Source organism: Agrobacterium sp. CFBP2214, from assembly GCF_030209895.1.
GTDB classification, from domain to species: domain Bacteria; phylum Pseudomonadota; class Alphaproteobacteria; order Rhizobiales; family Rhizobiaceae; genus Agrobacterium; species Agrobacterium radiobacter.
In genome coordinates, this window is sequence record NZ_JARVRC010000003.1 from 56222 (window position 1) to 112977 (window position 56756).

55 protein-coding genes and 3 tRNA genes (2 of these 58 running past the window's edge) are annotated in these 56756 nt (G+C 59.5%); 27 read left to right on the plus strand and 31 right to left on the minus strand.

All coding sequences use genetic code 11. From position 1 onward, the window contains the following. The 3 genes in view from QRN60_RS07490 to QRN60_RS07500 are tightly spaced (at most 17 nt apart) and all read left to right on the plus strand, a layout consistent with a single transcriptional unit that may run on beyond the window. Window positions 1–1678, plus strand: partial view of an FdhF/YdeP family oxidoreductase gene (locus tag QRN60_RS07490; RefSeq protein WP_165000625.1) — the 3' portion only. The gene continues 623 nt to the left of window position 1, outside the view; the window shows 1678 of its 2301 coding nt (coding positions 624–2301); the start codon falls outside the window, past its left edge; its stop codon occupies window positions 1676–1678. Next, window positions 1678–1983 carry a hypothetical protein gene (locus QRN60_RS07495; protein ID WP_080866140.1) on the plus strand — a complete coding sequence of 102 codons (306 nt, stop codon included), beginning with the start codon at window positions 1678–1680 and terminating at the stop codon, window positions 1981–1983. The genes QRN60_RS07490 and QRN60_RS07495 overlap by 1 nt, the downstream gene beginning before the upstream one ends. Window positions 1984–2000: 17 nt before the next feature. Further along, window positions 2001–2495: a peptide deformylase gene (locus QRN60_RS07500; protein ID WP_113076300.1), complete on the plus strand. Its 495-nt coding sequence runs from the start codon at window positions 2001–2003 to the stop codon at window positions 2493–2495. Between the two features lie 3 nt (window positions 2496–2498). Here the strand turns inward: QRN60_RS07500 and QRN60_RS07505 are convergent, their stop codons facing one another. Further along, window positions 2499–2924 carry an OsmC family protein gene (locus QRN60_RS07505; protein WP_060725803.1) on the minus strand — a complete coding sequence of 142 codons (426 nt, stop codon included), beginning with the start codon at window positions 2922–2924 and terminating at the stop codon, window positions 2499–2501. Between the two features lie 110 nt (window positions 2925–3034). Between QRN60_RS07505 and QRN60_RS07510 the strand changes: the two genes are divergently transcribed. Further along, window positions 3035–3202 (plus strand): Thivi_2564 family membrane protein, encoded by a 168-nt coding sequence (locus tag QRN60_RS07510; protein ID WP_003502827.1) that lies wholly within the window; start codon window positions 3035–3037, stop codon window positions 3200–3202. A gap of 75 nt (window positions 3203–3277) precedes the next feature. Here QRN60_RS07510 and QRN60_RS07515 read toward each other — a convergent pair whose 3' ends face one another. Together QRN60_RS07515 and QRN60_RS07520 are read right to left on the minus strand one after the other, a co-directional pair. Next, window positions 3278–3664: a PAS domain-containing protein gene (locus QRN60_RS07515; RefSeq protein WP_111792313.1), complete on the minus strand. Its 387-nt coding sequence runs from the start codon at window positions 3662–3664 to the stop codon at window positions 3278–3280. A 581-nt stretch (window positions 3665–4245) separates the two neighbouring features. Next, a tRNA-Leu gene (locus tag QRN60_RS07520) sits at window positions 4246–4330 on the minus strand. A gap of 189 nt (window positions 4331–4519) precedes the next feature. On the opposite strand from QRN60_RS07520, the gene lipB reads away from it, so the two are divergent. The 3 genes from lipB (at window position 4520) to QRN60_RS07535 (ending at window position 7396) form a co-directional block, all read left to right on the plus strand. Further along, window positions 4520–5251 carry a lipoyl(octanoyl) transferase LipB gene (gene lipB / locus QRN60_RS07525; protein ID WP_111792320.1) on the plus strand — a complete coding sequence of 244 codons (732 nt, stop codon included), beginning with the start codon at window positions 4520–4522 and terminating at the stop codon, window positions 5249–5251. A 68-nt stretch (window positions 5252–5319) separates the two neighbouring features. Then, complete coding sequence (locus QRN60_RS07530; protein WP_107675566.1) at window positions 5320–6387, plus strand: NAD(P)-dependent alcohol dehydrogenase; 1068 nt, start codon at window positions 5320–5322, stop codon at window positions 6385–6387. A gap of 73 nt (window positions 6388–6460) precedes the next feature. Beyond that, on the plus strand, window positions 6461–7396 hold the full coding sequence (locus QRN60_RS07535) for a DMT family transporter (protein ID WP_003502833.1): 936 nt from the start codon (window positions 6461–6463) through the stop codon (window positions 7394–7396). A 20-nt stretch (window positions 7397–7416) separates the two neighbouring features. Here QRN60_RS07535 and QRN60_RS07540 read toward each other — a convergent pair whose 3' ends face one another. From QRN60_RS07540 to yajC, 5 genes are all read right to left on the minus strand, one after another. Next, the gene (locus QRN60_RS07540) at window positions 7417–7875 is read right to left on the minus strand and encodes a hypothetical protein (RefSeq protein ID WP_003502835.1); all 459 of its coding nucleotides are present in this window, start codon (window positions 7873–7875) and stop codon (window positions 7417–7419) included. 145 nt (window positions 7876–8020) lie between these two features. Continuing rightward, entirely contained in the window at window positions 8021–8866 is an 846-nt protein-coding gene (locus tag QRN60_RS07545; RefSeq protein ID WP_060725799.1) for a phytoene/squalene synthase family protein, read from the minus strand. A gap of 23 nt (window positions 8867–8889) precedes the next feature. After that, window positions 8890–9282: an Mth938-like domain-containing protein gene (locus tag QRN60_RS07550; protein WP_003524967.1), complete on the minus strand. Its 393-nt coding sequence runs from the start codon at window positions 9280–9282 to the stop codon at window positions 8890–8892. Next, on the minus strand, window positions 9282–11855 hold the full coding sequence (gene secDF, locus QRN60_RS07555; protein ID WP_003502840.1) for a protein translocase subunit SecDF: 2574 nt from the start codon (window positions 11853–11855) through the stop codon (window positions 9282–9284). Before secDF ends, QRN60_RS07550 begins: the two co-directional genes overlap by 1 nt. Before the next feature lie 80 nt (window positions 11856–11935). Next, window positions 11936–12283: a preprotein translocase subunit YajC gene (gene yajC / locus QRN60_RS07560; RefSeq protein WP_284765226.1), complete on the minus strand. Its 348-nt coding sequence runs from the start codon at window positions 12281–12283 to the stop codon at window positions 11936–11938. A 206-nt stretch (window positions 12284–12489) separates the two neighbouring features. Between yajC and QRN60_RS07565 the strand changes: the two genes are divergently transcribed. After that, window positions 12490–13362 (plus strand): ATP-binding protein, encoded by an 873-nt coding sequence (locus QRN60_RS07565; RefSeq protein WP_003502844.1) that lies wholly within the window; start codon window positions 12490–12492, stop codon window positions 13360–13362. A gap of 161 nt (window positions 13363–13523) precedes the next feature. Continuing rightward, window positions 13524–14714, plus strand: a complete 1191-nt coding sequence (fdhA, locus tag QRN60_RS07570; RefSeq protein ID WP_284765227.1) for a formaldehyde dehydrogenase, glutathione-independent — start codon at window positions 13524–13526, stop codon at window positions 14712–14714. Window positions 14715–14810: 96 nt separating this feature from the next. On the opposite strand, the gene QRN60_RS07575 is transcribed toward fdhA, so the two are convergent. Next, window positions 14811–15470, minus strand: a complete 660-nt coding sequence (locus QRN60_RS07575) for a TetR/AcrR family transcriptional regulator (RefSeq protein ID WP_112292869.1) — start codon at window positions 15468–15470, stop codon at window positions 14811–14813. 110 nt (window positions 15471–15580) lie between these two features. Here QRN60_RS07575 and QRN60_RS07580 point away from each other — a divergent pair, with 110 nt between their 5' ends. Then, window positions 15581–16972 (plus strand): cytochrome P450, encoded by a 1392-nt coding sequence (locus QRN60_RS07580; protein ID WP_129565188.1) that lies wholly within the window; start codon window positions 15581–15583, stop codon window positions 16970–16972. 55 nt (window positions 16973–17027) lie between these two features. Here QRN60_RS07580 and QRN60_RS07585 read toward each other — a convergent pair whose 3' ends face one another. From QRN60_RS07585 to QRN60_RS07595, 3 genes are all read right to left on the minus strand, one after another. After that, window positions 17028–17231 (minus strand): DUF3126 family protein, encoded by a 204-nt coding sequence (locus QRN60_RS07585; RefSeq protein ID WP_003502851.1) that lies wholly within the window; start codon window positions 17229–17231, stop codon window positions 17028–17030. A 141-nt stretch (window positions 17232–17372) separates the two neighbouring features. Then, window positions 17373–18197, minus strand: coding sequence for a serine O-acetyltransferase (gene cysE, locus QRN60_RS07590; RefSeq protein WP_003502853.1), 825 nt, complete (start codon window positions 18195–18197; stop codon window positions 17373–17375). Window positions 18198–18339: 142 nt separating this feature from the next. Continuing rightward, complete coding sequence (locus tag QRN60_RS07595; RefSeq protein ID WP_060725841.1) at window positions 18340–19116, minus strand: alpha/beta fold hydrolase; 777 nt, start codon at window positions 19114–19116, stop codon at window positions 18340–18342. A gap of 170 nt (window positions 19117–19286) precedes the next feature. Here QRN60_RS07595 and QRN60_RS07600 point away from each other — a divergent pair, with 170 nt between their 5' ends. Both QRN60_RS07600 and QRN60_RS07605 read left to right on the plus strand, forming a co-directional pair. Continuing rightward, on the plus strand, window positions 19287–19532 hold the full coding sequence (locus tag QRN60_RS07600) for a zinc-finger domain-containing protein (RefSeq protein WP_003502857.1): 246 nt from the start codon (window positions 19287–19289) through the stop codon (window positions 19530–19532). A gap of 29 nt (window positions 19533–19561) precedes the next feature. Continuing rightward, window positions 19562–20743, plus strand: coding sequence for an FAD-dependent monooxygenase (locus QRN60_RS07605; RefSeq protein ID WP_065695394.1), 1182 nt, complete (start codon window positions 19562–19564; stop codon window positions 20741–20743). Window positions 20744–20761: 18 nt separating this feature from the next. Here the strand turns inward: QRN60_RS07605 and QRN60_RS07610 are convergent, their stop codons facing one another. Then, the gene (locus QRN60_RS07610) at window positions 20762–21949 is read right to left on the minus strand and encodes a cystathionine beta-lyase (protein ID WP_111797802.1); all 1188 of its coding nucleotides are present in this window, start codon (window positions 21947–21949) and stop codon (window positions 20762–20764) included. Between the two features lie 376 nt (window positions 21950–22325). Between QRN60_RS07610 and QRN60_RS07615 the strand changes: the two genes are divergently transcribed. From QRN60_RS07615 to QRN60_RS07640, 6 genes are all read left to right on the plus strand, one after another. Further along, entirely contained in the window at window positions 22326–23348 is a 1023-nt protein-coding gene (locus tag QRN60_RS07615; protein WP_003502863.1) for an amino acid ABC transporter substrate-binding protein, read from the plus strand. A gap of 109 nt (window positions 23349–23457) precedes the next feature. Next, window positions 23458–24654, plus strand: a complete 1197-nt coding sequence (locus tag QRN60_RS07620; protein ID WP_129565189.1) for an amino acid ABC transporter permease — start codon at window positions 23458–23460, stop codon at window positions 24652–24654. Window positions 24655–24656: 2 nt separating this feature from the next. Beyond that, window positions 24657–25814, plus strand: a complete 1158-nt coding sequence (locus tag QRN60_RS07625; protein WP_003502867.1) for an amino acid ABC transporter permease — start codon at window positions 24657–24659, stop codon at window positions 25812–25814. A gap of 12 nt (window positions 25815–25826) precedes the next feature. Then, a complete protein-coding gene (locus tag QRN60_RS07630; protein ID WP_003502869.1) occupies window positions 25827–26600 on the plus strand; it encodes an amino acid ABC transporter ATP-binding protein in 774 nt (257 codons plus the stop codon). 609 nt (window positions 26601–27209) lie between these two features. Next, window positions 27210–27284 (plus strand) — tRNA-Glu (locus QRN60_RS07635). A gap of 452 nt (window positions 27285–27736) precedes the next feature. Then, window positions 27737–27811 (plus strand) — tRNA-Glu (locus QRN60_RS07640). Between the two features lie 129 nt (window positions 27812–27940). Here the strand turns inward: QRN60_RS07640 and recJ are convergent. The 5 genes from recJ to QRN60_RS07665 all read right to left on the minus strand — a co-directional run bounded on the left by recJ (window position 27941) and on the right by QRN60_RS07665 (window position 34111). Next, window positions 27941–29749, minus strand: a complete 1809-nt coding sequence (gene recJ / locus QRN60_RS07645) for a single-stranded-DNA-specific exonuclease RecJ (protein ID WP_080570139.1) — start codon at window positions 29747–29749, stop codon at window positions 27941–27943. Window positions 29750–29844: 95 nt separating this feature from the next. Beyond that, complete coding sequence (locus QRN60_RS07650; RefSeq protein WP_020012583.1) at window positions 29845–30069, minus strand: hypothetical protein; 225 nt, start codon at window positions 30067–30069, stop codon at window positions 29845–29847. Between the two features lie 187 nt (window positions 30070–30256). Next, on the minus strand, window positions 30257–31567 hold the full coding sequence (locus tag QRN60_RS07655; protein ID WP_020012584.1) for a homoserine dehydrogenase: 1311 nt from the start codon (window positions 31565–31567) through the stop codon (window positions 30257–30259). Between the two features lie 61 nt (window positions 31568–31628). Continuing rightward, window positions 31629–32849: an LL-diaminopimelate aminotransferase gene (locus QRN60_RS07660; protein ID WP_003502876.1), complete on the minus strand. Its 1221-nt coding sequence runs from the start codon at window positions 32847–32849 to the stop codon at window positions 31629–31631. A gap of 302 nt (window positions 32850–33151) precedes the next feature. Then, window positions 33152–34111, minus strand: a complete 960-nt coding sequence (locus QRN60_RS07665; RefSeq protein ID WP_111784456.1) for a nucleoside hydrolase — start codon at window positions 34109–34111, stop codon at window positions 33152–33154. 182 nt (window positions 34112–34293) lie between these two features. On the opposite strand from QRN60_RS07665, the gene QRN60_RS07670 reads away from it, so the two are divergent. Then, window positions 34294–35097, plus strand: a complete 804-nt coding sequence (locus QRN60_RS07670; protein WP_060725789.1) for a TSUP family transporter — start codon at window positions 34294–34296, stop codon at window positions 35095–35097. 56 nt (window positions 35098–35153) lie between these two features. Here QRN60_RS07670 and QRN60_RS07675 read toward each other — a convergent pair whose 3' ends face one another. The 8 genes from QRN60_RS07675 to hemN all read right to left on the minus strand — a co-directional run bounded on the left by QRN60_RS07675 (window position 35154) and on the right by hemN (window position 43254). After that, on the minus strand, window positions 35154–35849 hold the full coding sequence (locus QRN60_RS07675) for a nitrogen regulation protein NR(II) (protein ID WP_003502880.1): 696 nt from the start codon (window positions 35847–35849) through the stop codon (window positions 35154–35156). Window positions 35850–36127: 278 nt separating this feature from the next. Continuing rightward, window positions 36128–37057, minus strand: coding sequence for a lipid A biosynthesis lauroyl acyltransferase (locus QRN60_RS07680; RefSeq protein WP_003502881.1), 930 nt, complete (start codon window positions 37055–37057; stop codon window positions 36128–36130). A 5-nt stretch (window positions 37058–37062) separates the two neighbouring features. Continuing rightward, a complete protein-coding gene (locus tag QRN60_RS07685; RefSeq protein ID WP_003502882.1) occupies window positions 37063–38091 on the minus strand; it encodes a zinc-binding dehydrogenase in 1029 nt (342 codons plus the stop codon). A 145-nt stretch (window positions 38092–38236) separates the two neighbouring features. Further along, window positions 38237–39520, minus strand: coding sequence for a beta-ketoacyl-ACP synthase (locus tag QRN60_RS07690; RefSeq protein WP_003502883.1), 1284 nt, complete (start codon window positions 39518–39520; stop codon window positions 38237–38239). A gap of 11 nt (window positions 39521–39531) precedes the next feature. Continuing rightward, entirely contained in the window at window positions 39532–40728 is a 1197-nt protein-coding gene (locus tag QRN60_RS07695; RefSeq protein WP_060725787.1) for a beta-ketoacyl-ACP synthase, read from the minus strand. Window positions 40729–40936: 208 nt separating this feature from the next. Continuing rightward, complete coding sequence (locus tag QRN60_RS07700) at window positions 40937–41416, minus strand: 3-hydroxyacyl-ACP dehydratase FabZ family protein (RefSeq protein WP_112977592.1); 480 nt, start codon at window positions 41414–41416, stop codon at window positions 40937–40939. Between the two features lie 89 nt (window positions 41417–41505). After that, window positions 41506–41790: an acyl carrier protein gene (locus QRN60_RS07705; protein WP_003495848.1), complete on the minus strand. Its 285-nt coding sequence runs from the start codon at window positions 41788–41790 to the stop codon at window positions 41506–41508. A 114-nt stretch (window positions 41791–41904) separates the two neighbouring features. Beyond that, on the minus strand, window positions 41905–43254 hold the full coding sequence (hemN, locus tag QRN60_RS07710; protein WP_129565301.1) for an oxygen-independent coproporphyrinogen III oxidase: 1350 nt from the start codon (window positions 43252–43254) through the stop codon (window positions 41905–41907). A gap of 212 nt (window positions 43255–43466) precedes the next feature. On the opposite strand from hemN, the gene fnrN reads away from it, so the two are divergent. Continuing rightward, window positions 43467–44192 (plus strand): transcriptional regulator FnrN, encoded by a 726-nt coding sequence (fnrN, locus tag QRN60_RS07715; RefSeq protein ID WP_003502897.1) that lies wholly within the window; start codon window positions 43467–43469, stop codon window positions 44190–44192. A 409-nt stretch (window positions 44193–44601) separates the two neighbouring features. Here fnrN and QRN60_RS07720 read toward each other — a convergent pair whose 3' ends face one another. Further along, on the minus strand, window positions 44602–45027 hold the full coding sequence (locus QRN60_RS07720; RefSeq protein ID WP_223564854.1) for a hypothetical protein: 426 nt from the start codon (window positions 45025–45027) through the stop codon (window positions 44602–44604). Window positions 45028–45165: 138 nt separating this feature from the next. On the opposite strand from QRN60_RS07720, the gene QRN60_RS07725 reads away from it, so the two are divergent. From QRN60_RS07725 to QRN60_RS07750, 6 genes are all read left to right on the plus strand, one after another. After that, entirely contained in the window at window positions 45166–47025 is a 1860-nt protein-coding gene (locus QRN60_RS07725; protein WP_129564954.1) for a PHA/PHB synthase family protein, read from the plus strand. Between the two features lie 33 nt (window positions 47026–47058). After that, window positions 47059–47778, plus strand: a complete 720-nt coding sequence (gene sfsA / locus QRN60_RS07730; RefSeq protein ID WP_129564955.1) for a DNA/RNA nuclease SfsA — start codon at window positions 47059–47061, stop codon at window positions 47776–47778. Between the two features lie 31 nt (window positions 47779–47809). Beyond that, entirely contained in the window at window positions 47810–48649 is an 840-nt protein-coding gene (gene map / locus QRN60_RS07735) for a type I methionyl aminopeptidase (RefSeq protein WP_174067359.1), read from the plus strand. A gap of 13 nt (window positions 48650–48662) precedes the next feature. Then, window positions 48663–49505, plus strand: coding sequence for a RadC family protein (gene radC, locus QRN60_RS07740; RefSeq protein WP_003502909.1), 843 nt, complete (start codon window positions 48663–48665; stop codon window positions 49503–49505). Between the two features lie 137 nt (window positions 49506–49642). Next, on the plus strand, window positions 49643–50065 hold the full coding sequence (locus QRN60_RS07745; RefSeq protein WP_003502911.1) for a TadE/TadG family type IV pilus assembly protein: 423 nt from the start codon (window positions 49643–49645) through the stop codon (window positions 50063–50065). Between the two features lies 1 nt (window position 50066). Next, on the plus strand, window positions 50067–51806 hold the full coding sequence (locus tag QRN60_RS07750) for a TadG family pilus assembly protein (RefSeq protein ID WP_065695396.1): 1740 nt from the start codon (window positions 50067–50069) through the stop codon (window positions 51804–51806). 66 nt (window positions 51807–51872) lie between these two features. Here QRN60_RS07750 and QRN60_RS07755 read toward each other — a convergent pair whose 3' ends face one another. Then, window positions 51873–53249, minus strand: a complete 1377-nt coding sequence (locus QRN60_RS07755; RefSeq protein WP_003502915.1) for a class II 3-deoxy-7-phosphoheptulonate synthase — start codon at window positions 53247–53249, stop codon at window positions 51873–51875. 201 nt (window positions 53250–53450) lie between these two features. Next, window positions 53451–53636, minus strand: a complete 186-nt coding sequence (locus QRN60_RS07760) for a hypothetical protein (RefSeq protein ID WP_112207347.1) — start codon at window positions 53634–53636, stop codon at window positions 53451–53453. Between the two features lie 144 nt (window positions 53637–53780). Between QRN60_RS07760 and QRN60_RS07765 the strand changes: the two genes are divergently transcribed. Further along, a complete protein-coding gene (locus QRN60_RS07765) occupies window positions 53781–54641 on the plus strand; it encodes a LysR family transcriptional regulator (protein WP_111792278.1) in 861 nt (286 codons plus the stop codon). A 41-nt stretch (window positions 54642–54682) separates the two neighbouring features. On the opposite strand, the gene gor is transcribed toward QRN60_RS07765, so the two are convergent. Continuing rightward, window positions 54683–56071 (minus strand): glutathione-disulfide reductase, encoded by a 1389-nt coding sequence (gene gor, locus QRN60_RS07770; protein ID WP_020012606.1) that lies wholly within the window; start codon window positions 56069–56071, stop codon window positions 54683–54685. 143 nt (window positions 56072–56214) lie between these two features. After that, window positions 56215–56756 carry the 3' portion of a DUF2059 domain-containing protein gene (locus tag QRN60_RS07775; RefSeq protein WP_003524811.1) on the minus strand. It continues 28 nt past the right edge of the window, so the window shows 542 of its 570 coding nt (coding positions 29–570); its start codon lies beyond the right edge, outside the window; it ends in the stop codon at window positions 56215–56217.

Consider the following 56756-nt stretch of genomic DNA (forward strand, 5'->3'; position numbering starts at 1 on the left):
CGAGCAGACCGACGCCATTTTCGTCATCGGGCAAAATCCCGGCACCAACCACCCCCGCATGCTGGGTGACCTGCGCCGCGCCGCCCTTCGCGGCGCCCGGATCGCCGTCTTCAACCCCATCCGCGAAAAGGGTCTGGAGCGCTTCGCCGACCCACAGGACAAGGTCGAGATGATTACCGGCGGCAGCACCCGCATCGCCACCAATTATTACCAGCCGCGCCAGGGCGGCGACATGGCGGCGGTGCGCGGCATGAGCAAGGCGGTCTTTGCCGCCGACGATGCCGCAAGGGCGGCAGGCGAACCCGCCATCATCGATTACGACTTCATCGCCGAACATGCGGCGGAGTTCGAGGCCTATCGCGCCGCCGTTGAAGCGACGAGCTGGGAAAGCATCCTCGACCAGTCCGGCCTCACCCGCGCAGAGATCGAGGAGGCGGCCCGTATCTACATGAATGCCGGTTCCGTCATCGCCACCTGGGCCATGGGTGTCACCCAGCACCGCCACTCGGTCATCATCGTTCGTGAAATCACCAATTTCATGCTGCTGCGCGGCAATGTCGGCCGTCCCAGCGCCGGCCTTTGCCCGGTGCGCGGCCATTCCAACGTGCAGGGTGACCGCACCGTCGGCATCGACGAAAAAGCACCGCCGGCGCTTCTCGACGCGCTGGAGAAGGAACTCGGCGTCCCCATGCCGCGCAGACCCGGCCACAATACCGTGGAAGCCGTCGCCGCGATGCTGGAGGGCAAGGCTCAGACCTTCATCGCCCTCGGCGGCAATTTCATGCGCGCGACACCCGACAGCCCGCTGATCGTCAAGGCTTTCGAAAAGCAGAAGCTGACCGTCAACATCGCCACCAAGCTCAACCATTCGCATCTGGTGCCGGGCGAAACCTCCTTCGTATTGCCCTGCCTCGGCCGAACGGAAATCGACCGCAATTCGGCCGGCCGGTCGCAGATCGTTACGGTGGAAGATTCCATGAGCATGGTGCACGGTTCCGGCGGCATCAACCCGCCGGCCTCGGAGGAGCTGCGTTCGGAAGTCGCCATCGTTGCCGGCATCGCCGAAGCAACGCTTGGCAATGCGCATCTCGACTGGAAGGCGCTTGCCGATGATTACGATCTCATCCGCGACATGATCGAGCGGGTCATTCCCGGTTTCGACAATTTCAACGAACGCGTCCGTGTACCCCGCGGTTTTCATCTGCGCAATGCGGCGGCCGAACGGGAATGGAACACGCCGGCAAAAAAGGCCACCTTCTATAGCGGCCCCTTGCCGGAACAGACCGAACACCAGCAGGCGCTGATGCGTGATAACCTCTTCGTACTGCAGACATTCCGCAGCCACGATCAATACAACACCACGATCTACGGCATGGATGACCGCTATCGCGGCGTCTATGGCGAACGCCACGTCATATTCATGAACCCTGGAGATATGGAAGCGCTCGGCGCCCATTCCCGCCAGCGCGTCGATGTCATCGGCGAATATGGCGATGGCATGGAGCGTATCGCGGAAGATTTCCGACTGGTGCCCTATAATATCCCGCGCGGCAGCGTCGGCGGTTATTACCCGGAACTGAACGTGCTGGTGCCGCTGTCGAGCTATGGCGAAGGCAGCTTCACGCCGACATCGAAATCGGTGCTCGTCTCCGTTCGCCTGCGCCCGGACGCCTCCTGATGGAAGAGGAGCAATCCGCCGCTGCGTTCATGGCGGCGGTGGAGCGGGTTCAGGAAAGCTCCTCACAGGTGCTGACGGCCACGGGCGCGGCGATCCTTCTGGCGGTTTATCTGAACATCGCCGCCGACAGCCGCAGCATCGCCAACCGGCTTGGGCTTGCACACGCCCTTATTCTGCGCGAAATCACTCTCCTGTCACCGCGTTTCGTACGGGTGATAAAACGCGACGCCCGCACCCAGCGCAGCTTTCTGGAGACGACTGAAGAAGGACAGGCGCTCGCCGCCGCCTCTTCATCCCGGATTTGAAACGAACGGAGCATTCCTTGGCAATCAGGCCGATCCTGCCCTATCCCCATCCCGGTCTGTCCGAAATCTGCGCGCCGGTCACGGTTTTCGACGAGCAGCTGCACGATCTGGTCACCGACCTGATCGACACGATGCGCGCCGCGCCCGGCGTCGGCATCACCGCCGCCCATATCGGCGTCAAGCAGCGCGTTTTCGTTCTGGAGCTGACGCCGGGAACTGTCCTCACCTACGTCAACCCTGAAATCGTCAGCCAATCCGCACAGACGATGCGGCATATGGAAGGCAGTGTCTCCATGCCGGGCATTACCGACGAGGTGGAGCGGCCCTCCGAAGTCGAGGTGAGGTTTCAGGATATATCCGGCGGCGAACACCGGCAGACCGCCGAGGGGTTTCACGCCATCTGTATCCAGCACGAGATCGACCAGCTGGATGGTATTTTCTGGCTGAAGCGTCTCTCGAAACTCAAGCGCGACCGGCTGGTAAAAAAATGGGAAAAATCCCGAAAAACTTGATGGTCAGCCGGTAACCGACAGCACAAATTCCGCATCGCCCTTCAGCGTGTTGCTGACGGTACAGATATCCTCGGCCATATGGGCGATGCCGCTGCGGGTGGCCTCATCGAAATCCCCCTTTATCTCGATCCGGACATCGAAACGCACGATCCACGATGGCTCCTCATCGGCCTTTTCGCCCGACACATGCACCGTGACCTTTTCGAAGCGGTCGAGCACAGCCATGCGGCTCGCCGCAATCCGGGCGCTAAGCGCCAGGCAGGCCGCCAGCGAAGAATAAAGAAGATCGAGCGGATTGAAACCCGGCTCTGAGGCCCCCGTCACCACCGTCAGGGCGCCTCCGGTGGCCGTGACGACGTCGGGATGCCCAAGGCGGCCAAGTGTAACGACAGCCCCTGTCGGCCGCTTTTTAACCCTGAACTGATTCACACCCGACCTCACGCCGCGATTTCACCGATGGAACCAAAATTAGCCTCGCGCTTTTACTCACGCAACGGTGAACGACCGTCGAATATTGATTAAAAAGGGAGCTGGGACATATGGTTACATCTACGCTCGTCAGCATTCTGATCACCTTCCTGGTGATTGTGCTTGTCTTGTGGCTTATCGCACGACTGCCGGTCGGCGGCGGTGCGAAACAGATCGCTCAAGTGATCGTCATCATCATCGGCATTATTTCGCTGCTGAAATATCTCGCCGTCTTCTGATGTCCCGGCGTAGTGCAGACGAAAAAGGCGGCGAAAGCCGCCTCTTTTTATGCGCGGTTTTCAACCGCCTGATCGCTATTGGCGAGGCTCGAACTGATAGGTTTTTTTCAGCGTAATATCCCGGACGCTGCCAATGCCGAGAAACGGCGTATTGTCGGCATCAAAAATCGCCCTGCCCTTCGCCACGATCCACCGGCTTGAACCATCCGGCAGATTGACCTTGTAGCGCTGATCGAAAAACACGCCGGTGGTGATGCTCTCAAAAATGGCCTGCGCCACCTGATCGCGCATTTCGACATCGATTCTTTCGAGAATCTCCTCAATCGTCACCCCGCGCGACGCAACTGGTTCGGGAAACCCATGACATTCCGCGGTGACAGCATCCATGATCAGCCTGTTGTCGGAAATGCTCCACATGTAATAGCCGAGCGCATTGTCTGAATCCGTTTTGTCCCCCAGCACGAAAACCCCCAGACATTTTTCCTGACAAAAGCTAACATCAGACCTCTAATATTCCACCCCTCGTTTTTATGGGGGGAAACGTCTGGCTACTGCAGCGTGTATCGATATCCACGGAAATCTGCTGATCACCGAATCCAAATGGCGTTCCGAGATGGACGATAATTCTGAAAAGGCATCGCAAAACCACCTGCCTGCGCCTACATGCTTGCGATGACATGTCGAAGGAGTTCAATATGGTGCGAACCGCCCTCACTTTCGGATTGCTGACCGCAACCGTCTTTTTAGCCGGGTGCCAGACGTGGCATAGTCCATATCGTGGAAACGAGTGGCGAATGGATCAGGTCATGGACGGCGACCCCTACCGTGTCGGTGACGGGCAGCGCAACCGACGCTAGTTCACCTCGTCCATTCAATCCGGACGGCGGCAAGTCGGTGATTTGCCGCCCTTTAATCAGAGCGTTCCGGCTGCGAGTGAAAACATTGACATGGCCGATTTGCGCACCAACGAACCTTCGTGGTTTCCAAGGCATAGGGCTAATCAGTTGACTAAAAAAGAAAAAACCCGCCGAAGCGGGTTTCTTTGGTGCGGTCGAGAAGACTCGAACTTCCACGGGTTGCCCCACAGCGACCTCAACGCTGCGCGTCTACCAATTCCGCCACGACCGCATCGTGGTAGGCGTCGACTTGCGCCGACGGGGGTGCATGTAGCAAAAGGATTTTCGGTGCACAAGAGCGTCGTGACAGTTTTTTGAAATTAAAAATCGCACTGCACCATCCTATATGCAGGAAGCCCAGAAATGCTGGGGTTGCGGCCCTGTCGTCATTTTGCGAGAAGGCTGTGGAAAGGACTTTTTCATGCTCACACGCACCGATATCGAGACAAATATGCTTCCCGCCGCCGGTTCGCCGCCCGTCCGCTGGCGAATCTCGGAAGGTCTCGTCCCCTATGAACAGGCGATTGAGGAGATGGAGCGTGAAGTCGCCGCCATCGCCGCCGGGGAGGCTGACGAACTCGTCTGGCTTCTGGAACATCCGCCGCTCTACACAGCAGGCACCAGCGCCGATGTCGCCGATCTCATAGAGCCGGAGCGTTTCCCTGTCTTTGCCACCGGTCGCGGCGGTGAATATACCTATCACGGGCCGGGACAGCGGGTCGTCTACGTCATGCTCGACCTGAAGCGGCGGCGGCAGGATGTGCGCGCCTATGTGGCGGCGCTGGAGGATGTCATCATCCGCACGCTCGACAAGATGAATGTACGTGGCGAGCGGCGCGAGGACCGCGTCGGCGTCTGGGTCAGGCGTCCGGAAAAACCTCTTCTGCCCGATGGCGGCATGGCCGAGGACAAGATCGCCGCGCTCGGCATCCGCCTGCGCAAATGGGTGAGCTTTCACGGGCTGTCGATCAATGTGGATCCCGACCTCACGCATTTTTCCGGCATCGTTCCCTGCGGCATCAGCGCCTACGGCGTCACCAGCCTTGTCGATCTCGGATTGCCGGTTATGATCGGCGACGTCGACGTTCTGCTGCGCGAGGCCTTTGAGGAGGTGTTTGGCGCGGCAGTGCCCGAAACCGGCGCTGGCGGCTGATTGCACCGCAACCTTTGCCGCAGGCCGGTGTTTTTCCAGCATCGATCACCATAAGAGGAGGAACGACCATGTTCACAACGTCCGCCTATGCCTGCGACGACGGTTCTTCGCCGATGAAGCTCGCGACCATCAAACGTCGCGATCCCGGCCCGCGCGATGTCGAAATCGAGATCGAATTCTGTGGCGTCTGCCACTCCGATATTCACACGGCCCGCGGCGAATGGCAGGGATCCCTCTACCCCTGCGTTCCCGGCCACGAAATCATCGGCCGCGTTGCACGGGTGGGCTCGCAGGTGACCAAGTTCAAGACAGGTGAGCGTGTCGGCGTCGGCTGTATCGTCGACAGCTGCCGTGAATGCGCAAGCTGCGCCGAAGGGCTGGAGCAATATTGCGAAAACGGCATGACCGGCACCTATAATTCGCCTGACAAGGCGATGGGCGGCGGCGCGCATACGCTTGGTGGGTATTCCGCCCATGTGGTCGTCGACGACCGTTACATCCTCAACATTCCCGAAGGCCTCGATCCGGCCGCCGCCGCACCCCTGCTCTGCGCGGGTATCACCACCTACTCGCCGCTGCGGCACTGGAATGCCGGTCCCGGCAAGCGTGTCGGCGTCGTCGGTCTCGGCGGCCTTGGCCATATGGCGGTCAAGCTCGCCAACGCCATGGGCGCGACTGTCGTGATGATCACGACGTCGCCCGGCAAGGCGGAGGACGCTAAAAAACTCGGCGCCCACGAGGTCATCATCTCGCGTGATGCCGAACAGATGAACAGGGCCGCTTCCAGTCTCGATCTCATCATCGACGCTGTGGCCGCCGACCACGATATCAACGCCTATCTCGCACTGCTGAAACGTGACGGCGCGCTGGTGCAGGTGGGCGCACCGGAAAAGCCGCTCTCGGTGATGGCCTTCAGTCTCATTCCCGGCCGCAAGACGTTTGCCGGCTCGATGATCGGCGGCATTCCCGAAACGCAGGACATGCTGGATTTCTGCGCCGAGAAAGGCATCGCCGCCGAGATAGAGATGATCAATATCGATCAGATCAACGACGCTTATGAACGCATGATAAAAAGCGATGTGCGTTATCGCTTCGTCATTGATATGAAGAGCCTGCCGCGCCAGAAGGCCGCCTGACCCCTGAAGGGGGGCGACCTTGCAGGCGTCCCCTCTCCCGTTGGACCTTTGGGTCGAAAGCGCAGCCTGATCCATGACCAGCCAGACCGGTTTCAACGATATCGCCAAGGGCATGACCATCATGGCGGGTTGCATGCTGGTGCTGCCGGTCATGGATGCGATCGCCAAATACATGGCGGTGAGTGGCGGCATGTCGCCGGCGCAAGTGACCTTCTACCGCTTCTTTTTCCAGGTGCTCTGCACCCTGCCGTTGCTGCTCGTGGTGTCACCCAGGGCGCTGTTCAGCGCCAAACGGCCATGGATGAACTGCCTGCGCGGCGTGCTGCACGCCTCGGCCAGCCTGATGTTCTTCGCCGCCGTCAAATACATGCCGCTTGCGGATGTCTTCGCGATCTATTTCGTCGAACCATTCATGCTGACGATGATGTCGGCCATCTTCCTCGGCGACAAGGTGGGCTGGAAGCGCTGGACGGCGATCGCAGTCGGGTTCGGCGGCGCCTTGATCGTCATTCAGCCGAGTTTCGAAATCTTCGGCTGGACATCGCTTCTGCCGGTTGCCTGCGCCTTTCTGTACACACTTTACCTGTTCCTGAACCGCGCCATCGGCGATGCCGACAGCCCGCTGGTCATGCAGACCATGTCCGGCATTGCCGGTACGGTGTTCATGGGGGCGGCCCTTCTTGCCGGTGATGCACTCGGCGACAAGGATTTTGCCGTCTCGCTTCCGCAATCCGGCTTTGCCCTCACCCTGCTAATCCTGTTGGGATCGATATCCGGCTACATGCACCTGTTGATCGTCAGGGCCTTCCGGCTGGCGCCGCTTTCTCTGCTGGCGCCGTTCCAGTATTTCGAGATCATCTCGGCGACTATCCTCGGTTATGCGCTGTTTTCCGATTTCCCGACGCCATCAAAATGGCTCGGCATTCTCATCATCGTCGCATCCGGCCTGTTCATCATCTGGCGCGAGCGCAAGCAAGCCGGCGCAAACCCGCCGCTTGACGGGCAATGACTGCCGACCCTCGCCGTCTCTCAACTATCCGAGGGCAGCGGCCCGTCGTCGTGATGATCCTGCGCCTCCACAAGACTGCCAAGCAGCCAGAGCGAAACCTCGGCCGCCTCTCCGGCCGATTTGAACCGGTATGAGCCGCTATATTTCGGCATATCGAAAAAGGTGACGACGAAACCGTCACCGCTTTCCAGACTTTCGACCCTGATGCGCTCGGGATCGATCATCACACACACATAATGCGACCCCATATTGCGCATGAAGCCGGCCTTGTTGTCGTGCAGCCGCACGAAGGCAGCACCACCATCAGCCGTCATGTGCAGACTTCTGATCGCCTCGTTGGGAAAGGCGCGGGCGAAATCCATGATCGCCTGCCCCACATCATGACTGTTATCCTCATCCGTCGCCCGCGTCATGCGCCAGGCGTAGACAGCGAAGACCGAAAGCAGCACGAAAACGATAATCCAGATCGCAATACTCATCCGGGGCGCTCCCTCAGCATCGAAACATCACGATTCGCGAATCGAAAAGACGCGAACCCGGCTCAGGTTCATACAGACCGAGGCTTGTGTGAAGTGTGGCTCTGCCGGATCGATGTCGTTTCGCTGCGTTACGCGGTCTGCGTAATCAGAAACGCTTGAGGAAGGAGGCCTTTGCCAGCAGCCATTGCCGGCGAAGCTGCGACAGTTGCAGGTCGCCGTCAAATACGCCGCTCCCCGTCTTTCTCGCCGCAGCGATGACAGGGCGGGACAGGGCGACGGGAAGATAGGCGGCAAAAACATTTTTCGAGATCTTTGCGCGTCGTGCCCTCTCCATATGATCCAGCGCATGGGTCGCAAAAATCTCGATGGCAATGCCGATGCGCTGCCTGTCCTTACCTTCCAGAAAAGTCTCGCGGTCGAGCCCGGCCGCAGCCAGCATATCGGCGGGAATATAGACCTGCCCGCGACGCCGGTGCAGCGGCATAAGCAGCAACATGCCGGCCATGGCCTGCGCGACGCCCGCATGACCTGCCCCTTCCGCGCTGGATGCGGCGTCTTCAGCGGAAAGCACGAGACTTGCAAGTTGGATCAAAGCGGATGCGGTTTCGCCAGCATAACCTTCCAGCGCATTGCGATCCTCGAACAGGTCGTCATAGAGATCGAAGATCCGCGCCTCGATCATGTTGGCCAGAACCGGGCGCGGCAGGCGATATTGTTCGATCGTTGTCAGAAGCGCTGCAGCCACCGGGTGGGACTGGCTGTCACCGTGCGGATTGCCATCGATAAGGTCGCGCCACCATTGCATGCGCACTTCGCCGGGCAACGCCTCACGCACGGAATCGCGGATGCGGGCGATTTCGGCGTTGAAGGCATAGAGCGCGGCAAGGGCATTGCGTCTGTCGGCAGGCGACAGAAGGCAGGCAAGATAACGGTCACGATCGGTATCGCGCAGCGTCGCGAGGCTGACGTCGAGATTTTCTGTGGGTGCCATGGTTCCCCGCGCGAAACGTCCTGTCAGCCTTCGACGGCAATCAGCGCCGCGGCCACGGCGCGCGATTCCGAAAGCATGATATTGTAGGTGCGCACCGCAGCACCCGTACTCATCGGATCAACCGAAATGCCCGCCTCCTTAAAGGCGGCGCGCAGTTCTTTCGGCAGGACCCGCATGCCGTCACCCGTGCCGATCAGCAGCACTTCGATATCCTGTGCTTCCGCCAGAACCTTTTCGAAATGCCCGACGGTCAGTTCTTTTGCATCAACCGGCTCCCACCCGTAAATGCCCGAAGGCAGGAGGAGAAGAGAGCCGCGATGCGACATGTCGGCAAAGCGAAAACCGCCATTACCATAGGCATCGATGGGCGCCCGGCCGGGAAAATGGGCCGGGCGTATTTCGATCCCGCCGGCCATCAGACGGCAGGCTTGCCGCCAATGGCGCCGGTGTTGTTTTCTTTCTTGTCGTCCTTCTCGTCTTCCGCATCCTTGCTGTCGGGACGCAGCTTGAAGGCGATCAGCACCGGTGCGGCGATGTAGAGCGACGAGAACACGCCGATACCGACACCAAACAGCATGGCGAAGGTGAAGGAGCGGATGACTTCGCCACCGAAGAGGTAGAGCGACAGCAGCGCCAGAAGCACGGTCAGACCGGTGAGGATCGTACGCGACAGCGTCTGGTTCAGCGACACGTCGATGATCATCGACAGCGGCATCTTTTTATAACGCCTGAGGTTTTCGCGGATACGGTCATAGATGACGACGGTGTCGTTCAGCGAATAACCGATGATCGTCAGGATCGCCGCGATACTGGTGAGGTTGAATTCTATCCCCAGGAACACGAAGAGACCGATGGTGAAGACCACATCGTGCACCATCGAAATGACGGCGCCCAAGGCGAACTGCCATTCGAAGCGAACCCAGATGTAGATCATGATCGCCGTCATGGCGAGCAGGATGCCAACCGTGGAGGTGAAGGTGAGGTCACCCGAAACGGCCGGACCGACGACTTCCACGCGGCGGAAGTCATATTTGTCCTCAAGCTCGCCGCGCACCATGGTGATCGCAGACTGCTCGGCATTTTCGCCGCCGTCCTGCGCCTGGATGCGGATGAGAACGTCCTGCGGCGTACCGAAGTTCTGCGCCTGGATTTCACCGAGGTTGAGCTGGTTCAGGCGATCACGGATATCGGCGAGATCGGCCTCACCCTGCTTGGCGCGGACTTCGATGACCGAGCCGCCCTGGAAGTCGATGCCGAGGTTCAGGCCCTTGGCCACGAAGCCACCGACACAGGCGAGCATGACGACGCCGGTGATCATGAACACCACGCGACGGTAGCGCATGAACGGAATGTCGCGGCCGTCGAACATGGCGGTGCGGACACCCTTCGGCAGATGTTTCGGACGGCTGCGGCGAACCCAGTAGCCGAACATCCACGCTGTCAGCGTATAGGCCGTGAAGACGGTGGTGATGATACCGACGGCCAGCGTGACCGCGAAGCCCTTGACCGGGCCGGTGCCCATGTAGAACAGCACGCTCGCCACGATCAGCGTCGTCAGGTTGGCGTCGATAATGGTCGCAAAGGCGCGGGTGAAGCCGTTATCCAGTGACTGGATCAGCGGTTTGCCGCTCTTCACCTCCTCGCGTATGCGCTCATAGATCAGAACGTTGGAATCCACCGCCATACCGATCGTCAGAACGATACCGGCAATACCTGGCAAGGTCAGCGTTGATCCTATCACACTGAGGACAGCGAGCAGCATGACGACGTTGACGATGAGTGCGATGTTCGCGAGCAGGCCGAAGAAGCCATAGAACACGAACATGAAGATGAGGACGCCGACGGCGCCGATGACGCTGGCCGTCAGACCGGCTGTGATGGAGTCGTTACCAAGGCTCGGACCGACAGTGCGTTCTTCAACCACGGTCAGCGTAGCAGGCAGTGCACCGGCGCGCAGCAGAACCGCAAGGTCGTTAGCGCCCTGCACCGAGAAATTACCTGAAATCTGTCCCGAACCGCCGATGATCGGTTCACGGATAACAGGCGCGGAAATGACCTGATTATCAAGCACGATGGCGAAAGGCTTGCCGACATTCTGCTGCGTCGCCTGCGCAAAGCGCTGCGCGCCGCGGCTGTCGAAGCGGAAGGTAACGACGGGTTCGTTGGTCTGCTGGTTGAAGCTTGCCTGCGCGTCGACGAGATTGTCGCCGGAAACGAGCGCGCGGCGCTCCACCAGATAGGGAACCGGCGGATCGTCCTGCGAGTACAGAACCTCTGATGTAGCCGGCGGACGGCCGTTCATGGCTTCCTGCACCGGCATCGTCGTGTCGACCATGCGGAAGGAGAGCTTGGCCGTCTGGTTCAAAAGCGACTTCAGACGCTGCGGATCCTGAAGCCCCGGAACCTGCACGATGATGCGGTCGGAACCCTGACGCTGGATGAGCGGCTCGGTGGTGCCGACTTCGTCAACGCGGCGGCGCACGACTTCGATGGACTGCGAAACGGCCGAGGACAGGCGGTAGTCGATGCCTTCATCCGTCAGGTTGAGCCGGAGCAGATTGTCGCCGCCGTCATTCATCGTCACTTCGGTGATGGAGCCGCCGACCAGCGTGCCGGCGGACACCGGCTGCGTCAGGTCACGAAGCGCGTTCTTTGCGGCTTCCACCTGAGCGGGATCGCTGATGCGGACCTGAATCTGCTGGCCGTTGCCGGTGAGCCCCGAATAGCGGATGTTGGCGTCGCGAAGCTGCGTGCGCACATCGCCCACGATCGTTTCAAGCCGTTCCTTGACGATGTCGGAACGCTCGATCTTGAGCATGATGTGCGAACCGCCCTGAAGGTCGAGACCGAGCGTTACCTTGTTGTCCTTGTACCAGGCAGGCATGCCCTCCAGCTGTTTGTCCGTAAACAGGTTGGGAGAGGCGATGAAGACGCTTGCCAGCACAAGCAGCCAGATGAAGACTGTTTTCCAACGGGAAAAATGAAGCATTTCGATCTCGGTCAGGGTTGGGGTCGCGCTCCGCGCAACCCGTCAAAATTCGCAATCGGGCATTCGGTTGTCCGGCAGGATCAGGAAGCGGTTTCCGTCTTGACCACTTCGCCCTTCACGCGCACTTCGGCAATGTAAGCACGGGCGGCACGGATTTTCACGCCTTCGGCGATTTCGACTTCGAGTTCATTGTCATCGATGACCTTGGTCACCTTGCCAACGATGCCGCCACCAAGAACGACCTGATCGCCACGGCGAATATTGGTGAGTGTTTCCTGACGCTTCTTCATCTGCGCGCGCTGCGGGCGGATAAGGAAAAAGTACCAGACCACCATAAGCGGCGCAAACAGGAAAAGCATTTCAAGGCCGGAACCGAAGGCAGATGCGCCGCGTGTTGCGTCCTGGGCAAAAGCTTGACTAATGAACATATAAAACTCCTCAGAATTACGGCACGACCTTGGATGCCGCCCCAGCTTTCAAGCCGCCGGAATATAGTGGGGAACGCCGGGATTGCAACAGATGCAGGGCCCACGCCGTACCGATTCCGGACCTCTTAACCTTTATGGGCGCCAAACACCATGCTAGGCCGGGCGCAAAACAGAGTTTTGAACACCAGACAAGCGGAAGAAACACCATGATTCGAGAAGAAACGGCCTCCCTGCTTCTTTCAGAACTGCGCCGGCTCACCCTCGCCGTGGAGCGGCTGGCCGGCCCCGCGCCCGCCGTAAACGACTGGGATGCGGCCGATTGTTTCGTCTGGGTGCCGACCAACTCCTTTATCCAGCCGGTTCCCCGCCCCAACCGCATCGCACTGAAGCTGATCCGTGGCGTCGATCATGTGCGTGACATCCTGCATGAAAACACGCTGCGCTTCGCGGAAGGTTTTGCCGCCAACAACGTGCTCCTGTGGGGCGCGCGCGGCATGGGTAAATCCTCGCTGGTCAAGGCCGTTCACGAAGATGTGCGCGCGGCAAGCGGCGTTTCGCTCAAACTGGTGGAAGTGCACCGCGAGGACATTCACACCCTGCCCGCCCTGCTCGACATCCTGAAGGCGTCAGGCCAGCGCGTCATCGTTTTCTGCGATGATCTCTCCTTCGACCATGACGATACAGCCTATAAATCGCTGAAGGCAGCACTCGACGGCGGCATCGAGGGACGGCCTGACAATGTGCTGTTTTATGCGACCTCCAACCGCCGCCATCTTCTGCCGCGCCACATGATGGAAAACGAGCAGTCCACCGCCATCAACCCTTCGGAAGCGGTTGAGGAAAAAGTGTCGCTTTCGGACCGTTTCGGCCTGTGGCTCGGTTTCCACAAATGCGGCCAGGAAGACTATCTGACGATGATCGACAGCTATGCCACGCATTTCGATCTGGGTCTGGACCGCGACACCCTGCATCACGAAGCGCTGGAATGGGCGACGACCCGCGGCGGTCGCTCGGGCCGTGTCGCCTGGCAATATATTCAGGATGCCGCCGGCCGCCTCAGAAAACCACTCGACAGATAACGCCACCGTGACACCGGATGAAAGCCGGTGTCGTTACGGCCACAAACAGTGTCGTATTCCCGAACGCCACATCTCCCCTCACATGGTTTGCTGCACCCATGGAGTCACCTGCCCGCGGAGGAGCGGACAGGCACGGTGTTCAAACCACGGAGGAGATGGATATGAGCAGGAACAGAGGCGTCGTCTACATGCGGCCGGGTCAGGTCGAAGTCCGCGACATCGACGACCCGAAGCTTGAGGCGCCGGATGGCCGCCGTATCGAGCACGGCGTGATTCTCAAGGTGATTTCCACCAATATCTGCGGCTCCGACCAGCACATGGTGCGCGGCCGCACCACGGCAATGCCGGGCCTCGTTCTTGGCCATGAGATCACCGGTGAAGTCATCGAAAAAGGCATCGACGTCGAGATGCTGCAGGTCGGTGATATCGTATCCGTGCCGTTCAACGTCGCCTGCGGCCGTTGCCGCTGCTGCAAGTCGCAGGATACCGGCGTGTGCCTGACGGTGAACCCATCCCGCGCCGGCGGCGCGTACGGTTATGTCGATATGGGCGGCTGGATCGGCGGACAGGCCCGCTATGTCACCATCCCCTATGCCGATTTCAACCTGCTGAAGTTCCCGGACCGCGACAAGGCGATGTCGAAAATCCGCGACCTCACCATGCTGTCGGACATTCTGCCGACCGGCTTCCACGGCGCGGTCAAGGCGGGCGTCGGCGTCGGCTCTACGGTCTATGTCGCAGGCGCCGGCCCGGTGGGTCTCGCCGCTGCCGCCTCCGCCCGCATTCTGGGTGCTGCCGTCGTCATGATCGGCGATTTCAACAAGGATCGCCTTGCCCATGCAGCAAAAGTCGGCTTCGAACCCGTCGATCTTTCCAAGGGCGACCGGCTGGGCGACATGATCGCCGAGGTCGTCGGCACCAATGAGGTTGATAGTGCAATCGACGCCGTCGGTTTCGAGGCACGCGGCCATTCCGGCGGTGAACAGCCAGCCATCGTTCTCAACCAGATGATGGAAATCACCCGCGCCGCCGGCTCTATCGGCATCCCCGGGCTTTATGTCACAGAAGATCCCGGCGCGGTTGACAATGCGGCAAAACAGGGCGCCCTTTCGCTGCGCTTTGGCCTCGGCTGGGCAAAGGCGCAATCCTTCCACACCGGCCAGACGCCAGTGCTGAAATATAACCGCCAGCTCATGCAGGCGATCCTGCATGACCGCCTGCCGATTGCCGATATCGTCAACGCCAAGATCATCGCGCTTGATGACGCCGTGCAGGGTTATGAAAGCTTCGACCAGGGTGCGGCAACCAAGTTCGTCCTCGATCCGCATGGCGATCTGCTGAAGGCTGCCTGATACTTCAGCGGCACCCGGCTGATACTCGTAAAAGCGCCCGCGACGGATATCGTCGCGGGCGTCTTTGTTTCCCGTCCTGTCACCGTCAGGTGAAACTTACGGTTCCACTATCAGCATCGCTTCCAGTTCGGCTTTCGCTTCCGGGGAGAGATAGGGTCTGAACAGGCTTGAGACCTGCTCCAATCCCCAGTCCAGCTGCTGCGATCCAAATTCGGTGATACCTTCCTGAAGGTTGAGATAGGCCGCCCAATAGGTGGAGACGATCCAGAGATTTGTCAGGACGGCCGACCGTTCTTCCTCGGGAATAACTGCCAGGCCCGCTTTCTCCATGCGGGCGACGATATCGCCGACAGCGAGACGCATGGCGGCGCTTATGGTTCGCACAGGCTCCACCAGCGCCGGGGCGGAAGAGATAAGGCCGACCAGATCGCGAAACAGGAAACGATAGTCCCATACAAGCGAAAACCAGAGCCGCAGAAAACCGGCATAGGTTGCCGCCGCCGCCTCATCCGCCCCGTCGATCTTTCCGACAATCGCCAGCGCATCGGCCTCGAACCGGGCAAACAGCGCCAGAAACAACGCTTCCTTGGTGCGGAAGTGGTAATAGAGATTGCCCTCATTGATCTCTACAGCCCTTGCGATCTCGGCCGTCGTCACATGATCAGGCCCGCGCTCGTTGAACAGCACAAGTGCGGCGTCGAGAATTCTCTGGCGCGTGGGACGAACGGACGTGCGTCCGGTATTGATTTTTTTCATTGATGTCGAACCCAACCATTGAAACCTAAGGTATGCACCTTAAATACCAAAAATAAGGTATACACCTTAACAGAAAATGTAAGTGTTCAACGCGGACAAAGGACCTGCAAATGACCGGCACCGACATTCGCACCGCCTCCCCCGATACGCCCGGAACCGCTCCCGTCTCCAAATTCGCGACGGTACGCGTCGCCCTGTCGCTCATCCGCAATCCGTTGAAGGCTCTGCCGCCGGAAATTTTCAGCGAGCCGGCGGTCTTTACGCGCCTTGGCGGCGTCATGCGGGTTCATCTTGCCGATCCCGTGCTTATTCATGAAACTCTGGTCAAGAACGCCCATCTGCTCGGCAAGGGCGAAGATGTACGCCGCGCCCTCGGCCCCGCACTCGGCCAGGGCCTGCTGACGGCCGACGGCGATCACTGGAGGTGGCAAAGGCAATCCGTCGCCGCGGCCTTTCGGCACGAGAAGCTGCTGGAATTGCTACCGGTCATGATCGACGCCGCGCGTCGCACGCAAGGGCGCTGGCGCTCACCTGCCGGTGATATCGATATCGGCCATGAGATGATGCGGACGACGTTCGATATCATTGTCGAAACCATGATGTCCGGCGGCCATGGCATCGATATAGGACGTGTCGAGCAAAGCATCACCGATTATCTGAAACCCACGGGCTGGACCTTCGCGCTCGCCATGCTGGGCGCACCGGAATGGCTTCCGCATCCGGGCCGGCGCAAGGCCCGCGCGGCGGTCGGCTATCTTCGTTCCAGCCTTGCGACCGTCATTTCCGAAAGACGGCAGAATCCGATCGAAAGGAACGATCTGGTTTCCATGCTGCTCGAAGCGAAAGACCCGGAAACCGGACGCATGATGAGCGACACGGAAATCATCGACAATCTCCTGACCTTCATCACGGCCGGTCATGAAACCACGGCCCTCGGCCTTGCCTGGACTTTCCATCTGCTCTCCCAAAACAGCGACGTGGAAAGCAAGGTCATCGACGAGATTGAAACCGTTACTGCCGGTGAACCGATAGCGGCGGATCATATCGCCCGCCTGACCTATACCAGACAGGTATTTTCGGAAGCGATGCGGCTCTACCCGCCCGCCCCTGTCGTGACACGCACCGCATTGCAGGACTTCAGGCTCGGCGAGCACGATATCCCGGCGGGCACCGTTCTTTATGTGCCGATCTACGCCGTCCACCGGCACACCACGCTGTGGGACGAACCCGACCGCTTCGACCCGTCACGTTTCGAACCCGAAAAGATCAAGGCGCGCCACCGCTACGCCTATATGCCCTTCGGCGCGGGCCCGCGCGTCTGCATCGGCAACGCCTTTGCCATGATGGAGGCTGTCGCAATCCTTGCCGTGCTTTTGCAGGACGTCCACCTCAAGAACAAAAGCCCGGCAAATACGGAGCCGCTGATGCGGGTCACCTTGCGGCCGGAAAACCGCCTGATGATGCAGGTGAGCCCGCGAAAAAACAAATCGCCCGCGGCGTAACCACCACGGGCGACTGTTTTAGTGCGAAACTCCATCCGTCACCGGATGGTGACGATCAGAGATCGACGTCGAGGATCGCCATGGAGAAGTTGTAGGAACGGTCGCCGTCTTCGTCATCGATATAAACGACGCCGAGAAACTCTTCGCCAAGATACACTTCGGCGGAATCGTCCTTGCGCGGACGCGCCTTCACAATCATCTTTTCATTGAAAGTGCGCTTGAAATAGGCGTCGAGTTTTTTGATTTCGTCGGCTTTCACCACTATTCTCCTGTGCGGTTCGCGTTGAGCCGCTTTTGGCATGGGACAAAGGCCAAAGTAAAGTGAAAGCGGCAAGTCATCCGCGTCTTCCACACGGACGACCGTGAAAATGCCGGCCCCATCAGAGCGCGACAGGGCCAGTCAGATATCCGCTCCGATAAGCTGGTCCATCAGGCGCGAGGGCTCCGAACACCCTGCTTCTCCCACCACGCGCGCCGGCACGCCGGCAACGGTAGTCTTCGGCGGAACCGGCTTCAGCACCACCGAACCGGCGGCGATGCGCGAGCAGCTGCCGATTTCGATATTGCCGAGGATTTTCGCCCCCGCCCCGATCATCACGCCATTGGCGATCTTCGGGTGGCGATCCGCCCCCTCCTTGCCGGTGCCGCCAAGTGTGACGCCATGCAGGATGGAGACGTTGTCACCGATGACGGCCGTCTCGCCGACCACCAGCCCGGTGGCATGGTCGAGGAAGATGCCCTTGCCGATGCGCGCGGCCGGATTGATATCGGTCTGGAAGATGCTCGATGAGCGGCTTTGCAGATAAAGCGCCAGATCCCTGCGGCCCTTTTGCAGCAGCCAATGGGCAAGGCGATGGGTCTGGATGGCCTGGAACCCCTTGAAATAGAGGAGCGGCTCCATGAAGCGCGTGCAGGCGGGATCACGGTCGTAAACGGCCTGGATATCGACGCGCAGCACGCTTCCCCATTCCGGCCAGTCATCCAGCATATCCTGGAAGGTCTGGCGCAGAAGCACGGCCTGCATGTCGGGATGATCGAGGAGTTCACAGATACGGTAGATCACACATTCTTCGAGAGACCGGTGATTGAGGATCGTCGAATAAAGGAAGGCCGAAAGCAGCGGATCCTGTGCCGCGGCGCTACGCGCCTCATGCAGCAGGCTGCCCCAGATCGGATCGACGATCGCCAGCTGTTCGGGCTGACGGGCCTCGGTACGTGCGACCATGAATGGTCTCCTCGTTTGCAGTAGTCGTTCTTTATACAGAAAAAGACGTGCATTAGAAATGGGATTCGAATGACGACTTTAAAGGCGGCAAGGCTTCAGTTTTTCTTCATGCAGCATGAAAAACCGTTTCTTGCCATCACGCTCATAGCGAGCGGTAAAATTCCAGCACCGCCGCCTTGAACACCCGGTCGCCGACAGCCAGCATGTGGTCGCGGCCGGGAATATCGATTGCCCGCGCATGCGGCATGATCGCCGCAAGCTCCGCGCCGGATCCGGCGATGTCGTCTTTCGTTCCGACTGCGATCAGCGTCGGGGCGTCGATCTTTTCCGCCTGTTCGCGCGTGACGAGAACCCGCGATGTCTCGATGCAGGCGGCCAGCGCCAGCCGGTCGCTTTTCGTCTGGTCGGCAAAGGCGCGGAACATACGGCCGCGCTCGTGCGTCACGACATCGAGCGAAGGTGCCAGAAGCGCCTCGGCAATCGGATCCCAGTCGCCGACACCCTCGACCATGCCGATGCCGAGCCCGCCGAAGACCAGCGAACGCACACGCTCAGGATGGGCCATGGCAAGGAAGGCGGAAATGCGCGCGCCCATGGAATATCCTATCACATGGGCTTCGGCGATGCCGAGATGATTGAGCAGCGCCACCGCATCGCCGGCCATGACAGGCGGATAATAGGCTTCCGGATCATGCGGCTTGTCGCTTGCGCCATGGCCACGATTGTCAATGGCGATCACCCGGTAGCCCGCTTCACCCAGCGTCTTCAGCCAGCCGGGATGCACCCAGTTGACATTGGCGCTGGAGGCAAAGCCGTGGATCAGCAAAACCGGATTGCCCGCCGGATCACCCTCGTCGAAATAGGCAAGGCGAAGGCCGTCATGGGAAAAATCAGAAAACTGCGGCGTGTTGAGATTCATCAAGGACATCCTTTTTGCCGGACCATATGGCAGGAATTAGCAATGTTGAACATGTTTTGCTGACGATTTTTATGGAGATGCAATGCGTTTGAGGCTACATATCCGCAACGACGAGCCGATGCGCGAAAACCAGCGGCGGCTCGATAACGATGTTGCATTTGGAGACGAACATGGCCGGCCATTCCATTCCCCACTTCCAGAACGATGGCGGACACCGCATGATCGAGATCGGCGTCAAGGAATTCATGTGCACCGGCGCTTCCGTGCCTTTCGATCATCCGCATATCTTCATCGATATGGGCGACGACAATGAGAAGGTCTGTTCCTACTGCTCGACCCTTTATCGCTACAATCCGTCGCTGAAGGCAGAGCAGACCAATCCTCCGGGCTGCGTCTTCCATGTGAAGGCTGCCTGACCTTCCACCTTTTCTGATCGGGGCGCACCATGCCCATAAAATCCGTAGCCATTGTCGGTGCCGGCATTGCCGGTCTCACCGCTGCCCTTTCCTTTGCCCGGCACGGTATCGGCTGTGACATCATCGAACAGGCCGGCGAACTGGCGGAAGTTGGCGCCGGCCTGCAGCTTTCCCCCAATGCCGCCCGCATTCTCGCCACGCTCGGGGTACTGCCTGATATCGAGGCGCGCTGGACCGAACCTGTCAGCGTCGAACTCGCCTCCGGAAAATCGCTTGCCACGCTGCTCTCCCTGCCGATGGGCGCGGTGGCCCGCAGCCGCTGGGGCGCACCTTACGGTGTGCTGCACCGCTCGACGCTGCAAAACGCACTTCTCCAGGCGGTGATACGCAACCCGCTCTGCCGGCTGCATCTCGGAAAACGCATCGAAAATGCGACAGCGGATATCATCGCCGCAACCACCTTCCGCGACCATGATCTGATCGTCGGCGCGGATGGCGTCTGGTCGGCGGCCCGCTTCGCCGTGCCTTCCGCTCCCACCGCCACCTTCTCCGGCAATGTGGCCTGGCGCTTCACGGTCACAGCAAATGACGTGCCGTCAACCATCAACAAAAGCGCCGTCACGGCCTATCTCGGCTCGGGCGGCCATATCGTCGCCTATCCGCTGAAGGAAGTCGGCGGCTTCAACATCGTCGCCATCGCGCTCGGTGCCGATCCCGGCGCGACATGGCGGGCGGAATCGAGTGGGCGTCAGAAAGCCCTCTTGCTGGAACAGTTTCGCGGCTTCAGCCCTGACATCGTCCGATTGCTCGATTCGTCTGAAAACCCGACTTTCTGGCCGCTCTATCAGGCTGGCCCCGGCCGCTGGCACAACGGCCGTGACACGGTGCTGATCGGCGACGCGGCGCACGCCATGATGCCGTTCGCCGCCCAGGGCGCGGCCATGGCGATCGAGGATGCGTTTGAACTTGCGGGAACCATGGCAGGCAGCAACGCCGGAGCCTCGCTGCCCGTGCCGCAGGCCCTTGCCGCTTTCGAGGCCCTGCGCCTGCCGCGCATAGAAAAGGCCCGCAAGCGGGCCTCTCTCAATCGTTTTGCCTACCATGCCCGAGGCCCGGTCCGCACCGCGCGGGACTTCGTGTTTTCCACACGTCCGACGGAAGCCTTCCTGAAGGACTTCGACTGGCTCTACGGTTATCACGCAAAGGGCTGAAGGGTGCGGGGTCTGAAATCAGACCCCGGCTGCAGCCGCGAACCCGGCTTCGAGGTCCTTCTGTAGATCGGCGACATCCTCGAGCCCGATCTGCAGGCGGATGACCGGCCCTTCCGAGGGGCCCTTGGCGATGGTCCTGTCGACAAGCGACACCGAAACAGCAAGCGATTCGTATCCGCCCCAGGAATAGCCGAGCCCGAAGAACGTCAGCGCATCAAGGAAGGCAGCCGCCGTCTGCTTGTATTTGCCTTCTTCCGCCTTCAGCACGAAGGAGAAGACGCCGCTTGCACCCTTGAAATCACGCTTCCAGAGTTCGTGCCCGGCAAAGCTCGGCAAGGCCGGATGCAGCACGCGAACGACGTCGTCACGGCTCTCCAGCCATGTGGCGATTTCAAGCGCGCTTTTCTGATGATGCGCCAGCCGAATTCCCATGGTGCGCATGCCGCGCAGGATCTGATAGGCATCGTCAGAGGTGACGCAGATGCCGAGATTGGTATTGGCCTGATAAAGCGTCTTCCAGTGCTTTTCATTGGCCGAGACGAAGCCCATCAACACATCGGAATGACCCGAAGGATATTTGGTGGCAGCGTGAATGGAAACGTCGACGCCGAAATCGAGCGGCCTGAAATAAAGCGGCGTCGCCCAGGTATTGTCCATCGTCACCACACAATTATGCCTGTGGGCGATCTCGGTGATCAGCCGGACATCCTGAATCTCGAAGGTATTGGAGCCCGGCGCTTCCAGATGCACGAGTTTGGTATTCGGACGGATCAGCGCCTCGATGCCCGTGCCGATTGCCGGGTCGTAATATTCCACCTCGACGCCGAGCTTCCGCAGCATCATGTTGCAGAAGCGGCGCGTGGGATAATAGACGGAATCGACAATCAACGCATGATCGCCAGCGCCGAGATAGGCGAGGAACGGCACGGTAATCGCCGCAAGGCCCGACGGCACGAGAATGGTTCCGGCAGACCCTTCCAGCTCATCGACGAGACTGCACAGCGCATCGGTCGTCGGCGTGCCATGGGTGCCATAGGTGTATTTCTGGTTTTCGGTCGAAAGCGTCTCAGCATCGGGGAAAAGCACGGTAGAGCCACGCACGATGGGCGGATTGACGAAACCGAAGCAGTCCGCGGGATCGTTGCCGCCGTGGGTCAGGCGCGTATTCACACCTGCGGCGGAAAGCAGGTCATTTGTCTTGGTCATTTCAGATCAGCTTTCGAAGGAACATTGACGCGTGCGACAATGCTAAGAGCGGACCGTAAGGTCAAGTCCCGCAGGCTCCTCTCAAACGGCGTGAATTGATCCACCGAGAGTGAGCATACAACAAGTATGCAAATACTGTGCAAGTTCAAATTTCCGCAAAAATATGCTTATATTTTCACCCTTTGCACACTTCCCGACCAAAATTTGGAAAATTCCGTTTTATAGGCACAATTATTGCCCGCACGTCTTGACCCCGCTGCCAATTGCGATTGTGATAGAAAAAGCGGATCGAAAAGGTCTCGCTGAAGGGGGAGCTGGGGCAAGACAATATGCCGGTCCTCTTCCAAGTGACGATAACAAACAAAGGTTGGGAAAAATGAAAAAGGCAATTCTGTCAGCCGCCATCGGCGCAGCAGTTTTGGGAGGAGCCTCGGTCGCTTCGGCTGCGACGCTTCAGGATGTGAAGGGCAAGGGTTTCGTCACCTGCGGCGTCAGCGCCGGCATTCCGGGATTTTCCAATCCCGATGACAAGGGCGAATGGTCCGGTATCGACGTGGACTATTGCCGTGGTATTGCCACTGCGGTTTTCGGCGATCCTTCCAAGGCCAAGTTCGTCGCCCTTTCGAGCAAGGACCGTTTCCCGGCTCTCCAGTCCGGTGAAGTCGATGTTCTGACCCGTAACACCACCTGGACGATCAGCCGCGACACGTCGCTCGGCTTCAACTTCCGTACCGTCAACTATTATGACGGCCAGGGCTTCATCGCCAAGAAGGGCTTGAATGTTAAGTCCGCGCTCGAGCTTTCCGGCGCCGCCGTCTGCGTTCAGACCGGCACGACCACCGAGCTCAATCTCGCCGACTACTTCAAGACCAACAATCTGCAGTACAACCCGGTCGTTTTCGAAAAGGAAGCCGACGCAACCTCCGCCTATGATTCCGGCCGTTGCGACGTCTACACCACCGACCAGTCCGGTCTTTACGCCATCCGCCTCAAGCTGAAGAACCCGGACGACAACATCGTTCTGCCTGAGGTCATCTCCAAGGAGCCGCTTGGACCGGCCGTTCGCCAGGGCGACGACCAGTGGTTCGACATCGTGACCTGGGTTCACTACGCCATGGTCAATGCCGAAGAACTGGGCATCACCTCGAAAAACGTCGATGAGCAGAAGACCAGCGCCAACCCTGATATCAAGCGCCTGCTCGGCACGGAAGAAGGCACCAAGATCGGTACCGATCTCGGCGTGACCAACGACTGGGCCTACAACATCATCAAGCTGGTGGGTAACTACGGCGAAGTCTTCGACCGCAACGTCGGTGCAGGCTCTCCGCTGAAGATCGAGCGCGGCCAGAACGCGCTGTGGACCAAGGGCGGCCTGCAATACGCACCGCCGGTCCGTTGATCGGCCCCATCATCGGCTAGATCATGACAGGAGGCTGGGCAATGCCCGGCCTCCATTTTAAAATTATATAAATAAGCTCGCAAAGAGCATATAAAAGGGAAAGGTGCCTATGGCAGGCAACGCGGTCAGTTCGCAACGATCGCGCGCGCAAAGCGCGTCGTCACTTATCTACGATCCACGCATACGCGGAATTTTCTATCAGGTCCTGACAGTCGTCATCCTGGCCGCCTTCGTCTGGATCATCGTGACGAATACGATCACCAATCTTCAACGGTCAAACATTTCGTCCGGCTTCGGATTCCTCGATGGAAGAGCCGGTTTTGATATCGGCCAGTCGCTGATCGCTTATACCAGCGACGCGACCTATGGCCGGGCTTTGCTCGTTGGCATTCTCAACACGATCCAGGTTGCGTTTTTTGGCATCATCGCCGCCTCGATCATCGGTTTCATCGTCGGTATCGCCCGGCTGTCCAGCAACTGGCTGATTTCGAAGCTCGCGCAGGCCTATGTGGAAATCTTCCGCAACATCCCGCCCCTGCTCGTCATCTTCTTCTGGTACAAGGGCGTCATCTCAGTCCTGCCGCAGGCGCGTGATTCGCTGGAGCTTCCGCTGGGAAGCTACCTCAACAATCGCGGCTTCTTCTTTCCGAAGCCCCTTTGGGGCGAAGGCACCTGGCTGATACCGCTCGCCCTTGTGGTCGCCATCGTCATCAGCTTTTTCGTTTACCGCTGGGCAAAGGCGAGACAGGAAAAGACCGGTCAGCAGTTCCGCACCGGGATCACGGCTACACTTCTCATCATCGGCCTTCCGGCCGCGACATTTCTCGCGCTCGGCTCACCGCTGACCTTCGACTACCCGATTGCCGGGCGGTTCAACCTCTCGGGCGGCGCGGTCGTCGCACCTGAATTCATGTCGCTGTTTCTGGCGCTTTCCTTCTACACCGCCTCCTTCATCGCCGAGATCGTTCGCGGCGGCATCAAGGCCGTGGCGAAGGGCCAGACGGAAGCTGCGGATGCGCTCGGGCTTCGTTCCAGCACCACGACGCGCCTGATCGTCGTTCCGCAGGCGATGCGCATCATCATCCCACCGCTGACAAGTCAATATCTCAACCTGACCAAGAACTCCTCGCTTGCGGTCGCGGTCGGCTTCGCCGACATCGTCTCCGTCGGCGGCACGATCCTGAACCAGACGGGTCAGGCGGTCGAAGTCGTTGCGATCTGGCTGGTCATCTATCTCTCGCTGTCCCTGCTCACGGCCGTGGTCATGAACTGGTTCAACGCGAAAATGGCCCTGGTGGAGAGATGACGATGACAACAAGCAATCACGCTTTCGTGCGGCAGACCATCGAGGACGCCAGACCCGCGCCCTCGAGCGCCGTCGGCTTCGGTCACTGGCTGCGCACCAAACTCTTCGCCACCCCCAAGGACACGGTCCTGACGGTGATCGCCCTTGCCCTGCTCGCCTATCTGGTGCCGCCGGTCATCAAGTGGCTGTTCATTGACGCGGTGTGGACCGGCAGCGATCGTATCGCCTGCCTGACCGCTTCGCAGGGCGGCGCGCTGCCGGACGGCCAGTCCGGTGCGTGCTGGGCTTTCGTTTCGGCAAAGCTCGGACAATTCGTCTTCGGCCGCTATCCGATCGACGAACGCTGGCGTCCCATCCTCGTGATGGTGACATTCGCCATCCTGCTGATACCGATGCTGATTCCAAAAGCGCCGTTCAAGCGCCTCAACGCGCTGGTGCTTTTCATCATCCTGCCCTTCATTGCGTTTTTCCTGCTCATCGGCGGCGTCTTCGGCCTGCCGAAGGTGGAAACGCAGCTGTGGGGCGGCCTGATGGTGACGCTCATCCTGTCCTTCTTCGGGATCACCGTGTCGCTCCCCTTCGGCATTCTTCTGGCGCTCGGCCGACGGTCGAACCTGCCGGTCATCAAGATGCTCTGCGTGCTCTTCATCGAAGTCATCAGAGGCATCCCGCTGATCACCGTGCTGTTCTTCGCCAGCATCATGCTGCCGCTGTTCCTGCCCGACGGCTGGACCTTCGACAAGTTCCTGCGCGCGCTAGTCGGCGTGTCGCTTTTCTCATCCGCCTATATGGCGGAGGTGATCCGCGGCGGCCTGCAGGCCATTCCGAAGGGACAATATGAAGGGGCGGATTCGCTCGGCCTGAACTACTGGCAGAAGACGAGACTGATCGTGCTACCGCAGGCGCTTAAGCTCGTCATTCCTGGTATCGTCAACACCTTCATCGGGCTTTTCAAGGACACGTCGCTGGTTTCGATCATCGGCATGTTCGACCTGCTCGGCATTGTCACACTCAACCAATCGGATGCGAACTGGGCGACACCCGTCACCGCCATGACAGGTTATATTTTCGCAGGTTTCGTATTCTGGATATTCTGCTTCGGCATGTCGCGTTATTCGCTGTTCATGGAACGGCACCTCGACACCGGGCATAAACGATAAGGGACGCTCAAAATGGCAGAAACCCAAACAAAAAAACTGGCCGTTTCGACAACGGACGTGGCAATTGAACTCGTCGGCATGAACAAGTGGTATGGCGACTTCCACGTCCTGCGCGACATCAATCTGAAGGTCATGAAAGGCGAGCGCATCGTCATCGCCGGTCCTTCGGGGTCGGGCAAATCGACCATGATCCGTTGCATCAACCGGCTGGAGGAACATCAGTCCGGGCTGATCAACGTTGATGGTATCGAGCTTACCAACGACCTGAAAAAGATCGACGAAGTGCGTCGTGAAGTCGGCATGGTGTTCCAGCACTTCAACCTCTTCCCGCACCTGACGATCCTCGAAAACTGCACGCTGGCGCCGATCTGGGTTCGCAAGATGCCCAAGAAGGAAGCTGAAGAAGTGGCGATGCACTATCTGAAGCGCGTCAAGATCCCCGAGCAGGCGCACAAGTATCCCGGCCAGCTCTCCGGCGGCCAGCAGCAGCGCGTGGCGATTGCCCGCTCGCTCTGCATGAAGCCGAAGATCATGCTGTTCGACGAGCCGACCTCGGCGCTCGACCCGGAAATGGTCAAGGAAGTACTCGACACCATGGTCAGCCTTGCCGAAGACGGCATGACGATGCTGTGCGTCACCCACGAAATGGGCTTCGCCCGCCAGGTGGCAAACCGCGTCATCTTCATGGACCAGGGCCAGATAGTCGAACAGAACTCGCCCGCCGAATTCTTCGACAATCCGCAGCACGAGCGCACCCGGCTGTTCCTCAGCCAGATTCTGCACTGATCATTGAAGAGGCGTCCGGAACGGACGTTTTCAAATGCAAACCTAAAAACGGGACCTCACGGTCCCGTTTCTTTTTTTAAACTGAAACCGAGGGCCGCAAGTGAAACCGGAGCCTCTTTATTATTTTATTCTCGACCCAAGCAGCAATACTTGGACTTCTAACTGGCCAGCCTGATATATTCGTAGCGATAATTTAATCGTGGCCTTGGACATATTTGCGATGGATGGTTTGCTTGTATTTCTAGGAGACATATTAAGCGGCTTGATATCCGGCGGCCCCCCGAAATCAAACTTTGTGCGGTGGATGGCATATGCGATCAATGCAATCATAATAATACTCTCCGGCCTGCTGATATATGGAAAATACCTGACTTGATTTTCGCTAGCCCGCAGCCTTGAGAAACCACATGTTTCGCAAGGCAATTGAAGCCGAGCCATATCACTCACGCAAAACAGCAAACTCTGACCGTTTAACCATTTGTTACGAAACAAGAATCCTTGTTTTTCAGGACTTCTGGCGGCCCATGTCATTTTTTTGTCAAATCATGCATTTTTCCGCTTGCAGACCTTCGGGAGCCTGACTATAAGGGCGCCACACCACAAGCGCACGCGCCCTTCGTCTATCGGTTAGGACGTCAGATTTTCATTCTGAAAAGAGGGGTTCGACTCCCCTAGGGCGTGCCACTTGCCTTCGTGTTTTCCCCCCTTCGAAAATATAAAGCAGATTCGTAGATCGCGAATTCGTCACGCGTGATCGATGCGCCGGAACCGATTCCCGGGCGACACGTTAGAGTGCTGTCCCCCCGATGGAAGGCAAGCCGGATGAAGCGCCAGCGGGCAAATCGACCGGCTTGCCTTTCCCCTTCCAGCCAAATCACAACGTCGGTTCTTTCTGGCGGGCAGCAGATGCCAGCTAAGGGTTGGAAAAGCACGCCCCCGGCCTTCCACGAGGCATGAAGGCATCACCGGCGCGCAGCGATAGCGGCGAAATTTCAAGGCCTTGGCCAGACCCGGCTCAGTTTTCCACAGCCCTTTCGGCTTCCATAAAAAAACTCGTCGTGAAGCGAAAAAAATCAATTTTTCCGCTTGCGGAGCAACGGGAGCCTGACTATAAGGGCGCCACACCACAAGCGCACGCGCCCTTCGTCTATCGGTTAGGACGTCAGATTTTCATTCTGAAAAGAGGGGTTCGACTCCCCTAGGGCGTGCCACTTGCTTCTCCATAAAAATCAGTAGTCTGCACGAAAATCTTAGCGCGTCGCGTGAAGACGCATTGGCGCGTCTCGGCCATTCGCCAGAGACAGTGTTCCATAAAATTCAGGGTAAGTGCGAAGGCCCCCTCAGGGCGCGAAAGCCGCGTCCAGAACGCGCAGCTGCACGCGCCTCTGACCCTGCCAAAGATCGGCGCCCACGGTGCCTGCAACGTGAATGTTCCTGCCGCGTGCATTCAGCAGCATCTGCCCCAGAGGCGCTTCTGCGGCGCGAAACGCGATACCGTCCAGCCGCGAGCCGTCCATGGCCTCCAGCGTGATCTTGACGTGAGCTGTACCCACGAGCCGCACATCGCGCAAACGATGCGCCGGCACGGCGAAGATCGGCTGCGAGTGGCCCGATCCGTAAGGACCGGCCTGCTCCAACTGGTCGACAAGTTGCAATGTCGCACCCGAGGCGCCGATGGCGCCGTCGATCTTCAGCACGCTGCTTTCCACCAGCTCATTCACGGTCTTTGCGGCCGCCTCCTCGAAGAAGGTCCTGAGCTTGCCGAGATTGGCGCGCTCAACCGTCAGACCGGCCGCCATGGCATGCCCACCGCCCTTGACCAGCAAACCGGCCTCCACGGCGGCGCGCACCATGCGCCCCATATCGAAACCGTTGATCGAACGGCCGGAGCCGGTGCCCTTGCCCGAGGGATCAAAAGCAATGGCGAAAGCCGGGCGGCGGAAACGGTCCTTCAGGCGAGAGGCGAGCAGGCCGACAATGCCGGGATGCCAATTCTCGCGCGCGGTGACGATGACGCCCGCACCCGAGCCGTCGCCATATTCGAACAGAGCCTCCGCTTCGGCTTCCGCGAGCATCACCGCTTCCATCGCCTGCCGCTCACGGTTCAGCTCATCCAGCCGCTCCGCGATCACCTCGGCCTGCGAGGAATCATCTATCGTCAGCAGTCGGCTGCCGAGCGCCGCATCGCCGATGCGGCCGCCGGCATTAATGCGCGGCCCGATCAGGAAACCGAAATGATAAGGCGTCACAGGGCCACCAAGCCCCGCCTTCTTGAACAGAGCAGCGAGACCTGCATTGTTCATGTGGCGCGCAGCAATCAGCCCCTTGACCACATAGGCGCGGTTGAGGCCCTTCAGCGGCACCACATCACATACGGTGGCAAGCGCAACGATATCGAGAAGGGACAGCAGATCGAGTGTGAAGGCCTGCCGGTTCCGCCTGTCCTTCAATAGGCGCAGGGTGGCGACCAGCACGAGGAACACCACGCCTGCCGCACAGAGATGCCCCTGCCCCGAAAGATCGTCCTCGCGGTTGGGATTGACCAGCGCCACCGCCGGCGGCAGCTCCGTGCCGACCTGGTGGTGATCGATCACCACGACATCCGTTCCCGCGTCCCTGGCGGCCTGCAGCGATTCATGGCTGGTTGAGCCGCAATCGACCGTCACGATCAGCGTCGCGCCATTGGCAGCAAGCTGCTGCATCGCCGCCGGGTTCGGCCCGTAGCCCTCAAAAATACGGTCGGGAATATAGATTTCCGGCGTCAGACCGAAATGCGCGAGGAAGCGGTACATCAAAGCAGAAGAGGCAGCACCGTCGACATCGTAGTCGCCGAAGATCGCCACCTTCTCGCCGGTCTCGATGGCGCGTACCAGCCGCTCGGCGGCCTTCTCGCAATCGGTCAGCATATGCGGATCGGGCATCAGGGAGCGGATGGTCGGATCAAGGAATGCCAGGGCGTCATCGACACCCACCCCGCGTCCGGCAAGAACGCGTGCGATCAATTCGGGAATGGCGTGAATCTGGGACATGGCCAGCGCGCGGTTCTGCCCGGCCTGATCCAGCCGCGATACCCAGCGCTGTTCTGTCGCCGACCGCTCCACGCTTAAAAATGCGCGGGCCACGGTATCGGCCGGCTCCATCATTGCCATCCTGTCCATTCGTCCTGTCATGCGCCTGATCGCGCTCTTAAGACGGGCTAAATGGCGGTGGCGCGTTTTTCAAGCAAAAACGCGCATATGAGGTTTCACACCGAAAAAATCGAGAAAAACGGGCTGACGATCGAGACAGCGCCAACGAGCAGCAGCAGCGAGAAGACGGCGAGCGAACACCAGTTGCGCTCATGCTCCCCCATGTCGAATTCCATAGTGCGAATATTGTCATTGGCATTGTGAGGCCGCGCCCGGTGATGGGCCGCCGCAACGCCAGCGCGCTTATTGTCCTTGAACAGGATGATCGATGTCACGGCCACGCCTCCCTCGCTTGGTGAACAGAATTAACCATAGTGCCGAATCGCCTTGTTTTCCAGCGCTTCCGACGCCTTCCCCTCAAATTTTATGGGCGCCGGACCACCGGCGCTATACAGGCAGCCATACAACGAAAAACCGCGCCTCCATATGGAAGCACGGCTCTCGATGTCATCAAAATAATGAAGCGTCTCAGGTCCGCTCGATGCGGATGACCTGCGGCTCGCTGACGAGATATTTCTCGTTCTTGATGGCCTTCACGGCCTTGCGGATCGCATCTTCCATCGTCGCATGGGTGACGAGGATGATGGTCTGCGGCGCGCCTTCCACATGCACGCGCTGGCGCTGCACGATGGATTCCAGCGAGATGTTGTTATCGGCCATACGGGTGGCGATGGAGGCGAAGACGCCTGCCTGATCCTTCACCGTCAGGCGGATGAAATAACCGCCCTCATGGCTCTTCATCTTGGCGCGGCGATACTCCGACAGCGATTTCGCCGGACGACCGAGGACAGGCACCTGCTGGGCGCCCGGACGGCTCTTGGCGATATCGGCGATGTCACCAAGCACGGCAGACGCCGTGGCGTTGCCACCGGCACCCGGCCCGACCATCAGCAATTCGCCGAGAATGTCGGATTCGATCGCCACCGCATTGGTCACGCCGTCCACCTGGGCAATGACGGAATCGAGCGGCACCATGGTCGGATGCACGCGCTGCTCGATGCCGGATTCGGTCACCTGCGCCACGCCGAGAAGCTTGATGCGGTAACCGAGTTCGGCGGCCGCCTGAATGTCCTCGCTGGAGATATTGGTGATGCCTTCCAGATAGATGTCATCAGCCGAAATCTTGTTGCCGAAGGCAAGCGTGGTCAAAATGGCGAGCTTGTGAGCGGTGTCGTTGCCCTCGATATCGAAGGCCGGATCGGCTTCGGCATAGCCCAGCCGCTGCGCTTCCTTCAGACAGGCCTCGAAGGACAGCCCTTCCTTCTCCATCTTGGTCAGGATGTAATTGCAGGTGCCGTTCATGATGCCGTAGATGCGCGACACATGGTTGCCGGTCAGGGATTCACGCAGCGCCTTGATGACGGGGATACCGCCGGCCACCGCCGCTTCGAAATTGAGAAGCGCCCCCTTGTCTTCGGCAATCGTCGCCAGTTCGACGCCGTGCTTGGCCAGCAACGCCTTGTTGGCTGTCACCACATGGAGACCACGGGCGAGTGCCGCACGCACCGCATTTTCCGCCTGACCGGAAGCGCCGCCGACCAGTTCGACGAAGACGTCGATATCGGCTTCGCTTGCCATCTGCTCGGGCGTGTCGAACCAGGTAATACCCTTGAGATCGATGCCGCGGTCGCGCGAACGGTCGCGCGCGCTCACCGCAATAATCTCAATCGCGCGTCCGCAGGTAATCGCAAGTTCGTTGCTTCTCTGCTGGAGGATGCGCACGAGCGAAGCGCCGACAGTGCCGAGCCCCGCTATGCCGATTCTCAATGAATCTGCCATGGGTATGTTCCTGATTTGCTGGTGATGGTGGCGGCCGAGGCCCGGCCGCCTTCGGTTGCCCTTATCTGTGGGCGTTAAGCGAAACGACATTGTGCATCGTTTCGTCTGCGCTCGACAGGAAACGCTTCAGATTGCGCGCTGCCTGACGAATTCGGTGCTCGTTTTCCACGAGCGCGAGACGGACGTAATCGTCGCCCATCTCGCCAAAGCCGATGCCGGGAGCAACGGCGATATCGGCCTTCTCGACCAGGAGCTTGGAGAACTCCAGGCTGCCGAGATGACGGAATTTTTCCGGGATTTTCGCCCAGGCGAACATGGTCGCCGCCGGCGGCGGAACCTCGAAGCCGGCCTTGCCGAAGGTGTCGACCATGACATCGCGACGGCGGCGATAGACATTGCGCACTTCGGCAATGTCGGAGCCATCACCGTTCAGCGCATGGGTCGCCGCAACCTGGATCGGCGTGAAGGCGCCGTAGTCGAGATAGGACTTCACACGCGTCAGCGCCGCGATCAGCCGCTCGTTGCCGACGGCAAAGCCCATGCGCCAGCCGGGCATGGAAAACGTCTTCGACATGGAGGTGAACTCCACCGCGACGTCGATGGCGCCGGGAACTTCGAGAACCGAAGGCGGCGGGTTGTTGTCGTCGAAATAGATCTCCGAATAGGCAAGGTCGGACAGCACGATGATCTCGTGCTTCTTCGCAAACGCGATCACGTCCTTGTAGAAATCAAGCGAGGCGACATGCGCCGTCGGGTTCGACGGGTAGTTGACGATCAGCGCCAGCGGCTTCGGGATGGAGTGGCGCACGGCGCGCTCCAGCGGGCCGAAGAAGCTGTCATCAGGCTCGACATTCATCGAACGGATAACGCCGCCCGCCATCAGGAAACCGAAGGCATGGATCGGATAGGTCGGGTTCGGACACAGGATGACGTCGCCCGGCGCGGTGATGGCCTGCGCCATATTGGCGAAGCCTTCCTTGGAGCCGAGGGTCGCGACGACCTGCGTATCGGGGTTCAGCTTCACGCCGAAACGGCGGGCATAATAACCGGCCTGCGCGCGGCGAAGGCCTGGAATGCCCTTGGAGGAGGAATAACGATGGGTACGCGGATCCTGAACGACCTCGCAAAGCTTGTCGACGATCGCCTTGGGGGTCGGAAGGTCGGGATTGCCCATGCCGAGATCGATGATATCGGCCCCGGCCGCTCGCGCGCTCGCTTTCAAACGGTTGACCTGTTCGAAGACGTATTGCGGCAGACGCCGGACCTTATGAAACTCTTCCATCTCTTTCCTCATGGGAATGGACCGGTACTGCCGGTCCATAACGAAGGTTCGTTTTTTGTTGTTAAACGCCGCCGACACGAACCGACCCGGCAGGCGTTATTCATTGTAGCGCAAAGCACGGGAAAACCTACAGGGGTTTTCTCGGCCCACGCCGCATAGCGGCCATCCGCCCGTCCTTCCGGCACGGCCTTTTCAGCCCCTCAGGCATGGCGGATCGCGCACTACGATCAGGGAACTTGCATAACGCCAGATTCTTGGAAAATGCAAGGCAAGCCATGCTCAAGAACGGCCATTCCCGCCCTTCAGCCGCGCTCCCCTGTCACAATTGCGGCGCGGATGACCGAAAGCACGCGCTCCGGCTCGATATTTGTGCAGACGAGCTGGCTCGGATGCCCATCCCAGTCACCGGGCGGAAAGGCGCGGCCATCCGGCTTCTGGATCGTCTGGCCGTCGGCAAGCCCGCCACAGACGACGCGTACCGGGCCGCTGCGGGTTTCAAAAAGCTCAGGCGCCACGAGATAGACGCAGGCGCAGCTATCATGCACCACCATGCCGTCGCCGGTGCGGGTCTTGTAGAAATCGATATAGAACTGCGACAGGTCCGAAAGCAGCTGCACCGGCTTGCCGCCGGCCTTTGCCATGTCAGCCATGAAGGCGCTGGTCATCACCGTTTTCGTCGTCACATCGAGACCGACAACGACCACTCGCCAGGGCGCGGTGAAGACGAGATCGGCCGCTTCCGGATCGCCGTGAATATTGGCCTCGGCCGCCGGCGACACATTGCCGTTGATATCGAAGGCGCCGCCCATGACGATCACTTCCTTCACCAGCGCGGCAAAATCCGGCTCTTCGCTGAGCGCCAGCGCCAGATTGGTCATGCGACCGACAGCAATCAGCGTCACCTCACCGGGATTGGCCTTGACCGTCTCGATGATGAAGCGATGCGCCGGACGCGGATCGAGCGGCAGATCGATGGTCTCGGGGATATCGATATCGCCGAGACCGTTTTCGCCATGGATGAAGGTCGGCCAGTGGCCTTCCTTGCGGGCGGGATCGAAGGTCACGCCGGCGCCCCTGGCGACCGGTGCTGTCATCTGCCATTCCCGCTTCAGGAAGAGCGCATTGCGGGTGGTGATATCAATGGGCGCATTGCCGAAAACGGTGGTAACGCCGATCAGATCGATATCGGGATGGCGGTGCAGAAAAAGAAGCGCCATGGCGTCATCCACACCGGGATCCGTATCGAATATCACTTTATGCATAATGCCCTCATCCGTATGTCTCAAGCGCCATCAGGCCTTCCGGCGACGCGCCACGGAAACATAACGATAAGCGGCAACACCGCAATCCCCCTTCCCGCAGCCGAACGTACAGAAAGATATTGCGCGGTGGCCTTTTCGGTGAAAGAAGAAGCCCTCTCCTCCCGCCTGCCCGGACATTCCCAGTGCAAGACATCGCCCTCAACGTTTTTATCGTTCTCTTCTGCGTCGCCATCTTTGCCGGATTTATCGATTCCATCGCCGGTGGTGGTGGCCTCATCGTCATTCCCGCAATGATGATCATGGGCATCGCCCCGCTCGATACGCTCGGCACGAACAAGCTGCAGGCGCAGTTTGGTTCCGCCTCTGCGACCCTTGCCTATGCCAGACGCGGCCATGTGAATCTCAAAGAACAATTGCCGATGGCGCTGATGGCCATGGCCGGCGGGATGCTCGGCGCGCTGACAGCCGCCTTCGTGCCGGCCGATCTCATGCGCGCCATCATGCCGTTCCTGTTGATTGCGATCGCGCTTTATTTTGCCTTCAAGCCGCAGCTCAGCGATATCGACAGCCACCGCCGCATCACGCCCTTCGTGTTCGGGCTTGCGGTCGCGCCGCTGATCGGTTTTTACGACGGTGTTTTCGGCCCCGGCGCGGGGTCCTTCTACATGCTGGCCTTTGTGGGCCTTGCCGGTTTTGGAATGCTGAAGGCGACCGCCCACACGAAGCTTCTCAACCTCGGTTCGAATTTCGGCGGCTTTCTCGTCTTTGCAATGGGTGGCGCGGTTTTGTGGAAGCTTGGCCTGGCCATGGGGGTCGGCCAGTTCATCGGCGCGCAGATCGGATCCCGTTTCGCGATGAAAAACGGCGCGAAGATCATACGCCCGCTTCTCGTCCTGTCATGTCTCGCCATGGCGACGAAACTTCTTGTCGATGCATCGTCCGCCTGGTCCATCGCAACGGTCTGGGAAACCATCTTCCCGAAATAAGGGATGGTGGAACGCCGTTTCCCGTCTTTACGACGATGGGAAAGCGCCTCGCTGCCTCAGCCGGCGGCGCGGCGACGGCGATCGGCGATTTCGCGGATCACCACCATCGCACCTACGAGCTTGTAGGCGGACGAGTAGCACGGCGACATTTCCAGCGACTTGACGACCGTGCGGCCATTCTGATCTTCCGCATAGGTATATTTCGACGTATCGCCCTTGAAGCAATTGTCGAGCTTTTCCCTGAGATTGTTCTGGAACCGGTGAACGCCGACAAGTTCGGCGATATGGCAGCCGACAAGCCCTTCCGGGGCATTGCGCTGAAATGCATCGAGAGCATTGGCGAAGGAAACGCGGTAGCCGGGGGAAACGATCACCACCGGCTCGTCGAGATCGTTGAGCATATCCTCATCGAGGATCAGATGGCGGTGATGCCACTCCAGAGTGTCTTCGTCCTCGTCACCGACGACCTTCGCCTTTGACGGCATGCCGACGTAGCGATCGACAAGGGTGCGAAGAAGCTCGGAGTTGCGCTGCACGCAGCCAAGGTCTTCCGCCTCGTGGTTAAGGAGATCGATGGCAAAACGGAACTGCTCGCGGATATCTTCGGAGTTTTCTGTCTTGCGTCCGACAACCCGCTCGAGGAGCTGTTCCAGTTCACGTTCCAGCACGGCAATCTTGTCGGCTTCGTTTTTACCAACGGCAGATTGCAGTTCCGTATAACGCAGCCAGAACAACTCAATCAAATCTTTCAACCCAACTCTCCCTGAACGGGCATAACCCCGCTACCTATGCGAACGGATTAAGCCTTTATCCCCTGATTGTAGCGTCTTTGCGCTTAAAAATGACGTAACGAAACGCAGGAACGCCGCGGGGATTGTTGTTCAAAATATCACAGCAGCCGCTAATTTTTCAATTTCGATAATCCATGAACGAAAAATGAGGTTCCGCAAATATGGAAAAGTACCGAAACGCACGATTTTCCCGTCGAATTTCGTGAGAATCGCCGAGAATCCGGCCGCACACGATCCCGTCAAATCTGATGCTTCACGTCCCAGCGGTCGTGATACCACAGCCATTGTCCGGGGTATTCGCGCACCCAGCTTTCCACCTTGTCGTTCAGAAGCTGCGCCGTCGCCTGAATATCGACATTGCCCTTCTCGTCGCGCGGAATTTCAACCCTGGGCTCTATTTCCAGCCTGTAGCGATTATCCGGAAGACGCACGCAGCGGGCAGGATAAACATCGCAGTTGAACTGCCGCACCAGCTTGGCGAGAAGCGGATTGGTACGAACCTCAAGGCCGAAAAATTTCGTCGTCAGCCCCTTGCCGAATTTCTGGTCGACGAGCACGCCCACGCCGCCACCCTTTTCCAGCTGTCGCGCCAGCGCGAAGGAAGAGCCGGCATGCGAGGGCACGAGATTACCCATGCGCTCCTTGCGGAAATTGAAAACCTTGTCAGCCACGAAGGGATTGTTGGGCGGCCGGAACAACACCGTCACATCGAGACCAAAAGCCGAGCCGGCAACCGGCAGCAGCTCGAAATTGCCGCTATGGGCGGTAAAGACGATGAAGGGTCGCGGATTGTCGCGCAGTTCGAGGAAGGTCGAGGTGCCCTCGACCTCGATGCGGCCCGGCTCGTTCTTTTCCGGATCGAAATCGAACAGCCGGTCGAGAAACACATATTCCGCCGCAAGCCGGCCCATATTGGCCCAGCTATCCATGGCGATCGCAAGCCGCTCTTCCTCTGACTTCTCCGGAAAGGCGCGTGCCAGATTATAAAGCATCAGCTTGTGGCGACCAGTCTTCGGCCCCACCCAGCGCGCCAGCCGGTCGGCGGCGCGAATGCCCGCATCGGCGGGGAAGAGCTTCAGCAGGTTGAGAAGGCCGAAGGCGAATGTCGCGATCAGCCACTGCCGGAAGTGGTCCAGTTTCAGGACGATCCGTGTCAGGAAAAGCTTCAAGACGGTCAATCCATCCGCAGAACGATTTTACCGAACACCTGACGCGTCTCCATACGTTCCAGCGCCCGGTCGATATCGTCGAAGGTGACTTCGGTGTCGATAACAGGATGCACGATGCCACGCGCCATCTTCTGCATGGCGTTGGCCATGTTTTCCATGCGGCAGCCGAACGAGCCGAGCAGCTTCAGCTGCTGCTGGAACAGCATCATCAGGTTGATATCGGTGGAGACACCAGACGTAGAACCGCAGGTGACGAGACGGCCGCCGCGCTTCAGCGAGAACATCGAGCCCGCCCAGGTGTCCTTGCCAACATGTTCGAATACAACGTCGACGCCCTTCTTTTTCGTCAGCTTGCGCACGACGCCTTCGAAACGGTCGGTCCGGTAGTTGATGACGTGGTCGGCACCCAGAGCCTTCGCCCGTTCGATCTTGTCGTCGGAGCCGACGGTGGTGATGACGGTGCAGCCCATCTTCTTGGCAAGCTGGATCGCCGCCGTGCCGATGCCGGAACCGCCGGCATGCACGAGGATCGTCTCACCGGATTCGAGCTTGGCATTGTCGAACAGCATGTGCTCGACCGTGCCGAAGGTGACAGGTGCGAGGGCGGCCGCAACGGCATCGACACCATGCGGTGCGGGCACGAGCTGGCGGGCGGGAATATTGATCTTTTCCTGGGCAAAACCATCGAGATGGAAACCGTGAACGCCCTGCACATGTTCGCACAGATTGTCACGGCCTTCGCGGCAGGGTTTGCACAGCCCGCAGGTGCGCGCGCCATAGATTGCGACGAGCTGGCCGGGCAGCACGTTCGACACGCCCGGACCGATGGCTTCGACCACGCCGGAGGCTTCCGCACCGATGGTGAGCGGCATCTTGCGCTTGGCGAAAGCCATGCCGCGCCAGCCCCACACATCGATGTGGTTGAGCGCAACCGCCTTGACGCGCAGCGTCACCTCGCCCGGTGCCGGAGCATCCGGTTCGGGCAGGTCCACTTTTTCGAGCTTCCGGTCGTCCACGAGTTGAAGAGCGCGCATATATCAGTCCTTCGCCCGAGGGCGTTTATCTAAAGGGCTATTCCAGCAAACCTCTGTAACGGTTTTGCGGCCGGAATGCGTAATCAAAGAAGCGAGAGCGTTTTCGCAATTCAAGCGAAAACGCTCCTGTTAGTGGTGAAACCGGTCAGGCCGGTTCCCGCGTCATGACAAGGCTTGCATTCTGCCCGCCAAATCCGAAGGAGTTGGACAGAACCGCGCTCACCTGAGCATCCCGCTTCACATTCGGCACCACGTCGAGCGTGATGGTCGGATCGGGATTGTTGTAGTTGATCGTCGGCGGCAGGGTGCCGGTCAGCATGGTCTGCAGCGAGAACACCGCTTCCACAGCGCCTGCGGCGGTCAAGGTATGGCCGATCATCGACTTGTTGGACGACAGCGGGATGTTCTTCAGGCCCTCGCCGAAGACGGCGAGCATGGAGCCATATTCCATCTTGTCGTTTTCCGGCGTCGAGGTGCCGTGGGCGTTGATATAACCGATATCGCTTTCGGCCACGCCCGCATCGGCAAGTGCCGCGCGGATCGTCGCGATCGCCGGGCCGCCATCGGGCGAAGAGCGTGTGCGGTGGAAGCTGTCGGCCTTTTCGCCGGCGCCCTTGATGATGCCGAGAACCTTCGCGCCGCGTGCAACGGCGGCTTCGAGCGATTCCAGCACCAGCGTCGCCGCACCTTCGGCGATCACGAAACCGTCGCGGTCCTTGCTGAATGGCTTGGAGGCCTTTTCCGGCGGATCGTTCTGGGTCGAAAGCGCCGACAGCAACGAGAAGCGGATCAGCGCTTCGGCGCTGACAGAACCGTCTGTCGCAACCGTCAGCGCCCGCTCGGTGCGGCCCTGGCGGATTGCTTCGACACCAAGCTGGATCGCGGTCGCGCCGGATGCACAGGCGGTCGAAAGCGTGACCGGCAGGCCGCGCGTGCCAAAACGGTCGGAAAGACGCTCGGAAATCGCGCCGAAAAGTGCTGCTTCCTGAAACGCCGGATCGGGACGCTGACGGAAAGCCGTCAGGAACCGCTCATAGGCGTCACCCGGCTGGGCGGCCGGCGGAGACCGGTCGGCAAGCTCGAAACGGGCGCTCCATTCCGGCTCGATTGGCGGTGCTGCAAGAAACAGCGGACCGTCGAAATCACCTGATATACCGGCCTGCGCCAGAGCCTCGATGGTGGTCTCACGCGCAAAAGCATAGGAACGTTCGACCGAATTCGGAACCGGGATATCGATGAAATCCACCGTGCCGCTGATCCGCGTCGAAAGCCCCTCGGTCGGGAAACGGGTGATCTTGTGGATGCCCGACTTGCCCGATGTCAGCGCCGCCCAGTTATCGGCAAGCCCCTGCCCGAGCGACGTGATGATGCCCATGCCGGTCACGGCAACGATGGGACGACCGAGATGATCCTTGAAGTTGGAAGTCATGGTCTTTCTCCTCACACGTCGCGGGACAGAACGGCGACACCTTCGCCGCGCACATGGCCGACGGTGGTGACGACGGCTTCGCTGGCCGCCTCGCCCATGGGTTTTTCCTCAGCCGCGTCGAAAACCGGCACCTTCGCGCCGCTTTCAAGGGTCAGCGCCGCGAGCGCCAGCCCAAGCGGGAACTGCGCTTCCAGCCCGTGGCCGGTGATACCGCCGAAACCGCGGATGACAGCATTTGGCAGAGCCTTTTCGAGAATGTCCTTCTCGCGGGCCGTCACACCGTCATAACCGCTTGCGCCGGAGAAGATGACAGTGGCTGCGCCGTCCTTGGCAGGGGCAAGCAGACGCTCCATGCGCTTTTCCATCTTGCCTTCGTCACGGCTGCCGCGATCACCCTCGATGGCGTCGATGCGGGCATAGATGCGCGCGCCACGCTCGCTGGCGTGCTTGCGCGATTCCAGCACAAGGAAGGCGCCCAGCGAACCGGAAACCATGCCGCCGCCGTCCTGGTCACCACGCGACCAGAGCGGCTGCCAGCCGCCCTGCGCATGTGCACCGATGGCTTCAAACAGCAGGATCATGTCGGGACGTTCCGCAGAGAAAGCACCGCCCACCAGCGCGTGGCTCGATTCGCCGGAGCGAATGCGGTGGAATGCGGTTTCGACGGCGGAAATGCCCGCCGCTTCCTCGCCCATGAAAGTGCGGGAAGACCCGGTGACCTTGTGCACGATGGAGATGTTGCCGGCCATCAGGTTGGAAAGCTGGGCGAGAAACAGCGTCGGGCGCAGTTCCGTCGTCAGCTTCTCGTTGAGCAGCTTTTCGCGGTCATTGCGCTTCAGCGCCTCGTCGACGATCAGCGTATCGACATTGATGTCGCGCTCACCACCACCGGCGGCAACGATCATGTCCATTGTGGCACAGGCTTCGGCATTTTCCTTCAGCCCGGCATCATCGAGCGCCAGACCGGCGGCAAAAACGCCAAGCCGCTGCCAGTTTTCCATCTGGCGCTGGTCGCCGCGCTTGGCAATCTGCGCGGACCAGTCGATCTCAGGCATGGGATGGACCGGATAGGGTTTGAATTTTTCGGTCTCGACAATCGTCGCCGGCGCGGCGGTTCCAGAAAGAAGCGCCACATGCGCCTGGCTGCCAACGCCGTGACAGGTCACGATGCCGACCCCTGTTATCACCACATCATTGTCAGATTTCATCGTCTGTCATCCTTTGCAGCCGGCCCCGCAGAAACGGTCACGGCTATCCACAGCGGTTGCGAACAACCACTTCATGCGTTGCGGAATAAAGCGCGCGATGCGGATTGGCAATGGTGAAGGCCCGATCCGCCGTCGCGAGCCCACGAATTTCGTGCGTCAAAACCGGGCCAACGGGAAAAACGCTCTCCTTCGAAACGGGTGGAAACGCTTATTTCTGCGCATCCGCGGCAATCGCCGCCATCAGGCCGACTTCTTCCGCCCGCTTCTTGACGATAGGTCCGAGCGGAATTTCGCTGAACGGCATGGTGCGCAATTTAAGCTGCGCGTCGCAGACCTTCTTGCCGCCCGAGGTTATCTTCGCCTTGGTGACGGCAAAACCGGAACCGTCATGCTCCAGCACGGCCTCGATGTCGAGAACAGCGCCCGGCTCCACGAAGGTGCGCATCTTGGCGCCGTCAACCGACATCAGGAACGGCATGGACGCAAAATCGGAAAATGCCAGAACCAGCATGCCGGAAGCCTGCGCCATGGTTTCGATCAGCAGCACACCTGGAACCAGCGGCATGCCGGGGAAGTGACCTTCGAAAACCGGGCTCTGGTCGGGAACGATCGACTGCGCCTTCAATGTGCGCGTCGCCATGTCCACGGCCTCGACCTTGTCGATCATCTGAAAATATTCAAGCAGCATCTGTCCGGCCCGTCTCTGGTCGGTTGCGACCCGCCTTTAAAGGCTGGGTCCAGAAAGAAAAATGCCCGCCTGAAGCGGGCATCGTTGCTTCAGCCCTTGGCTGCGCGCAATTCATCGATCTTGGCACAGAGGTTCTTCAGCACGAAATATTCTTCGGTGGAAACCTTGCCTTCGTTGACTTCCTGCGTCCACTGCTCGAGCGGAATCTTGATGCCGAATTCCTTGTCGATCGCAAAAACGATATCAAGAAAGTCGAGGCTGTCGATGCCCAGATCGTCGATCGTGTGGCTCTCCGGCGTAATGGTTTCGCGGTCGATTTCGCTGGTTTCGGCGATAATGTCGGCAACCTTGTCGAATGTAGCTGTCACGCCCATAATCCTTATTGTCGTTCGTATGAATTATCCTGTCTGACGCACCACATAGGCAAGTCGCACAAAAAAGCCAATGGTTTCGTGACGTAACTTTGTAATTTGCCCCAAAACTGTTGCCTAAACAGCAACCGAATGACGGCCGCGTCCGTTACCGAGATAGGTGTCGAAGATTGCCGCGATGTTACGCACGAACGGCTTTCCAGCCTCCGTCACGGCAAAAATATCGGCATCCAGACGCACCACGCCATCCCTGTCGCCTGCGGCGAACAGCTGTGCCTGATCCCTCACGGAATGGCTCACCTTGCCGAAACGGTGCTGCAATTCCGAAAGATCGATCGAAAAATCGCACATCAGCCGTTCAATGACATGCGAGCGCAGATGATCCTCCTCCGACAGTTCAATGCCCTTGACGACGGCAAGACCGCCCTCGCCCGCCATACGCTGATATTCCCCCGTCGCCACCATGTTCTGCACATAACCCTGCGGCAGCCTGCCGATCGACGATGCACCGAGCCCGATCAGCGCATCGGCGATGTCGGTCGTGTAGCCCTGGAAATTCCGTCGCAGCGCGCCGGCTTCTGCGGTCTGGCATAAACTATCGGTCGGCTTGGCGAAATGATCGATGCCGATCGCCTTGTAACCCGCCTGTTTCAGCATCGCGCCCGCCATCGTCATCTGGCGGTAGCGCTCGGCAATATCCGGAAGCGCGTGTTCGGGGATCAGCGACTGGTGTTTTTTCATCCAGGGAACATGGGCATAACCGAAAAGCGCGATGCGATCGGGATCGAGCGACACGATCTGGTTGACGGTCCTTTCCAATGTCTCACAGGTCTGGAACGGCAGCCCATAGAGGATGTCGCAGTTGACCGAATGCACGCCCCTCGCCCGCACGGCATCCACGACGGATTTCGTCTGTTCGAAGGACTGGATGCGGTTGATGGTTTTTTGCACTTTGTCATCGAAGTCCTGAACGCCGAGGCTCGCCCGCGACATGCCGATGGCGGCAAGCGCATCATAGCGGCTGTCGTCCAGATCATTGGGGTCCATCTCGACGCTGATTTCAGGTGCGAGCCCGAAGGTGAAGTGACGCCGCAGACAGTCCATCAGGCTCTGCATATCCTCCGGCTTCAGCATGGTGGGCGAACCGCCGCCGAAATGGACAGCACTCACCACCGCATCAGGCGAAACAAGCGCGCCAACCGCCGCAATCTCCTGCTTAAGTGCTTCAAGATAAACTGCAATCGGCTCGTATTTCAGCGTGTGCTTGGTGTGACAGGCGCAGAACCAGCACAGCCGGTCGCAATAGGGAATATGCAGATAAAGCGATATGCGATTCCGGTAGCCAAGCGCGCCGAGCCAGCCGCGATAGGTGCCATTATCGATTCCCTCGTGGAAATGCGGCGCGGTCGGATAGCTCGTGTAACGCGGCACTGCACCCGAATATTTGTGAAGAAGTTCGGTATTCATCACCCGATTTGCCTTTTATCAAGAAAATGTCGATTTCCTCTCTTTCAGTAACGGCTGCGACAGTTTGCAACTTTGACTTCAATCAAATTGCGCCATAAGTTCTTGCTAAAGTAGACGCGGGGACGACGGCTACATGGCGCAAGCCTTCAAAGAGACCGTATTTGATACCCACGGTCGCAATCGTCCCGAAAAGCCAGCATTGGAAAAGGCTTATGGACACGCTGCAGAAGACCATCCACAATTCGGAAGAGCCCGTTGTTTGCCGCTCCTGCGAGGCGCGTCACGGCGGTCTTTGCAGCACGCTGACACCACAGCAGCTCTGCGATCTCAACCGCCATTCCAGCCGCAAAAAGCTGGAAGCCGGCAACGAGCTTCTCGGCCAGGGCGAACTCGTCACCTCCTATGGCAATATCCTGAAGGGCGTGGTGAAGCTGTCGAAAATGATGTCGGATGGCCGTCAGCAGATCGTCGGCCTGCAATTCGCACCGGATTTCCTCGGCCGTCCGTTCCTGGCGGAAAGCAAGATGACGGCGGAAGCCGCAACCGATGTGGAGATTTGTCTCTTTCCGCGCCGCGTTGTCGACCGCATGGTGTCCGAAGTGCCTGACATGGAACGCAAGCTTCACAACCAGTCCCTGAAGGAACTGGACGAGGCGCGTGACTGGATGCTGACGCTGGGTCGCAAATCGGCACAGGAAAAGGTTGCCAGCTTCCTTTATATGATCGCCACCCATATCGACCCGGAAAACGACGACAAATCCTGTTTCGACCTGCCGCTTTCACGCGCCGACATCGCCGATTTCCTTGGCCTCACCATCGAAACGGTTAGCCGGCAAATGACCAAGCTGCGCAAGGAAGGCATTATCCGCATCGAAAACAACCGTCACATCACGGTGCCTGATCTCGACGTGCTGAGCGAAGCCGCCGGCAACGACTGACGGAATTTGCCCTCTCACTGCCCCTGAAGTGCAGGTGTCCCGAAATTGATGTGCGGCGCCCGCGCCTGTGCGGGTGCGAGCGCAAAACCGGCAAGAACCAGCAAAGCGGCGATGCATTTCATGATATTTCACCCCGTGCCCCGCTTTTTCAGCGGCCTGTTTGTTATGGCTGCATCATAGCGGCAAACCTCATCCATCCGCTTAACATCTTGGGTAAGCGGATGGTTCAAAGGCAGGGTAAAGAAGGGGTTACAAGCTCGGCATCGCCGCATGTTTCTTCTCTCCGCCAGAGAGAAGAAACAAAGCACACCCGCTCGCTCCATAGGGAATCGACCGTTTGGGGGGGCATGTCTTGTCAACAAAGATGGTCTGGCCAGTCTCTGAAACCGCGCAAATACGCGGCATGATCTCACTGCGAGGCTGCAGGCGTCGCAACCGGCTTCTGGTTTTCGGCAAGCGCCCGCAGCTCGGCCACCCGGCGCTTGTATTCGGCTTCCGAAATCTGGCCGTTGCGCCGTGCCGCACCGAGGCGCGACAGGCTCGATTCCATGGTGGAGGCCTCATCGTCACCCATCTGGGTGCCCGCGGCCGTCAGCGGCTGCGAGAAGGTCGGATAGGTGTCGGTGTCGCGCTTCTGGCTCACCGCATTGTCGCTGACGGGGCGCGGACCGACGATTTCAGTCGTCGGACGGCGCATATGGGCGGGCGCAACGATCGGCTCCGGTGCCTTGCAGGCTGCAAGCGCGGTGACGAGCAAGGTGCCAGAGAGCGAAAGAACAGCGATTCTCGCGGCGTTTTCCGCATATGTTCCCCATGTGCCCATGTGCTTGCCCATCGTCATGTTCCGCCTGTAAGGATATCGCCGATATCGAATTCGACTGCGGTTCGGCCCTTTGCGGCCTCCCCTTGCTGGTGGAACTTGTATTCGTTTTCATGCAGAATGTGCAAACACAAATTTGGTGGAGGATGGCGCATGGCAGGTGTTGACGGCGGGGCAGAGAAAAAGGGTGGAAAAACGCCCGGTTTCGACGCTACTTCCGCCGAAGCCTACCTGATCCGCGACCCGGAAACCTTCGCGATCAATATCGCCCGCGCGCTCGAGAATCTCGGCAAGGCCGCCTCCGAATGGCTGGCGCCGCGCGAACGCGGCGAAATCCCCCAGGCAAGCGCTGATCCCGTGACCGATCTGGTCAAGACGCTCTCCGATGTCGCCGAATACTGGATGGCCGAACCGAAGCGCTCGCTCGAAGCGCAGACCCATCTGCTTTCCAGCTACTACGATCTGTGGGCTAAATCGGTGGCGCAGTTTTCCGATGACGCCGATTCGGCTTCGGAAAAACCCGCCGAAAGCGGTCCTGCCGAACGCAGGAGCAGGCGTTTTGCCGATGCCGACTGGCAGGCCAATCCCTTCTTCGATTTTCTCCTGAAAGCCTACCAGACCACCGTCGGTTTTGCCGACCGGATGGTGACGGAAGCCGAAGGCCTTGACGAACATACCCGCACCAAGGCGCTGTTCTATATGCGGCAGGTAACGGAGGCGCTTTCGCCAGCCAATTTCGTCTTCACCAATCCACAGGTCTTCCGCGAGACGGTGGCTTCCAGCGGCGCCAATCTCGTCAAGGGCATGGCGCAGCTGGCGGAAGATGTCGCAGCCGGCAATGGCCACCTGAAACTGCGCCAGACCGATTACAGCAAATTCGTCATCGGCCAGAATATCGCCGTCACGCCGGGCAAGGTGGTGGCGAAAAGCCCGCTCTGCGAAATCATCCATTATGCGCCGACGACGCAGAAGGCTTTCAAGCGGCCGCTGCTGATCGTGCCGCCATGGATCAACAAATTCTACATTCTCGATCTCAACCCGCAGAAATCCTTCGTCGGCTGGTGCCTTGAGCAGGGCCACAGCGTGTTCATGGTCTCCTGGATCAATCCGGATGCCCGTCTGGCCGAGAAGGGCTGGGACGATTACATCCGCGAAGGCATCAATTTTGCGCTTGATACCATCGAGGAGCGGACCGGTGAAAGGCAAATCAACGCCATAGGTTATTGCGTCGGCGGTACGCTTTTATCCTCGGCGCTGGCGCTGCATGCGCAGGAAGGCGATGAACGCATCCGTAGCGCCACGCTGCTGGCCGCCCAGACCGATTTCATCCATGCCGGCGACCTCAAGGTCTTCATTGACGAAGGCCAGCTGGCGGCGCTGGACAAGCACATGCAGGCGGTCGGTTATCTCGACGGCTCGATCATGGCGACCGTCTTCAACATGCTGCGCGCCTCCGATCTCATCTGGCCCTATGTGGTCGATAATTACCTGCGCGGCACCGAGCCCCTGCCCTTCGACCTGCTCTACTGGAACTCCGATTCGACCCGGGTGACCGCCGCCAGCCACTCGTTTTATCTGCGCAATTGTTATCTCGAGAACAATCTCGCGCGTGGACTGATGCGCGTTGCCGGCAAACGGATCAATCTCGGCGATATCAAGATCCCTGTCTACGATCTCGCCACCCGCGACGACCATATCGCGCCGGCGAAATCGGTCTTCACGGGCGCTGCGCTGTTCGGCGGGCCGGTGGAATTCGTGCTCGGCGCTTCCGGCCACATTGCCGGCGTCGTCAACCCGCCGCAGCTTGAGAAATACCAATATTGGACGGGGCCGTCACCAGCTGGGGACTTCGACGCCTGGCAGGCCGCCGCCACGGCCCATAAGGGCTCGTGGTGGGTGCACTGGCAGAGCTGGATCGAAAACCAGAGTGCCGAAAAGGTGAAGGCGCGAAAACCGGGAGATGGCAGGCGCCCGGTGCTCGGCGATGCGCCGGGAACCTATGTCCTGTCCTGATCACGCCCGCTACCTCTTAGTCTTTCAGGCCCCATGTTCTTCACGCCCCCGCTTATTCCCGCAACGTTGATCTCCCGCTACAAGCGTTTTCTGTTCGATGCCGTACTGGAAGACGGCACGGCGATCACCGGCTCCTGCCCCAATACCGGCTCCATGCGCGGGCTGACGACACCGGGTTCCCGCATCTGGCTTTCCGAACATGACAGCCCTACCCGCAAATACCGTCACATGCTGGAAATGGTCGAGGCCGATGGCACCGTGGTCGGCATCAATACCGGCATGCCGAACCGGCTGGCGGAAGAGGCGATCCTGAACGGCCGCATTCCTGAGCTTGACGGCTATTCGACGATCCGGCGCGAACAGAAATACGGCCGCAATTCCCGCATCGATTTCCTGCTGTCGGAACCCGGCCGGCCGGATGCCTATGTGGAAGTGAAGAACGTGCATTTCATGCGCGAAAAAGGTCTGGCCGAATTCCCTGACACCGCCACCAAACGCGGCGCGAAACATCTCGAAGAACTGGGTGACGCGGCGGAAGCTGGTTACCGTTCGGTGATGCTCTATCTCATCCAGCGCGATGATTGCGACCAGATGCGTATCTGCGACGATCTCGATCCCGTCTATGCGCTGGCGTTTCAGCGGGCGATGGCGCGCGGCGTGGAGGCCTATGCGGTGAAATGCACGGTCTCCCCGGCACAAATTTCAGTCAGCGGAACGGTTAAGATGGACGAATGGCGTCCGGCTGTTTTATGAACAGGGACGTAAAGAGACAGAAAGCACTATGATGGTCACCTATATCGACGCAGCCTCCGCCCCCCTCAAGAATACCGGCGTCATCCGCCTTTATACGCCTGAGGATTTTGATGGCATGCGCAGGGCCTGCCAGCTGACGGCGCGTTGCCTCGATGAACTGGCAGCCATCGTCAAGCCGGGTGTGACGACTGACGCCATCGACCGCTTCGTCTTCGAATTCGGCGCCGACCATGGCGCGCTGCCGGCGACGCTGAATTATCGTGGTTATACGAAATCCGTCTGCACCTCGATCAACCACGTGGTCTGCCACGGCATTCCGGATGAAAAGCCGCTACGCGAAGGCGATATCGTCAATATCGACGTGACCTATGTGCTTGACGGCTGGCATGGCGATTCGAGCCGCATGTATCCGGTCGGCCAGATCAAGCGCGCTGCCGAGCGGCTGATGGAAGTGACCTATGAATGCCTGCTGCGCGGTATTGCGGCCGTAAAGCCCGGCGTACGCACCGGCGCGATCGGCGCTGCGATCCAGGCCTATGCGGAAGCGGAACGCTGCTCCGTGGTGCGTGATTTCTGCGGCCATGGCGTCGGACGCCTGTTCCATGACACACCCAACATCCTGCACTACGGCCGCCCCGACGAAGGCCCGGAAATCCGCGAGGGCATGATCTTCACCATCGAGCCGATGATCAATCTCGGCAAACCGCATGTGAAGGTGCTTTCGGACGGCTGGACCGCGGTGACGCGTGACCGTTCCCTTTCCGCCCAATATGAACATGCCGTTGGTGTCACGGCCACCGGCTGCGAAATCTTCACGCTGTCACCGGGTGGTTTTGATCGTCCGGGCCTGCCGCCGCTTCCCCCCGCATAAGGCCAGACCGCCTATGGCAAAACGCCCCGCCTCGCCTTCCGCCGATCTTTCCACGACGTCAGGCTTTGAGGCGGGCGAAGGCGATCTCTTTGAAGGGGCGGATGAGCGCGGCTTTTTTGCAGAACCGCGAAATGCGCCCAGGAAACCCGAGCGGGCCGCAGCCATCTCAGAACAGGAAGCGGATGCGGCCCATTATCACGGTCACCGCGACAGGCTGCGGGCGCGTTACCGCGATGGCGGCGATGCAGCGCTTGCCGATTACGAGTTGCTGGAGCTTCTGCTGTTCCGGCTGATCCCGCGGCGCGATACCAAACCCATCGCCAAGGCCCTCCTTGCCCGGTTCGGAACCCTTGGCGGCGTTCTCGGTGCTCCTCTGGCCTTGCTGCAGGAAGTGAAGGGCGTGGGCGAAGCCGTGGCGCTTGATCTGAAGCTTGTCGCCTCCGTTTCCCAGCGCATGCTGAAAAGCGAAATCCGCAACAAGCAGGTTCTCGGCTCCTGGTCGTCGGTCATCGATTATTGCCATGCCGCCATGGCCCACGAGACGCGGGAACAGTTCCGCATCCTCTTCCTCGACAAGCGCAACGTCCTGATCGCCGACGAGGTACAGGGTCAGGGAACCGTGGACCACACGCCGGTCTACCCGCGCGAAATCGTGCGGCGCGCGCTTGAACTATCCTCTACTGCATTGATTTTAATCCATAATCACCCGAGTGGAGACCCCACCCCTTCGCGAGCGGATATCGAGATGACCAAAACCATCATCGATACGGCAAAGCCGCTCGGCATCGCCGTTCACGACCATATCATCATCGGCAAGGATGGCCACGCCAGCTTCAAGGGCCTTCGGCTGATCTGAAGCAAACGCGAAAGTTTAACGCGAGCTGCAACCCATAGAGGCGGCATCAATACAAAATTAACACCTATAAATTAGCATTTCCGAAAATAATAAATCAAGGCATCGAACCTTGATGCCTGAAGGAACGGGGGTGCTTTATGTTTAATGGAGTGCGTTTCTTTCGCGATAGATCCGGCTCGTCTGCTGTCGAGTTCGCCATCGTCGCACCGATATTCTTTCTCGTCCTGCTCACGATGATCGCCTACGGCATTTATCTGATGGCCGCCTATTCGGTGCAGCAGATCGCCGCCGATGCGGCAAGAACGGCCGTTGCCGGACTGAACACCACCGAGCGCCAGCAGCTTGCCCGCGATTTCGTCACCAAAAGCGATCTCAGCTACGCCTTCATGGACAAGACGCGTTTCACCGTCAACGTCGCCACCGATCCCGCCAATGCCAACCAGTTCACGGTCAAGGTCGAATATGACGCCCGCAACCTGCCGATCTGGAGCCTCTACAGCTACACCCTGCCCGAGCCGGTCATCCGGCGTTTTTCCACCATCCGGATCGGAGGAGCATGACATGCGAGATATCCATTCCCTGCTCCCCCGCTTCCTTAGGGATAGAACGGGCAACATCGCCATCTCGGCGGGGCTCACCGCACCGCTCTTCATCGGCATATTGGCGCTCGGTGTCGATTACGGTTACCTGACATTGCAGAAACGGCAATTGCAGCAGACCGCCGACCTCGCAGCCATATCGGCGGCAGCCAATGCCGCCGATGCCGAAAAAGCGGTTCAGCAATATTTTGCCCTCAACGGCATGGATCTCGGCGTCAGGACGGCCCAGGGCATTTTGACCGCCAAGGGGCTCCAACCCTTCGATCCCCTGAATGAATTCGCCAGCAGCAAGGGTTATGCCGAAGTCATCAAGGGTCACTACGAGCCGGATGCGACGGTCCCTGTCGGCCAGCGTTTCGTCGATAACGCCCTGCCCACCAATGCGATAAAAGTGAACATCGTCGAACAGGGGCAGATATTCTTCGCCTCCGCCTTCACCAAGCCGCCCAAGGTTTCGGCCGTCGGAACGGCCTCGTCCCAGAAGATCGCCGCATTTTCGGTCGGATCTCGGCTCGCCAGCCTCGATGAGGGAATTCTCAACAGCCTGCTCGGCGGCCTGCTCGGCACCACGGTGTCGTTGAAGCTGATGGATTATCAGGCGCTTCTCGCCGCTGATGTCAACGCGCTGAAGATCGTCGAGGCGCTCGCCATTGATCTCAACCTCACCGCCGGCACCTACAAGGATGTTCTGAAAACCGAAATCAGCTACGGCAAGTTCCTCGACGTGCTGACGAAAACCACGGGATTACAGCCGGCGGTCGTCAACATTCTGAATACGCTGCAAAAAACCGTCAACAAGAGCAACATCAAGATCAAGCTCGAAGAAATCCTCAATCTCGGCCCGTTCTCGGACAAGCTGATCGGTACGGGTGAAAACCTCAAGGTCACCGCCGGTGTCTTCGATCTCATCAATGCCGCAGCGGTAGCCGGCAATGGCGGCAATCAGCTGGGCCTCAATCTCAACGCCAATCTTCTCGGTCTCGCCTCGGTCAAGGCAACGCTTGCCATCGGTGAACCGCCGGTCGAAACGCCGTCGCTTGCCGTCGGAGGTCAGGGCACCGTGGTGCGCACCGCACAGACCCGGCTTGCGGTCAATGTCGTGGTTGACGGGCTTCAGGCCATAGCAGGCCTCAAGGTCAATCTTCCGCTCTATGTGGAAGTCGCCCATGCCGAAGCGCGGCTTGCCGATATTCGCTGCACGGGCGGCGGACAGGGAACCGTCGATGTCGAGGTCGTTCCCGGCGTTGCGGAAATCGCTCTTGGCAATGTCGATACCACGGCCTTTGCCAATTTCGGCAAGGATCCGCGCGTCACCAAGGCGGCGATCGTGGATTCGGCGCTGCTCGCCATCAATGGCAGCGCCCTCATTAACGCCACCAATATGACCAAGACCAAGCTGACCTTCACGCAGTCCGATATCACCCAGGCCAAGATCAAGAGTGTCTCCACCAAGGACACCGTTACCACTCTCGTCAGTTCACTGCTGAAGAACCTCAATCTGGATATCAGGCTTCTCTTCCTCAACCTTGATCTGGGAGGCCTCGCAGGCATTCAGGCGGCGCTTGCCAACACGCTTGCGGTGGTCACAGCACCCGTCGATCAGCTGCTTTACAACGTGCTGCTGGTTCTCGGCGTCAAGATCGGCGAAGCCGATGTGCGGGTCACGGATGTCCGCTGCCAGCAACCCGCGCTGGTGCAATAGTTCAGCACCGCGCACGAAAAAGCCGCCGGAAGGTCTCCCGGCGGCTTTTTTGTTTATTTCGTTAGGTCAGGCGTTGGCAATCGCCAGACGCTTCTCATCGCGGCCGCTCTTCATGCGCTCGGACAGCAGGAACGCCAGCTCCAGCGCCTGATCGGCGTTGAGGCGCGGGTCGCAATGGGTGTGGTAACGGTCGGACAACGAATCCGCCGTCACGGCGCGCGCACCACCTGTGCATTCCGTCACATCCTTGCCGGTCATCTCGATATGGATGCCACCCGGATGCGTGCCTTCGGCGCGGTGGATCTGGAAGAAGCTTTCGACTTCCGACAGGATCCGCTCGAACGGACGCGTCTTGTAGTGGTTGAGCGTGATCGTGTTGCCATGCATCGGATCGCAGGACCAGACGACCTTGCGGCCTTCTTTTTCCACCGCACGGATGAGCTTCGGCAGGCTGTCCGCCACCTTGTCATGGCCGAAACGGCAAATCAGCGTCAGGCGGCCAGCCTCGTTCGCCGGGTTCAGCGCATCGATCAGCTCGATCAGGTTATCGGGCGTCAGCGACGGTCCGCATTTCAAACCGATCGGGTTCTTGATGCCGCGGAAATATTCCACATGCGCATGGTCGAGCTGACGCGTTCGGTCGCCGATCCAGATCATGTGGCCGGACGTGGCGTACCAGTCGCCGGAGGTGGAATCGACACGGGTCAACGCCTCTTCGTAACCGAGCAGCAGCGCCTCGTGGCTGGTGAAGAAGTCGGTTTCACGCAGGCTCGGATTGCTGTCTGCCGAGATGCCGATCGCCTTCATGAAATCCATGGTTTCGGAGATGCGGTCGGCCAGCTTGCGGTAACGGTCCGCCTGCGGGCTGTCCTTGATGAAGCCGAGCATCCACTGGTGAACGTTTTCGAGGTTGGCATAACCACCCATCGCGAAAGCGCGCAGCAGGTTCAGCGTCGCCGCCGACTGGCGGTAGGCGTCGAGCTGACGCTCCGGGTTCGGAATACGCGAAGCCTCGTTGAATTCGATGCCGTTGATGATGTCGCCACGGTAGGACGGCAGGGAAACGCCATCCTGCACTTCCACGTTGGAAGAGCGCGGCTTGGCGAACTGGCCAGCAATGCGTCCTACCTTCACGACAGGCAGCTGCGCGCCATAGGTCAGCACGACGGCCATCTGCAGGAAAGCGCGGAAGAAGTCGCGGATATTGTCCGCGCCATGCTCGAGGAAGCTTTCGGCGCAATCGCCGCCCTGCAGCAGGAAGGCGTTGCCTTCAGCCACATTGGCAAGCTGCTTTTTCAGGCGACGGGCTTCACCGGCAAAAACGAGCGGCGGATAGGTCGCAAGCGTGGCTTCCGTTGCCGCAAGCGCTGCCGCGTTAGGATATTCGGGAACCTGCTGGATTGGCTTTTGCCGCCAGCTGCCGGGGGTCCAATTCTGTGCCATGTTCTTACCCTTTTCTCGCCCGCGCAACAGCGGCGCGACCGCCTCGAAAAATTGAGCGGCTTATAGCTCCAAGCGCCGAGTTTGCATAGACACTCGTGCACCCGCTCCTCCCTTTCCGACCCTTTTGATGCCGTCTGACGCAGAAAAATCGTTTCAAACGATTAAAATATCACAAGATGGTGTCCGCCTGCTCCCGTGCAATCAAGAAATTCCCCGTTTTGTGCGGATGTATTGGCGCAAGGAAAGAGGCAGATGGAAGAGAAAGACCGCCAGTCGGTCCATGGCAGAGGATGGCCAGGTCTCCCACTCATCATCGCCCCCGCCTTGCCTGCGCAGTGCTTCAGTGCGTCTCATCTTTTCCATCAGGAACATGGTTTCCGGCAACATTTTTGTCTCCTTGGTGTGGAGAGACGAGTTAAGCGGACCCGGCGGGAGAGCATAGATGCACGTTTGAAAGACCCGTTTCATACAAAAACGGAGAAAGCGGCCCCTGATGCGCATAAGGTGCTGCGGTGATTTGGAGAAGATGCCGTGAAGGAAGTGGACTGGGACGATCTGAAGCTTTTCGACATTGTTGCGACAGAGGGAGGTTTGGCCGGTGCTGCAGGCAGAGCCGGGCTCAGCGCGCCGACGATTGGCCGAAAAATGCTCCTTTTGGAGCGCAAGATCGGACGAACGCTCTTCATTCGAAGCCAGAACGGATACAGGCTCGCCCCGGATGGCGAGGTCCTGCTCGAAAAGGTTCTGATCATGCGGCAAAGCGCGGCAGAGATCGCGCAATGGCACGGTGAGGCCTTCTCGCTGCCGATTGTTTCGATATCGAGCGACATCTGGATTGCGGGCTTCATAGCGGCCAATACAGCAGCCATCCGGGGCCCATCCGACCCTTTTCGGCTGTGCTGCAAGCAATGCGAGAACGAAGACGAACTGACCTATCGGCGCGGCCTGATTTCGATAAGGCACGACAAGCCAGCCACCGGAAATTTTGCCGTGCGCAAATCGGTCGACGTCGCCTATTGCGCCTATCGCCCGCAGGACAGTTCGGGCGAAGAGTTCACGCAATGGATTTCAATTGGAACCGAGGTGGCGGCGTCCGACGCGGAAAAATGGGTATTCCGTCATCGGGAACCGCTTATCCACACCTGGACGAACGCGCCCTCACTTTTACCGGGCCTTATCCAGGGCGGCGCGGGAAAAGGCGTCCTGCCGTGTTTCGTTGGTGATGCCCTGCCCGGCCTTGTCCGCGATGGCGAGGCGATCGAAGAATTATCCCATCCGCTGTGGATCGTCGTCAACGATGACGACCGGCATGCCGCGGAAATGCGGCTCGCCATAGACCGTCTCGTTGCCCTTTTGAAGAGCAACGAGAGCCTGTTCAGCGGGCGTCGGTGATAATCGGGCGAAAATCAATGATGTGCCGAAGTGGAGGGTGACTAGACCTTTTCGCCGTTCACCACGCGGTAGCTCGGCGAATACATCGTCACCAGTTCCTCGGACGCTGTCGGATGCACCGCCATGGTGCGGTCGAAATCATCCTTGGTGCAGCCGGCTTTCAGCGTGATGCCGAGAAGCTGCGCCATCTCACCCGCCTCATGGCCGAGAATATGGACGCCGACAACCTTGCGGTCGGCAGCATTGACGATCAGCTTCATGATCGTCTTTTCCTGACGGCCGGATAAGGTCGCCTTCATCGGGCGGAACTGTGCGCGATAGACCTCCAGTTCCGGATATTTCCTGCCGGCTTCCTCTTCCGAAAGACCGACCGTGCCGATTTCGGGCTGCGAAAACACCGCCGTCGCGATCAGTTCGTGATCCGGCTTGGTCGGGTTGTTCTTGTATTCGGTTTCGATGAAGCACATGGCCTCGTGGATCGCCACCGGCGTCAGCTGTACCCGGTCGGTGACGTCACCCAGCGCGAAGATGTTCGGCACGTTCGTACGCGAGTAATCATCGACGATGATCGCGCCCCGCGCATCGAGTTTAACCCCGGCATTTTCGAGGCCAAGGCCCTTGGTGTTCGGATCGCGGCCAAGCGCCAGCATCACCAGGCCGACATGCAGCGAGCTGCCCTGCTTCGTGCGCGCCACGAAGCCACCGGCGCCATCCTTGCTGACGTCCTCGATGATGTCTTCCAGAATGATGCGGATGCCCTTGGCCTCCATCGCTTCATGCAGGCCCTTGCGCATGTCGTGATCGAACCGCGAGAGGATTTCCTTGCCGCGATAGATCAGCGTCGTTTCGACACCAAGCCCGTGGAAGATATTGGCGAATTCCACGGCGATGTAACCGCCGCCGGCGATCAGGATCGATTTCGGCAGCTCTTCCAGATCGAAAGCCTCGTTGGACGAGATCGTTAGCTCATGGCCGGGCAGCGCCTTGTGCTCGTTCGGCGTGCCGCCGACGGCGATCACGATACGCTCGGCCGTGAACGTCTGGCCGGTTTTCGTGAGCTTCACGGTGTGGGCGTCAACCAGTTCCGCCCGGCTGTCGAAAATGTCCGCCTTGGCGTTTTCAAGACCCTTGCGGTAGAGCCCTTCGAGACGGGTGATTTCCTTGTCCTTCGCCGCGATCAGCTTCTTCCAGTCGAAGCTGCGTTCGCCGACGCTCCAGCCAAATCCTTCCGAGTCCTCGAAATGTTCCGGGAATTGCGAGGCGTAGACGAACAGCTTCTTCGGCACGCAGCCGCGGATGACGCAGGTGCCGCCATAGCGGTATTCCTCGGCGATTGCCACGCGCTTGCCGAGCGAGGCCGCTACACGGCCGCTGCGCACGCCGCCAGAACCGCCACCGATGACGAAGAGATCGTAGTCATAAGCTGTCATAGTCAAAACCCCTGATCAAAACCGCCGTCCTCAGCCTCGAGACGGGTGGCGGCGCATTCACGGCACATATAGGTGCTGCGACGCACAAATGAAAAGCCCGGTCTTGCAACCGGGCTTTGAATATTTCTGAACTGTCTCTTCAATCAGGGCTTGGGAGCTGCCGGAGCGCCGCCCGTGGCGTTCTGATCGGCCGGAAGCGGCTTCAGATCGGCGCCTGCGACCTTCTGCAGTTCCGACATGCTGGAGGCGTTCAGGTCACGGTTGATGCCGGCGGCCCAGATGTCGGCGGCCTTCATCAGTTCGCGCGTGGCGATCGGGCCGTCCTTCAGGAGCTTCTTGCCCGCTTCGCTGCTGTAGAAGGTGGAGATGGCGTTCAGCTCTTCAACGGTGAAGGCGCGCGCGTAGGTTAGCGCGGCTTCGCGTTCCAGATCGGCGCGGCGCGGCGCAAGCTCGAGCGCCTTCGCGTCAACGGTCTCGGTGATCGCGTCCTGCACATTCGGCGAGGCCTGAATGAGTTCGGCTTTCAGACGCTCCGCCAGTCCAGGCAGAATGTCGTCGAAACGGTCGGTAACGCCAAGAGAGGTGATAGCCTGCCGTGCGGCAGCGATATGCGCTTCCGAAATTTCCTGAGCGCGTGCGGCAGTACCGAACACGATGCCGGAAATGAGGATCGAAGCAGCGGCAG

Bases quoted from the DNA above. Each gene is read 5' to 3' on its own strand.
- QRN60_RS07705 (WP_003495848.1), bottom strand. From the start codon at position 41,790: ATGGGCGTGACAGCTACATTCGACAAGGTTGCCGACATTATCGCCGAA.
- QRN60_RS07700 (WP_112977592.1), bottom strand. From the start codon at position 41,416: ATGCTGCTTGAATATTTTCAGATGATCGACAAGGTCGAGGCCGTGGAC.
- QRN60_RS07575 (WP_112292869.1), bottom strand. From the start codon at position 15,470: ATGAAAAAAATCAATACCGGACGCACGTCCGTTCGTCCCACGCGCCAG.
- QRN60_RS07535 (WP_003502833.1), top strand. From the start codon at position 6,461: ATGACCAGCCAGACCGGTTTCAACGATATCGCCAAGGGCATGACCATC.
- QRN60_RS07510 (WP_003502827.1), top strand. From the start codon at position 3,035: ATGGTTACATCTACGCTCGTCAGCATTCTGATCACCTTCCTGGTGATT.
- recJ (WP_080570139.1), bottom strand. From the start codon at position 29,749: ATGGCAATGATGGAGCCGGCCGATACCGTGGCCCGCGCATTTTTAAGC.
- QRN60_RS07745 (WP_003502911.1), top strand. From the start codon at position 49,643: ATGTTTAATGGAGTGCGTTTCTTTCGCGATAGATCCGGCTCGTCTGCT.
- QRN60_RS07630 (WP_003502869.1), top strand. From the start codon at position 25,827: ATGGCAGAAACCCAAACAAAAAAACTGGCCGTTTCGACAACGGACGTG.
- hemN (WP_129565301.1), bottom strand. From the start codon at position 43,254: ATGAATACCGAACTTCTTCACAAATATTCGGGTGCAGTGCCGCGTTAC.
- QRN60_RS07655 (WP_020012584.1), bottom strand. From the start codon at position 31,567: ATGGCAGATTCATTGAGAATCGGCATAGCGGGGCTCGGCACTGTCGGC.
- QRN60_RS07660 (WP_003502876.1), bottom strand. From the start codon at position 32,849: ATGGAAGAGTTTCATAAGGTCCGGCGTCTGCCGCAATACGTCTTCGAA.
- QRN60_RS07725 (WP_129564954.1), top strand. From the start codon at position 45,166: ATGGCAGGTGTTGACGGCGGGGCAGAGAAAAAGGGTGGAAAAACGCCC.
- cysE (WP_003502853.1), bottom strand. From the start codon at position 18,197: ATGGTCGCACGTACCGAGGCCCGTCAGCCCGAACAGCTGGCGATCGTC.
- QRN60_RS07565 (WP_003502844.1), top strand. From the start codon at position 12,490: ATGATTCGAGAAGAAACGGCCTCCCTGCTTCTTTCAGAACTGCGCCGG.
- QRN60_RS07615 (WP_003502863.1), top strand. From the start codon at position 22,326: ATGAAAAAGGCAATTCTGTCAGCCGCCATCGGCGCAGCAGTTTTGGGA.
- QRN60_RS07610 (WP_111797802.1), bottom strand. From the start codon at position 21,949: ATGACCAAGACAAATGACCTGCTTTCCGCCGCAGGTGTGAATACGCGC.
- radC (WP_003502909.1), top strand. From the start codon at position 48,663: ATGGCAAAACGCCCCGCCTCGCCTTCCGCCGATCTTTCCACGACGTCA.
- QRN60_RS07620 (WP_129565189.1), top strand. From the start codon at position 23,458: ATGGCAGGCAACGCGGTCAGTTCGCAACGATCGCGCGCGCAAAGCGCG.
- QRN60_RS07580 (WP_129565188.1), top strand. From the start codon at position 15,581: ATGACCGGCACCGACATTCGCACCGCCTCCCCCGATACGCCCGGAACC.
- QRN60_RS07690 (WP_003502883.1), bottom strand. From the start codon at position 39,520: ATGACTTCCAACTTCAAGGATCATCTCGGTCGTCCCATCGTTGCCGTG.
- QRN60_RS07625 (WP_003502867.1), top strand. From the start codon at position 24,657: ATGACAACAAGCAATCACGCTTTCGTGCGGCAGACCATCGAGGACGCC.
- QRN60_RS07750 (WP_065695396.1), top strand. From the start codon at position 50,067: ATGCGAGATATCCATTCCCTGCTCCCCCGCTTCCTTAGGGATAGAACG.
- secDF (WP_003502840.1), bottom strand. From the start codon at position 11,855: ATGCTTCATTTTTCCCGTTGGAAAACAGTCTTCATCTGGCTGCTTGTG.
- QRN60_RS07550 (WP_003524967.1), bottom strand. From the start codon at position 9,282: ATGGCCGGCGGGATCGAAATACGCCCGGCCCATTTTCCCGGCCGGGCG.
- QRN60_RS07540 (WP_003502835.1), bottom strand. From the start codon at position 7,875: ATGAGTATTGCGATCTGGATTATCGTTTTCGTGCTGCTTTCGGTCTTC.
- QRN60_RS07495 (WP_080866140.1), top strand. From the start codon at position 1,678: ATGGAAGAGGAGCAATCCGCCGCTGCGTTCATGGCGGCGGTGGAGCGG.
- sfsA (WP_129564955.1), top strand. From the start codon at position 47,059: ATGTTCTTCACGCCCCCGCTTATTCCCGCAACGTTGATCTCCCGCTAC.
- QRN60_RS07605 (WP_065695394.1), top strand. From the start codon at position 19,562: ATGCCCATAAAATCCGTAGCCATTGTCGGTGCCGGCATTGCCGGTCTC.
- gor (WP_020012606.1), bottom strand. From the start codon at position 56,071: ATGACAGCTTATGACTACGATCTCTTCGTCATCGGTGGCGGTTCTGGC.
- fnrN (WP_003502897.1), top strand. From the start codon at position 43,467: ATGGACACGCTGCAGAAGACCATCCACAATTCGGAAGAGCCCGTTGTT.
- QRN60_RS07530 (WP_107675566.1), top strand. From the start codon at position 5,320: ATGTTCACAACGTCCGCCTATGCCTGCGACGACGGTTCTTCGCCGATG.
- map (WP_174067359.1), top strand. From the start codon at position 47,810: ATGGTCACCTATATCGACGCAGCCTCCGCCCCCCTCAAGAATACCGGC.
- lipB (WP_111792320.1), top strand. From the start codon at position 4,520: ATGCTCACACGCACCGATATCGAGACAAATATGCTTCCCGCCGCCGGT.
- QRN60_RS07755 (WP_003502915.1), bottom strand. From the start codon at position 53,249: ATGGCACAGAATTGGACCCCCGGCAGCTGGCGGCAAAAGCCAATCCAG.
- QRN60_RS07665 (WP_111784456.1), bottom strand. From the start codon at position 34,111: ATGCATAAAGTGATATTCGATACGGATCCCGGTGTGGATGACGCCATG.
- fdhA (WP_284765227.1), top strand. From the start codon at position 13,524: ATGAGCAGGAACAGAGGCGTCGTCTACATGCGGCCGGGTCAGGTCGAA.
- QRN60_RS07760 (WP_112207347.1), bottom strand. From the start codon at position 53,636: ATGTTGCCGGAAACCATGTTCCTGATGGAAAAGATGAGACGCACTGAA.
- yajC (WP_284765226.1), bottom strand. From the start codon at position 12,283: ATGTTCATTAGTCAAGCTTTTGCCCAGGACGCAACACGCGGCGCATCT.
- QRN60_RS07720 (WP_223564854.1), bottom strand. From the start codon at position 45,027: ATGGGCAAGCACATGGGCACATGGGGAACATATGCGGAAAACGCCGCG.
- QRN60_RS07595 (WP_060725841.1), bottom strand. From the start codon at position 19,116: ATGAATCTCAACACGCCGCAGTTTTCTGATTTTTCCCATGACGGCCTT.
- QRN60_RS07685 (WP_003502882.1), bottom strand. From the start codon at position 38,091: ATGCGCGCTCTTCAACTCGTGGACGACCGGAAGCTCGAAAAAGTGGAC.
- QRN60_RS07695 (WP_060725787.1), bottom strand. From the start codon at position 40,728: ATGAAATCTGACAATGATGTGGTGATAACAGGGGTCGGCATCGTGACC.
- QRN60_RS07545 (WP_060725799.1), bottom strand. From the start codon at position 8,866: ATGGCACCCACAGAAAATCTCGACGTCAGCCTCGCGACGCTGCGCGAT.
- QRN60_RS07600 (WP_003502857.1), top strand. From the start codon at position 19,287: ATGGCCGGCCATTCCATTCCCCACTTCCAGAACGATGGCGGACACCGC.